This is a genomic window from Ruegeria sp. CG3 (genome assembly GCF_056537205.1).
In genome coordinates this window covers 329,426-383,440 of record NZ_JBQFRC010000003.1, presented here as the reverse complement: position 1 = coordinate 383,440, position 54,015 = coordinate 329,426, and the positions used below count along the sequence as shown (strand labels likewise).

Sequence of the window (54,015 nt, the reverse complement as noted above, 5' to 3'; positions counted from 1 at the left end):
AGCCGGGATTGCTTGCAGCCGTGATCAAGCTGTTCTCGAATGCGCTCAAAGATACCGCGATCGATCTGCCGTCATCGGGGGTACCGACCAATGCTTCGAATTGCGAGTAAAATTCCGAGATTGCCGAGGCCGCCGCGTTATCCGCTGTTGCCGCGCGCAGGTTCGCCATCAGAACAGGATCTTGATGGCGGGTGATTCCCACGACCCTGACGCCGTTGCCGGAAATAGAGTTGGTGGTCAGCTCCAACGTCCGCTTGGCGTAGCCGGGCGTCAGCGCATTGGCTATGTTGCCCGAGACGACGGCGGCGCCGCGGCTTGCCGCGCCCAGCCCACCCAGCGCGTTATTCAGGGCCGTTGACATGCTCATGAGGCCGTTCCTTTCCGCTTTGCAGGTTCAGATCAGCGCTTGATGTTGGTTGTTTCCTGCAACATCTCGTCGACTGTCTGGATCACCTTTGCGCTTGACGAATAGGCGCGCTGGGTTTGGATCATCGACGTCAGTTCAGTCGCAACGTCGGTCGTCGATTCTTCGCGCGCGAAGGAAATCAATTCGCCCGTCGGACCTTCGCCGGCATCCCACAGGAAATAAGTTCCACTGTCGCGTGACGGGGCATATGTCTGGCTGTCGAGTGCGGTCAGCCCATTCGGGTTGGAGACGTCCGCAAGAGGTATCTGGTACATCCGGCGGGTGACACCCGTGTCGTACAGAGCGTAGACGTATCCATTTTCATCGACCTGAACGCTGGACATGGTTCCGACTGCGGATCCGTCCCGGGTGATCGATACCGGCGCAAACGTGTCGGACAGTTGAGTGATTCCATCGCTGTCACCGATCAGACCGATATTGACCTCCATCGGGCCGCCGGCGACGTTGACGACAAAGCTGCCGGTGGTCGGATCATAGGTGCCACCGGACACGGTGGTCACACTGGCAAGGGTGCCGCCTGCTGTTCTCCTGTCCGTAAATGTCAGCGTGTATTCTCCGATCACGGCACCGCCCGAAGCGGAATCGCGCAAGATCATCGTCCATTCGTTGCTGGACCCGGCGGCCGGCACCGTCGGGACAAGCTCGATATCGACATTCTCGTGTTTGCCCAAATTGTCGAAATATTCGACGGACAAGGGCTGCGTGTCACCAGGTGCGCCGGCATCGGTGGCCGTGGCGGGCAGGTTCATGCGCAGGTTCATTGCGGTGGTCGGCGAGCCGGACAGTTGATTGACGCTGAGTTGAACCGGCTGCAACGCTGCGGGTGTGTCGCGCGAAACGTTGGGAATGGACCCATCGGCGTTGGCGGGCCAGCCCAGCAGCACAAGTCCGGACTCGGTAACCAGATACCCTTCCGCATTGGTTCGGAAGGATCCGGTGGTGGTCAGAAGCATTTCGTTTGAATCTGTTCCGATCTGGGAACTTGGGCGAACCGGCAGCATGCCCCGGCCGCGCACGGCCAGGTCGGTTGAGTTGTTGGTGGTAACCAGCGAGCCGCGCTGATCGATCAGACGCTGGCTGGTGGTCCGGACGCCGCCCGCCGAATAGCTTCCGCCCTGGCCTGACGTCACCATCGAATGAAAATCCGTCTCAACCCGCTTGTAACCGTAGGTCGAAGAGTTGGCGATATTGTCCGATATGGTCGCCAACCTGTTCGCGTTGGCCTTCAAGCTGGCCACACCGGCATTCAGCGAAGAGGAAATTGTCATCGGCACGCCCTTCTGTTGCGTCAATCGTTCTCGCAACAGCTAACGCGCTGGGCCTTAACAGCGCGCTAACAAGTAAAATGCCAGATATCCTCCGATCTCAGGGATTGCGCAGAAACACGATCTCGACCCGGTTGTTGCGGGCCGCCATAGGGTTTTCCACCGCCAGCTTGCGATCTGCATGACCCGTGACCCGTTCAAGCCGTTTGGCGCCGACCCCCTTGTCCTGAAGCATCTGACGTACCACCTGCGCGCGCGAAGTCGACAGATCCCAAGACGGATTTCGGGCCAGAACCACCGGAGAGGAATGAACGTGACCCTCGACCGAGATGGAATTCGTCACCATGTCCGATGAACGTGCAACCAGCAGCACCAGTGCACGCATCATCTGGGTCGGAGAATCGGAACCTCTCTCGAACAGCGGCTGATCTTCGGTATCGAACAGCTCAACGATCAGACCCTCGTCCGTCACCCGAGTGACAATATGCTTCAAGGCCTTTTTGGACACCATGCTTTCGCCGGAGCGCCCCAGCAGTCGCGCCTCGAGAGACGAGAAGTCTTCGAACGCGCCGCGCCCACCGCCATCGGCATCCACACCGGTCGATCCCCGTGCGCGTTTGGACTCGGTCGGGTTCTTGTTCGTCGCTCCCGAGCCGTCCATCACCATGGTATTCTCCGAGAACATGTTGTCGCCCCCAAAGGCCCCGTCGCCCCCGCCGGAAACGGGATTGATCGGAATTGTCGGAGAGAAGTAGTCCGCCAAACCCTTGCGTTGCTTTTCGGTCGTTGCGTTCAGCAGCCACATCAACATGAAGAACGCCATCATGGCCGTCACAAAGTCCGCGTACGCGACCTTCCAGGCGCCGCCGTGATGACCATCGCCACCCGAAACGCGCTTCTTCTTGATGATGATCGGCGCCGCATTTGATTGCGCACCCATCTAAACCACCCTTTTTCACCCGCTTATTGGATTAACAGCGCGGGGATTAAGGGCGGCTTAATATCTAAAACTGTTCAGAGCTTTGCCGACCCCTCATTGGACCATTCCGGCGCTGGCCCGGCGCAGGATGACCGAAAGGCGGTTGAAACTGTTCTGGATTCCGTCCGGATCGAGTTTGCCGAAAAAGCCGTCAAGCTCGTCATGGATGCGAACCGCCTGATCAAGGAGCGGGTCCGTGCCCGGCGTGTACAGACCCGCCTTGATCATCACTTCGGACTGCTCATAGCTTCCGACCAACCGGCGGGCTTCGGCGATCAGCTTGTTTTCCTCGGGTGTTGCCGCGGCCGGTAACGAGCGCGAGACCGACCGGCTGAGCGCGATGGCTGGAAAGCGCCCTCGCTCGGCGATCTCGCGACTTAGCACGATATGCCCGTCAAGAACGCCGCGCAGGATGTCGGCCACCGGTTCATCCATGTCCGAACCTGCGACCAGAACACTGAACACGGCGGTGATGTCGCCCTGGTCGGCGGTTCCCGGACCGGCGCGTTCACAAAGGCCGGCGATCATCGGTGTGACCGAAGGCGGAAACCCCCGCAGGGACGGGGCCTCACCCATGGCGACGGCGATCTCGCGATGCGCCTCTGCGAACCGGGTGACCGAGTCGCAGAGGAACAGAACGCTCAGACCCTGATCCCGCAAAAACTCGGCCGCTGTCATCGCAGACCAGGCGCAGCGCCGGCGAGCCAGAGCTGATTGGTCGGACGTGGCCGCAACCACGATCGAGCGCCTCAGACCTTCGGCGCCCAACGCGGTCTCGACGAATTCATTCACCTCGCGCCCGCGTTCGCCCACCAGCGCGACGACCACGGCATCAGCTTGCATGGATCTGGCCAGCGTTGCCAGCAAACTTGATTTTCCCACACCCGACCCCGCAAAAAGGCCGACACGCTGCCCCTGGACGATCGGAAGCAGGGTGTTCAAAATTGCCAACCCGGTGGGCATACGGTCTCCCAGCGGTTTGCGGTCGACGGCCCGGGGGGGCGCGGACATCACGTTGCGGGCCTGCGTCCCGGGCAGAAGCGGTTTCCCGTCCAGTGGTTTGCCAAACGGATCGACCACGCGACCAAGCCAATGCAAACCGGGTGCAAAAACCGGAGTCGGCTCAAGATAGACCCGGTCTCCCAGGCGCACGCCGTCAGGGGCTGCGCCGGGCAGCATGTGAACAGTTCCGGCCTCGACCTGCAGCACTTCGCCAGCCAACGGGTGGTCGTCGCGTCGCTGCAAAACCAGATGGTCGCCGATGCGCGCGTGTTCCGCCAGCCCTTCGACCTCGATCACCCCACCGGAAACACCCGCGACCAGACCCATGTGCCGCACCGGAGAAAGTCGATCGAACTGGTACTTCAGAATCGAGGGATCGAGGTCGGACATGGCGTCGGCTCCAATTGGTTTCTGAAAACGGTTTCTAAAGGAATCGGGGTTAAGCCTTGATTGAAATTGATCGAGGGAGAAGCCCCGATGTTCTCGGACCTGAACGTCTTTAAAGTTGCGTACGCCCTGGCAACCCATGCCGGACAACGGCAGGCCGTCATCTCGCGCAACATGGCCAATGCGGATACGCCCGGCTACCGGGCTCGCGATATTGAGCCTTTCGCGGAAGCCTTTGAAAAATCCAGTGCCACCAGCGCAATGAGCGCGACCCGCGAAGGTCATCTGAACGGTGTCGGGCCGGGCGGCATGACTTGGGCCGAACATATGCGCGGCGGCGCCGTCGATCCCAATGGCAATGGTGTTTCGCTTGAAGAAGAAATGCTGAATGCGGTCGAGGTCAAGCGACAGCATGACCGCGCGCTGGCCATCTACAAATCCTCGATCGGGATCCTGCGCACCGGTCTGGGCAAGGTGTGAGGAGGCCGTCATGAGCGATTTCTCCAAATCCCTGGCCGTCACCGCCAGCGCGCTGCGGGCGGAAGCCGCGCGCCTGCGCCATGTTTCGGAAAACATCTCGAACGCGGATACTCCGGGTTACCGCCGCAAATCGGTTCCTTTCGAGACGGTGCAAAAAGACGGCACTGAATTGGTTCAGGCCGGTCGGGTCAATCTGGACCGGCGGGCGTTGCCCCGGATCTATGACCCCAGTCACCCGATGGCGGATGCCAGCGGGTATTACGCAGGGTCCAATGTCGATCTGATGGTCGAGATCGCCGACGCGCGTGAAGCGCAACGCAGTTACGAAGCAAACCTCAAACTGTTCGACCAGACCCGACAAATGTCGGCCAGCCTCATGGAATTGTTGAGAAAATAAGGGAAAGCCAGAATGGATATCCGATCGATCACCGCGGCTCAGAGCTATGCGCATGCCCGCCCGGCCACCCAACCGGATCCGGGAACAAGTGACGCGGCACAAGGGCTGCGCACAACCTTTCAGGACTTTGCGGCAACCCTGAAACACAGCGAAGAGGTCGCCAATGCCGCCATGATTGGGCAGGCCGACCCACATGCCCTCGTGCAGGCACTGGCCCAGACCGAACTTGCGGTCGAAACAGCGGTTGTCGTGCGCAACAAGGTCGTTGAGGCCTACCAGGAAATTCTGCGGATGCCGGTCTGAACGATGCTCAGCGAAGGTCTGTTCTATGACGTCGTGCGTCAGGCCCTGTGGATTGCCGTGATCACGTCAGTTCCGATTCTGACGGTTGCGCTGGTCACGGGTTTGGCCGTGGGCCTGTTCCAGGCCTTGACGTCCATTCAGGAGATGACCCTGACCTTCGTTCCCAAGTTGGTGGCCATCGTCATCGTGTTCTGGGTCTCGATGGGGTTCATGACGCAGACGCTGGTCACATTCTTCACCTCGACACTGGTTCCGCTGATTGCAGGAGGCCGCTGATGGATACAGCCTACGTCACCTTGTCCCGTCAAACCGGGCTGATGAACGAAATGCGTCTGGTCGCGAACAATATCGCCAATGCGCACACGACGGGTTACCGCCAGCAGGGTTTGGTGTTTTCCGAGTTTGTGCGGGACCTTCCCGGCAGCCCCTCTCTGTCCATGAGCCGTGCTCAGGCACGCAACACGTCTTTTACGCAAGGCGTGCTGACGGAAACCGGTGGGCAATTCGATTTTGCAATCGAAGGCAGTGGATTTTTCTTGGTTGAAACTCCGTCCGGCAACCGTCTGACCCGGGCGGGCAGCTTTTCACCGGACGCCAATGGCGATCTGGTTACGATGGATGGGCACCGCGTACTGGACAGCAACGGGGCCCCAGTCTTCATTCCACCGGACGCAGCAACCATTGATGTGGGCGGCGACGGGACGCTCAGCGTGAATGGGCAGGTTTTGGGGCAGATCGGGGTGATTCAGCCCGCGGAAGGCACCGAGTTGGTGCGGGAAGGCAGTACCCTGTTCAAACCGGAAGGCGAGGTCGAGCCGGTCGAGCAGCCGGTGGTTCTCAACCGGTTTCTGGAGGGTTCGAACGTCAATGCCATCGGCCAAGTGGCCCGGCTCATCGAAATCCAGCGTGCCTACGAGCTGGGTCAGAGTTTTCTGGACGCCGAAGATGAAAGGGTCCGCGGCGCCTTGAAGACCTTGATGCGCTGATCTGAAACTGCAGGAGAAACCGAAATGCGAGCCCTGAAAATTGCCGCGACCGGAATGGCGGCACAACAAATGCGGGTCGAGACGATCTCGAACAACCTGGCGAACATGTCGACCACGGGCTACAACGCCCGGCGAGCTGAATTTGCGGATCTTCACTATCAGCAGATGGCTCGCGCCGGCACGGTGAACGCCGCGGACGGGACTGTCCTGCCGACGGGAATACAGCTTGGTCTGGGTGTTCGCCCCGCGGCCGTGACCGTCGAGTTGGCCCAAGGCGCGTTGTCCGCGACGGGCAGTGACCTGGACATCGCGATCGAAGGGCGCGGATATCTCGAGGTGGTTCTGCCAAACGGCCAGTCGGCCTATACCCGTGACGGCAGTCTGAAGCGATCGGCCGAAGGCCTCATCGTCACGTCGGACGGGTTTGCGGTCGCCCCCGAAATAACCATCCCGGACGACGCGCGGTCGATTTCCATCAACGCGTCCGGCGAGGTCTACGCCTATTTTGACGACACCGCGGAAGGGCAACTGCTGGGGGAATTCACGCTGGCCAGCTTTTCCAATGCCAAGGGCCTCGAGGCCATCGGCAGCAACCTGTTCAAGGAAACCGAGGCTTCGGGCGCTCCGATCGTGGGCACCCCAGGCGAGGACGGGCTCGGAATGCTGCGTCAAGGCTATTTGGAAGACAGCTCGGTTGATGCGGTACGTGAGGTGACCGATCTGATCGAGGCGCAGCGCGGCTATGAAATGAATGCCAAGGTGATTTCGGCCGTCGACCAGATGATGGGCGCGACGACACAGGTGCGCTGATGCGGGTCGTGGGCTTCATATCCCTGTGGCTTCTTCCGGTTGCCGCCTTTGCTGACATAGTTGTGCCAACCAGAACGATCCGGGCCAAGGAGATCATTGGATCCGCTGATCTTCAGTTGAAATCCGGTGAGGCACCCGGCGCGGTAAATGATCCTGCAGACCTGATCGGGCAGGAAGCCAAGACCGCTCTGTATCCCGGTCGGCCAATTCTGATGGCAAGTGTCGGCCCTCCCGCCCTGGTCGATCGGAACGATCTGGTGACGCTTGTCTTCGTGAAAGGCGGACTGTCCATCGCGGTCGAAGGGCGCGCGCTGGGCCGCGGAGCCGCCGGTGATCGCATCCGAGTCATGAACCTGTCGTCACGAACGACGGTAACCGGAAAAATCCGTCCCGACGGCCAAATCGAGGTATTTTGATCATGAAGCTGTCCAGATCCCTGTTGCTGGCCATCCTGTCCCTTTCCGCCTGCGGGCGTTTGGACCATCTGGGCAAACCGCCCAGCCTGTCGCCAACTACGGAAACTCCGGAACACGTGGCGATGTTGTGGCCGGGTTTGCCGTTGCACACTCAATCCCAGCGCGCCCTGGACCGCGCGTCTCTGTGGAGTGGGGGTCAGCAGTCTCTGTTGGGCGATCAGCGCGCCATCAAGAAGGGCGATATTCTGACTGTCGTGATCGAGCTGGATGAAAAGGCCGAAATCTCGAACGATACAAACCGATCGCGCGGCAGCTCGGAAGATCTCAAGGTTCCCGGCCTCTTGGGATTGCCCCAGCGTGCAGCGAAACACCTGCCCGATGGCGCGTCACTGGACGAGGCGGTTTCGATCGATTCCGCGTCGGTCAGCAAGGGCAAAGGGTCTGTGAAACGCAAGGAAAAGCTGACACTGCGCGTCGCCGCAACGGTGATCGATGTCCTGCCGAACGGCGTCCTGTCGATTTCCGGAACACAGGAACTGAGGGTGAATTTCGAACTTCGCGAGCTGCTGGTGTCTGGTTATGTGCGTCCGCAGGACATCTCGCGCCAGAACGAGATTACCTATGACAAGATCGCGTCTGCACGGGTGTCTTATGGCGGCCGCGGCCAGATCACGGATGTTCAGCAGCCACGATACGGGCAACAGGTGCTGGACGCGCTGTTGCCGTTCTAAGGTGTTCAAATGATGAAGAAACTGCTCCCCGTTCTCTTTTTGATTGCAGGTCTCGGGGCCGGCGCTGCGGCTGGGCTATTTTTGACACCGGGACCAGCGGATACCGAAGCCGATGCCAAAGCACCGGAGCGCCACGCAGAGGAGACAACAGACAAGGAGAATAAAACCTCCGGCCAAAGTGAGACATCCGGCAAGGCTGGTCCCTATGAATATCTCAAGTTGACCAAACAGTTCGTCGTTCCGGTCGTCGAAGAAAGTGAAATCTCTGCTCTGGTGACCATGTCGCTGAGCCTGGAGACCCGGCCGGGCATCTCGGAGGAGTTCTACGAAATCGAACCGAAACTGCGGGACGGGTTTCTTCAAGTGCTGTTTGATCACGCGAATATTGGTGGGTTCGACGGCGAATTCACGCAATCGGACAATCTTGAGGTGCTGCGAAAGTCCCTGTTGGAGGTTGCCCGAAAGGACCTTGGCGGTGACGTGTCCCGTGTTTTGATCATGAGCGTGAGCCGCCAGGACACCTGACGCCAAAGGTCGGGCTTCAGCTTTCGGTTCACTGGTTCATCAGTTTCCTGGCGCGTGCAGTGCGCAGCGCGGTTTCTTGATCGCGCTGCAACGTCTCAACCGCCTGCTTGCGGCCGAATGCTTGGCGAAGGTCCTCCATCATTGCCAGTTTCCGGGATCTGACGCGCGCCAATTTAGTGTTTAGGTCACGCCGGGTTCTGGACTCCCACCCGTGCCACAAGACGTCCGCGCCAGCGATCTGGTACCCAGGGGTTTGCGCGGCGTCCGACACCGTTTGGGCGACCTGCGCGTTTAGCGCGCTGATCTGTGCCTGAATGCGGCTTTCGGCATCAAGTATCGGTTTCAGTTTCTGAAACTCTCTTTCGAATGAAGCCGCCGTGACCGCCGCTAGATCCCTTAGCTTCGTGCGTGTCATCCGACCGTTCCCTTCGCGCGTTTTCGCATGGCTTCGGCAAATCGGATGGCCGCAGCGACAGGGCGATACAGGTCTTCCGTTATCTCCTTTCCGATCTCGACGGTCGCATGCAGGGCCCGCGCCGTCGGCGGATCCGAATGAATCGGAACTCCTGACTCCATTGCCGTTCGGCGGATTGTCGCGGCAACTTCGTCAACGCCCTTTGCGACGCAGACGGGTGCGGTTCCATGGGCGCGGGTCCATTTCAATGCCACCGCAAAATGGGTGGGGTTGACGATGACCACGTCGGCCTTTGGAACCTCGGCCATCATCTGGTTGGTCGCAATCTCTTGCGCGCGCTGGCGTCTCTGCTGTTTGACATGCGGATCGCCTTCCGAGTCCTTCGTCTCGTCCTGCAGTTCTTTGCGCGACATTCGATTTTTGCGCATGTGCTCGGAATACTGCCACAGGTAGTCGATGACCCCGATGGTCAGCGTGACGGCGACGACGATGAACAGGAATCGAAACAGAAGGTTCATCATCAGCGGGATGGAGGCTCGTGCGGGGCTGGCTGCGGCCGTCAGGATGTCCGCCAGGTTGGATTTCAAAAACACGGCAAGGCATATGCTGTAGATCACCAGCTTGATGAAGCTTTTGAGGAATTCAAAAAGTCCGGCACGACCGAACTTGTTCTTGGCATTGGATGGGATTGAAATGCGGGATATCTTCGGCGTCAGTTTGCTTGGGGCAAACACCAGGGCGCGCTGTGCCAAGAGGTTCAACAACACAAACGCCGCTGGAACCGCCAACAGAATACCCGCGGAAACGGCAACCTTTTCTATCAGCCCGCCGACCGGTGCAGCCGCGCTGCCAGACGTCAACAACCGTGACAGTTCCGGGGCCCGATCAATCAGAACCGTCAGGGATGATCCCAAGTGTTCGGTCGGAAACTGCCCGACCGCCAAAAGAGCGATTGTCAGGCCGGAATAGGCGGCAACGGCGGACAGGTCATTTGACTTGACGACCTCACCCTTTTCCCGAGCCTTCTGCAGTTTCTGTGGTGTCGCCTCGAAGGACTTGTCAGTGTCGTCGTCCGTGCTGCTCATTCCGGTGCTCCGATCGGATCAAGCAAGTACTGGAACAGGACGTCAGACCAGACCGCAAGGATGATCGGCGCTCCAGCGAACAGAAGGAACAATCCGGCAAAGGTGATTGCCGGCGCGCCCACAAAAGCGACCATCAGTTGAGGCATGGCCCGGTTGATGACACCCAGGGCCAGGTTGTAGATCAATGATGCAATGACAAACGGCATGGCCAGTCCAAAGGCCAATGCTAAGCTGCGCGATACCTGCGACACCCCCCAACGTGACAGATCGGTCGCTGTTGGGGCTGCACCCACCGGGAATAGTGAATAGCTGTCGATCAGGAATTGGGCCGCCCGGATGTGAACGCCCATCAGTGTGGCAAGGGCCAACCCGGACAGGGTCAAAAAATGTCCCATCGCCGGGGCCGGATCGGCAGCCGCGCTACCCAGGATCTGCGATAACGACGTGGCTTGCGCGGCCATCGACCCGGCGGTTTGAAGGGCGAGTACCAGTAGCCGAAGTCCGATCCCCAGGGTCAGGCCGATCAGGATTTCGGTCAGTATCAATTGAACCAGCGGCATCAGGCCACTGTCGGGGTCGGCAATGGAAACCGACGGCGCGACGACCAGCGTGAACGCCATTGCGACCCCCAGCTTTACGCGGGTTGGAATGCTGTGCTCCCCGAAGGCTGGCAGCAGGGAAACCACCGCTGAAACCCTGAGAAAAACCGCAAACGAGGACCACAGGACGCCCCCCAGCTGAGCCAGCAAGTCCGGCGGCAGCCCAATCACGCCGGCACCGTTCCGACCAGAGCCGGCCGCGCTTCGAGCCCAATTTCCTCGAACGACAGGACTGGATTCGAGATTCCCCGCGCGTGCATGATGGTACGCAGCAACCTGCGCCGCCGCGTCGAGGTTACCAACGCCGGGAACACACCCTGATCCGCGCTGCGTGTTATCGTCGTGACGACACCATCGGCCAGTTTGTTGAACAGATTGGGGGGAAGCGCCACATCCAATCCAGCATTCGGAGCGTCGATCTGGTAGGTGGAGAACGTCTCCTCCCATTCCGGCGCCAACTGGATCAGGGGAATCGAGCCGTCGCCGCGCTTCAAGTCCGCCACCAGCTGGAAGCCCAGTCGCTGGCGCACGATTTCGCAGATCGCCTCAGGCTGCGTCGTGGTCATCCGCGCTTCGGCCACGCTTTCCAGGATCAGCGCCATGTTGCGGATCGAAACCCGTTCTTCGAGCAGCAGACGCAAGACCGCGTGCAAGGTGTCGATCGGAACCTTGTCGGGAATCAGCTCATCCAGCAGCTTTCGGTTTGCCTCGGCCCGGACCGGATCGCTGAGGCGGGTCATCTCGGACAGGAGCCGACGCAGGGATTTCAAGGTGAGCAGGCGCGGGAAGTTCTGCTTGATGATTTCCAGCAGATGGGTGGCCAGAATCTCGGGCGGGGTTACGATGGTTGCGCCGCTCAGCGCGGCGGCCTCTTGATCCTTGGGCAAGATCCATCGGGCGGGCGCGCCGTAGACGGGTTCGGTGACGTCATTGCCTTCCGGCAACAGATCCAGCCCGTCCTGCACCAGCGCCAGGATCAGGTCGGGGTGAAGCACTCCCCGGGCCTGTTCGACGCCCTGAACACGAATGACGTAAGTGCCCGTCGGCAAGTCGGCCCGGTCGGTCAGTCGGATCTCTGGCAGGATCAATCCAAAGCTCGACGCGACGTAGGTCCGCATGTTGGCGATCCGAGCGTCCAATCCGGTGCCGGGGTTCAACACCATGCTGACCAGATCCGGGGCAAATTCGAGGTGAACGTCGTCGAGGTCCAGGACGTCTCCGATGCCTTGTGAAGCCTTGGGCTCGGCGTCCGAAGCCGGCATCTGCGCCGACTCTGTGGCAGCCGATTGTTTTTTGTGAACAACAAAGGCCGCATAGCCCAGGATCACGCCGCCGAGAATGAACGGCGGAAAAGGCAACCCGGGCACCAGCGCAAACAGCACCATCAGGATCGCAACGGTTGCCAGCGCAGCCGGATGACGCCCCAGTTGCGAGAACAAGGCGGTGTCGGTTGCACCCTGCGTGCCACCGCGGGCCAGCAACAGGGCGGATGCGATAGAGATGATGACAGCCGGTATCTGCGTGACCAACCCGTCACCAACGGTCAGGATCGCATAGGTTTCAAACGCCGAGGCGACCGGCATACTGTGCACGATCACCCCCATGATCAACCCCATCACCAGGTTGAGCAGGGTAATCAGCAGCCCGGCAATCGCGTCGCCCTTGACGAATTTGGATGCCCCGTCCAGCGACCCGAAAAAGGTGGTTTCTTGTTGCTCAAGCTCGCGCCGTTCCTTGGCTTGCTGATGATCGATGGCGCCGGCAGACATGTCGCTGTCGATGGCAAGCTGTTTGCCCGGCATACCGTCAAGGGCAAAGCGGGCCCCGACCTCGGCCATGCGCGCCGCACCTTTGGTAATCACCATGAAATTCACGATCAGCAGCACGCCGAACACCACGAGGCCCAGGAAGATGCTGCCGCTCATGACGAATTGGGCAAAGCCCTCGATGACGTCACCGGCGGCGTTGGGCCCGGTATGACCCTGCCCGATGATCAGCTTTGTCGACGACACGTTGAGCGACAGGCGCAGCATCAGCGAAGCCAGCAGGATCGTTGGAAAGGACGAGAAATCCAACGGTCGCTCGATGAACAGGGTCAGGGTGAAAATCAGGATGGCTAGCGCGAACGAGGCCGCAAGGCCAATGTCCAGCACCCAGGATGGCATTGGCAGGATCATCATGACGATCACCGTCATCAAGGCCAACGCCAGTAGAACGGTGGGTGAAAACAGGGATCGGGCGTCAAGCTTTGGCACGCGTCACTCCTGATCGAACGCGATGAACGCAGCAGCAGCGGCGGAGGAGGGAACCAATGAGCCCAAGCGGCCCGTCCCGGTTCGGCCACGACCGGGCGGGATCAAAGGCGCGGCCGCCCAGGAAAAAGGATCGCGGCCCGGGGGTCCCGGTTGCGCCAGCCGCACGCCGTCGAGATTGGCGAGGATGGTTTCAAACCGGTCCGTATAAGCCTGTGCGAGGTCCGGCGTGCGCGAGTGATAGGCACCAACCGCATGCCCCCACGAACCATGTTCGGCATGGAGCGTCTTCAGGAACTGCGCGGCGTAGGCTGCGTTCTGATCCGGATCAAACATAGCGTCTATGGACCGGAAAGCTTTGCCATGCCAGCGGTAGTTGATCTGGAAGCAGCCTACATCAAAACTGCGCGCACCCGCTTTGAACACGTCGAAGACAAAGGCCTTGGCCTCGGTCTCGGTGGCGAACCAGTACCCTTTGCCCTCGACATTGACGGTCCAGGGCCAGGGTGTCAGGCGGCCCTTCATCGTGCGCCCGGTCTCGGTTCGGGTAACGGCCAACAGGATATCCTGCGGCACACCTTCGGCTATTGCCGCCCGACGCGCGGCCCGGTCGCAGACGTCAATCGCGTGGCCATCCGACCATGCTAGGGCGGCAGGCGCGGCGGCGGTTAGCCAAACGGCGATCGAGGTGAAAAACTTGAGCTCTGGCATTCTGCCGGTCCGGGGATTCTTGTGTCCGGGCCAAGCTAGCCAGTTTTGGGTTTACAGAGGGTTATCGGGACCTCAGCCCCGATCGATGCGGCGGCCGAACACAACGCTGGTGTTGGTCCGCAGCACTCCCGGGATCGCCGCTAGCTCATCAACCAGAATGTCCAGATCCTCGATCCGCGGCGCTTCGGCGGACAGCAACAGATCGAATTCTCCATTGATCGACAGGCACAGCTTGACCTCTGGATAGGCTTCCAGCCGCTTGATAATGCGGGCGGTTTCTTTCTGCTGTACCTCCAGCAGGACAACGACCTGGACCTTGGGCGTGTCCTCGGCCTGGCGCAGGATCACCGAATATCCGGCGATCACACCGTTTCTCTCCATCCGGCTGATACGTTCATGCACCGTAGTCCGGGCCACCCCGAGCGTTGCCGCGATATGGGTGGTCGAGGCGCGCGCGTTGTGTTGCAGCGCGGCAATGATGCGGCGATCAAGCTGGTCCATCGATGCTCCGTGTTCCGAAGGGATGGTTCGGGTGTATGCCAGTTTGGCGCCTGCGCTCAAGGCTGATGCGGGTATCGGGGGTGAAGGTCGTCGATGATGATCGGGTGGGCGTGCTCTGCCGATCCGGACAGGTGCGGATGGTCGACCGGCAGGTCCGGATGCTGGTGGATGACCGCGCCCGGCTCGGCGCGAGGCCATGCCAACAGAGCTCCGACCAGACCGCACAGTGACAGAACGGTCAACAAAGCCATGGCCACTGTCGCACCGAACGCTGTCATGACCCATCCGGCCAGCGGGTAGAGAACCAACCAGCAGGCATGCGACAGGGTGAATTGGGCGGCGAAGACGGCCGGGCGGTCTTCGGCGTGGGCCGACCGGGTCAGCAGGCGCCCCGACGGGGTCAGGGTTGCCGAGTATCCGAAGCCGACCAGTGCCCAGATTGCGGACAGCCCGGCAAGGCTCATGGGTACAGCTGCAGACAGGATCGCAGCAAACGCCATGGCCGCGGTGGAAATTGTCGCACCCGCCAGCATCACTTTGCGGTCCTCGAACCGCCGCAAAACCGCCGGCAAGGCAAATGCCGCCAGCATGGACCCGCTGCCGAATCCGGCCAGCGCGATGGCCACGGCACTGTCGGACAACCCAAGGCTTGCACGCACGATGACGACGGTATTGACCAGGACCATCGCGCTGAGCGCTGCGGCGCTCCAGTTCAAAGCCAGCAACCCCCGAAGGCGCGGTGTGGCCAGATAGATCCGCAGACCGCGGGTCGTGCGGTCGAAGAACTCGCGCGGCCGGACGGGCGTGGGAGAGGGAAGGGTAACCGACATGACCAAAAAGGCTGAGGCGACAAAGCCGAGGCTTGTTCCCAGAAACAGGCTGTCGAAGCTGACGAAGATCAGCAGGAACGCGGCCAGCATCGGGCTCACCAGACTTTCCAGATCATAGGCCAGGCGCGACAACGACAGCGCCTTGGTATAGTCCTGCTGGTCGGTCAGAACGTCTGGTATCGTGGCCTGAAACGCCGGGGTGAACCCGGCCGAAGCAGATTGCAGAACGAAGATCAGAACGTAGACCTGCCAGATTTCGGTCACGAACGGCAGGCACAGCGCCACTGCGGCGCGGACGAGGTCCAGCGTCACAAGGAGTTTTCGTCGGTTCAGCCGTTCCGCAAAGGCCGCCGCCACCGGCGCGACCGAAACATAGGCAACCATCTTTATCGTCAGTGCCGTACCCAGAACCAGGGCCGCAGAGCTTCCGGCAAGATCGTAGGCCAGAAGTCCCAAGGCCACCGTGGCAAGACCGGTGCCCGTCAAGGCCACGATTTGCGCAGCAAGCAGGTGACGATAGACCCGGTTTTGCAGAACGCTCAGCATCACAGGTACTTGGTGATGGCCTTGAAGGCGTCGACCGATTCGGCGTCGCCCGAGGCCAGGCAATGGTCGACATGATCATGGATCAGTGTCCGCTTGGCATTCGTGATCGCCTTTTCCACGGCGAAAAGCTGCTGAGCGATGTCCGGACAGGGCTCCTGGTCGTCCAGCATGGCGATGACCTTGGCCAGATGCCCATGTGCGCGTTTCAGGCGCGCGATGATCTGCGGATGAGTTGAATGCTTGTGAGGGTTCATGCATTAACCCTATCCCCCCCATGGGGATGCATCAAGCCTGCCTGAGATCAATCGCGGCATCGGTCCGGATGGCGTTGAGTTTGCAGGCCAAACACCCTATTTCGGGGACGATACCGAACGAAGGAAACACGTGTGGCGAACCATCTGTACAAGAACGACCTGCCCGATGGGCTGGATCTGGGCCCGATCGTGGCCATTGATTGTGAGACCATGGGTCTCAACCCGCACCGGGATCGCCTGTGCGTGATTCAGATGTCCGGGGGTGACGGCGATTGCCATATCGTGCAGGTCGAAAAGGGCCAAACCTCGGCGCCAAACCTGAGTGCCATGCTGGAAAACCCGGATGTGCTGAAGCTGTTTCATTTCGGGCGGTTCGACATTGCCGCGATGTATCATGCCTTCGGGGCGTTGGCCGCTCCGGTATATTGCACCAAGATCGCCAGCCGCCTTGTGCGCACCTATACCGATCGTCATGGACTCAAGAACCTGTGTCAGGAGTTGCTGGGCGTCGATATCTCGAAACAGCAACAGATGAGCGACTGGGGTGCGGAGACCCTGACCGAGGCCCAACTGGATTATGCGGCCTCCGACGTCCTGTATCTGCACCGTTTGCGTGATGCCTTGAACGCGCGGCTGGCGCGTGAAGGGCGCGCCGAGATGGCGCAGGCCTGTTTTGACTTCCTGCCGATGCGTGCCAGACTGGATCTGGCCGGATGGCCTGAAACGGATATTTTTGCGCACTCATGACAGACAATGAATCCTTTCTGAAGGTTGCCCGTCAGGTAATCACCGACGAAGCCCGGGCGTTGGATGTTTTGGCCGACAGCCTTGACGACCGGTTTGCCGAAGCCGTTCAGCTGATCCTGCAGGCCACAGGGCGGATCATCATCAGCGGCATCGGCAAGTCTGGACACATCGGCCACAAGATCGCCGCAACCCTGGCCAGCACCGGCACGCCGGCCTATTTCGTTCATCCGGCCGAGGCCAGTCACGGCGACCTGGGGATGGTGTCGAAGGGAGACGTGGTTCTGGCGATCTCCAATTCGGGCGAGGCGCCGGAACTGGCCAACCTTCTGGCCTTTACCCGGCGGTTCGGCATCCCTTTGATCGGCCTGTCCAGCAAGCCCGAAAGCTCGTTGATGAAACAGGCGGACGTGCATTTGCTGATCCCCTCTCTGGGCGAGGCCTGCGGCTATGGGATGGTGCCGTCGATTTCGACCACGCTGACGCTGGCCATGGGTGATGCGCTGGCGATTGCGCTGATGAAATATCGTGACTTCAAACCAGAGGATTTCCGCGCCTTCCATCCGGGCGGCAAACTGGGCGCGCAGCTGAGCGCCGTACGCGATCTGATGCACAGTGGCGATGCGGTACCGCTGGTTTCTGCCGATACACCGATGAGCGACGCGTTGATCGAGATCAGCCAGAAAGGCTTTGGCGTGGTCGGGGTGACGGACGCGGATGGCAAGCTTGCCGGTATCATCACCGACGGCGACCTGAGGCGCCACATGGAGGGGCTTCTGGACAATACAGCCGCTCAGGTCATGACCCGCAATCCGACCACGATCGCACCGGATTCGCTGGCCGAAGAAGCCGTGGCGATCATGAACGCGCGCAAGATCACCTCGTTGTTCGTCGTCGACCCCGAACAACCGGGATTGGCGCAGGGCCTTCTGCATATTCACGATTGCCTGCGCGTCGGGCTTGGCTGACAGGAGGCGCAGGTGGACCGCTATTCCCGAATGGTGCAGTTCCTGAAGGTTCTGTTGCCGCTGGCGGCGATTCTGCTGCTGTCCACGGTATTCCTGCTGTCGCGCAGCATCGAAACAAACGTCTCGGGTCCGTTCACCCAGCAGGATATCGACGAACGGCTTGAGGGGCAGCTTGTGACCCGCCCGAACTATCGGGGGACCACCCGCAAGGGCGAAGATGTCCAGGTCGAGGCGGTGCGGGCCAGCCAGGGAACTGCCGACAGCGATCCAAGAGCAACCGAATTCCGTGGCCGGTTCGGCCTGCTGAACGGTGGGGTGATCACGCTGGACTCCAACTCGGGGTCGATCCGACCGGACAAGGCGACGGCCACCTTCACGGGGGACGTGGTGATCACAACCACGGACGGTATCCGGGTGACGACAGACCTGTTGAATACTTCATTGGACGAGATCCGGGGCGATACGCCAGGTCAGGTGCAGGGAACAGGACCAATCGGCAATTTCTCGGCCGGGCGGATGACATTCGGCGCTGAAAAAGACGGTGGACCGGTCCATATTCTTTTTACAGATGGCGTTAAGCTGTTATATGAGCCGAAAAAAGCCGAAAGATAGACTGTGTTTGATTTTCGTTTCGTCCTCGTTTGTTTCGCTCTGGCCGTGGGTTCGGTGCCATCTTCCGCGCAAGAAGCGCAGGTGGCCTTTGGGTCGGTGAAAGCCGATCCCAGTCTGCCGGTCGAAGTGACATCCGAGACGCTGAACGTCAATCAAGAGGACGGTTCGGCCGAGTTTCTTGGCAACGTCATTGTAGTGCAGGGCGAAATGCGCCTGTCCGCCGGTCGCGTGTTGGTGATCTACAACCAGGATCGGTCGGGGATCGAACGCATGGAGGCATCGGAAAACGTCGTGCTTGTCAGCCCGCCGGATGCCGCCGAAGGGGACTGGGCGGAATACACCATCGACTCGGGTGTGATCGTGATGAAGGGCAACGTTCTGCTGACGCAGGGGCCCAGCACGATCAGCGGCGACCAGATGATTGCGAACCTGACAAGCGGAACCGCGACCATGTCGGGGCGGGTCAAGACGATCCTTCAGCAGGGCGGCAATTGATGGCGGGCCCGCAACTGTCCGTTGCCGAAGGGTCTCAGGGTCTGAAGATTCAGAAACTGCGCAAATCTTATCGCAAAAAGACCGTGATCCGGGACGTGTCGATGACGCTGGACCGGTCCGAGGTCGTTGCGTTGCTAGGGCCGAACGGCTCGGGCAAGACGACCACGTTCTATTCCGTTGCCGGGCTGGTGTTCCCCGAGGCCGGAACGGTCACGTTGGACGGTCAGAATGTGACCACGCTGCCGATGTATCGCCGGGCGCGCATGGGCATTGGGTATCTGCCGCAGGAAATGTCGATCTTTCGCGGCTTGAGTGTCGAGGACAATATCTCGGCCGTGCTCGACATTGCGGTGAAGCATGTGCACCGCCGCAAGGAACGTCTGGAAGAGCTGCTCTCGGATTTTTCGATCGAGCATTTGCGGCGGGCGCCTGCCCTTGCATTGTCGGGCGGTGAGCGCCGTCGCGTCGAGATAGCCCGCTGTCTGGCCGCCGACCCCAAGTACCTGCTGCTGGACGAGCCATTTGCCGGCGTCGACCCGATCAGCGTGGGCGATATCCGGCATCTGGTGGCGGATCTGAAAAAGCGTGGAATCGGCGTACTGATCACCGACCACAACGTGCGGGAAACGCTGGAAATTGTGGACCGCGCCTATATCCTGCACGACGGGCAGATGCTGATGTCCGGATCGCCCGACGAGGTGGTGGAAAACGAAAATGTCCGCCGCGTGTATTTGGGTGAAAACTTCAAGATTTCATAGGCTTAGCTGTGATTGCGCCAGGCGCATGACAGAATTCGCGTATATACACTCCTGTTTTGATTGACTCTTCTGCCGCCTCTTGGCTCAATTGGGACATGGCATTTTCGCGGTTCCAGACTGGATCTCGATCTCCCTTCTCCGAAGGGCCCTACCGAGGACAACCGCGAAACATGTCTCTACCCCCCACCCGATAAAAACAAGCATGTCACCTGACGTGACGTCATAATGGGTGTGAATTGTGAAGGAGATCACATGCGTTACCAAATCAGCGGCAAACAGATCGACATTGGTGCAGCCTTGCAGACACACGTGCAGGACGCATTGGGCGAGGTCGTGAGCAAATATGCTCAGCGACCGACGGATGCCAACGTCGTCTTTTCCCGTTCAGCGCATGAGTATGTGTGCGAAACCACCATACATATGTCCACGGGCCTGACAGCCCAGGCCAAGGCACATGCAACCGAAATCTATGCAGCATTCGAGGCGTGCTGCGAAAAGATGGAGAAACAACTGCGTCGCTACAAGCGTCGCCTCAAGGACCACCATCGTGAACGGGCTCAGCCGGTTGAACTCTTCGGAGCGTCATCTTATATCCTCGCCTCGAACGAATCGGACGTGGCCGACGAACCCGACTCATTGCAGCCCATCATCGTGGCTGAGATGGAAACCAAGATCCCATCGTTGAGTGTCGGCGAAGCTGTCATGCAAATGGAATTGGCCGGCGCCCCGGTGCTGGTGTTCAGGAATGAAAACAAGGACGGATTGAACGTCGTGTATCGCCGAGATGACGGCAATATCGGCTGGATCGATCCGTAACAGGCAAGAATTGGGCGGGGCCCCCGGATTCTGGGGGCGTCGCCGTGGAGCAAAACATGGATTTGTCGAGCATACTGAAGCCCGAAGCGGTGCGCGTGCTATCTGCAGCGTCCAGCAAAAAACGGTTGTTTCAGGAAATCGGTGACGTCGCCGCGGGCGCACTCGGACTTGATCCGCAGACCATCGTAGACTGCCTGCTGGAGCGGGAAAGCCTTGGACCGACCGGCGTTGGCCATGGTGTTGCCCTGCCCCACGCCCGTTTGTCCGAGATCGACTCGGTTGCCGGCGTGTTCGTCATGCTGGAAAAGCCCATCGACTTCGGATCGGTCGACCGTCAGCCCGTGGATCTGGCCTTTGCGCTGTTCGCCCCGGAAGACGCCGGTGTCGAGCATCTCAAGGCCTTGGCGCTGGTATCGCGCACGCTGCGCGACGGCGCGGTCTGCTCGAAGCTTCGGGCCAACCCGGATCCGGTCAAGCTGTATGCGATCCTGACCACAGCTCAGTCCATGCAAGCTGCCTGAGACTTGTTAGAAAGAAAAAAGCCCCCGGATTTCGGGGGCTTTTTTTTCGTCTTGGGCCATGCTTAACCGCCGGTTCCCATCTCGAGCGTCCACCAGATCTTCCCGCCGTTTTCCTGGTGCCATGCAAACCCCATCTGGGTTGCTTGCGGGTCCATGATCACCGATCGCGGACCCGGTTCCTGCATCCACGCGGCCAGGGTTTCGGTTTCGGTCTCGTAGGTCTCGGAAATCGCTTCACCCAGGAAACGCCCCGCATAACCGGCACGGGCCACCCGGTCGAGCGGCGAAGATCCGTCCGAGCCGAAATGCCAGGGCCGGTTCTGCCGCGACATGTCCTTGGCGTGCGTCGCCGCCGCTGCGTTCAACTGCGCGTTCAACTGCACCGACTGCAGTCCCGACGCCTGCCGCAGGGCGTTTACAGAATCAAGCATGCGGAACTGCAGTTTTTCGGGATTTCCCCGGATCTTGTAGGCTTTGGGCAGCGGGCGCCCATCCGCACCAAGGGTTGAAGTGCCGCTCACGTCGGTACATGCCGCCAGTGCGACAAGGCAAATCAAGAGCAGGGAAAAAATGCGCGTCATGATGAGTCCGGTTTGCTTGTTTCCAATTGGCAATACCCTGCCAGCGGCCCATGAGCAAAGGCTCAAATGCACGAACCCGCATGATTCTGCCGGTTTGATTTGCGACTGAAGCATTCTGGCAATAACATAGAGCGGATTCTTGCACATCTTTCGCAGAGGACCTGTCACCATGGTCAAGAAACGCGTTTTCTCTTCGTCCCGCCGCGGATTCCTCGCAGGCGCATCGTCTTTGCTCGCCAGCCCGGCGATCGCCCAATACATCCCGGGCGACCCATTGCGCCCTGCACCCGAGGCTGAACCGGCCGTTCGCCGCAATGTGTCGGGCTTCAAGGCGCAGCAATGGCAGCCCTACTTCTCGAACACCCGGAACGGGGCGATTCTGGTCGACACCGTTTCCCGCGCTTTGCACTACTGGTCGGAAGACCAGACCGTCTACAAGCTGTACCCGTCGTCGGTTCCGCTGACCGAAGAACTGACCCGCCGCGGTCGCACGAGTGTCATCCGCAAGGTCGAGGGGCCCAGCTGGTCGCCGACGCCGTCGATGAAGAAAAGAAACCCGGAATGGCCGGATTACATCCCTCCGGGGCCCGATAACCCGCTGGGAACGCACGCTTTGTATCTCAGCTGGAAGTATTACCGGATCCACGGAACCCACGATACGCGGAAAATCGGCCGCCGGTCGTCGAACGGGTGCATCGGGTTGTTCAATGAGAACATCGCAGAGCTGTACGCCATGGCGAAGGTCGGGACGCAAGTGTTGCTAATTTGACGACATTTTCGCGCGCCAACCCGCTTGCACTGCAAGTTGCAATTGCATTCGTTCTGCTTTGCTGATTAGAAAAAACCACGAGGTAAGTCTTAGGTGTGTGGTTCCGCAATTGGGATCGCGCAAACTCTGGAGGTTAATATGAAGAAACTTGTACTCGCTGCTGCACTGACCGCTGCTGCTTCGACCGCATATGCTGGCAACCTGGAAGAGCCGGTTGTTGAGGCACCTGTTGTCGTCGAAGAAACCCAGGGCTCGTCGCAGGGCATCATCCTGCCGCTGATCCTGCTGGTCGTTGTTGCCGCAGCTGTTGCCGCAGGCTAAGTCCAACGGACTACGAAAAAAAAGAAAGGCGGTGGATTTCCACCGCCTTTTTTCGTGCTTGTTTTCGGGCCGGTTCAGTCCAGCCAGCCTTTGAGGTTGTCCTCGACAACCTTGCCCAAGGCCGCGATATGCGCGTCCTCGTCGTTGAGGCAGGGAATGTAGGTAAAGCTTTCGCCGCCGGCGTGCTCAAAGCTTTCGCGGATCTCTTCGTTGATCTCTTCCAGCGTTTCAATGCAGTCCGACGAAAATGCCGGGGCGATGACGGCGATATTCTTTTTGCCCTGCCGAGCCAGTTCCGCGACGTGGTCGACGGTGTAGGGCTTCAGCCATTCCTCGGGTCCGAATCGTGACTGGAAGGTGGTCACCAGTTGATCATCCGCCCAGCCCAGCCGTTCTTTCAGCAGGCGTGACGTCTTGGCGCACTGGCAGTGGTACGGGTCGCCCTGCATGAGGTACCGCTCCGGCATGCCGTGATAGGAACACACCAGAACGTCCGGCTTGGTCTCCATCGCGGCATAGGCCGTCTCGACCGACTGCGCGAGGGCGTCGATATAGGCCGGCTCGTCGAAATAGGCGGGCACCGTGCGGCTGGCGGGCTGCCAGGCCTCGTCCATCAGTGCGCGAAAGAACTGGTCGTTCGCGGTGGCCGTCGTGGCGCCCGCATATTGCGGATAGAGCGGGAAGAACAGGATGCGGTCGCAGCCCTCGGCCACCATCTGGCGGACCTTCGACTTGGTCGAGGGGTTTCCGTAACGCATGCAGAAATCCACCATGACCTTGTCGCCATACCGGTCCTGCATCGCCGCACGCATCTTGCCGGTCTGGTCCTTGGTGATGGTCATCAGCGGGCTTTCGCCCTTGTCGTGGTTCCAGATCGACTTGTACGCAGCGCCCGAGCTGAAGGGACGTTTGGTCAGGATGATGGCCTGCAGGATCGGCTGCCATTTCCAGGCCGGATAGTCGATCACCCGCCGGTCGGACAGGAACTCGTCCAGATAGCGGCGCATCGGCCAATAGCTGTAGTCGTCCGGGGTGCCGAGATTGGCCAGAAGAACGCCGACGCGGCCCATCTTCACTTTTGGGTGGTCTGCCGGAGCGTGTTCCGGGCGGGTGGCATCGAACATGGTGAGCTTCCTGAATTCTGGTTTAGAGGCTGAAATAATCGGTTCGGTCAGCGGGTCAATCGGACAGTTTGCCTTCTTTCGTGCCAAGGGCGTCGGCCAGTCTCATCTGGGCCGAGCCAGGGCGCAACGGCTTGGGCTGGCTGGCATCCGGCGCCCAGCCCGTCAGGCAGATCAGCTCGAACGTGGCACTCAGCCGGCCTTCGGGAGATGTGAAATGCGCGGCGTAAATCTCTTGGGCCCGGGAAAAGACCGCGCGGCGCGACGGGTGTTTCAACCGCTGGGTCATGGCGTTGGTTTCACCCATCGCGCGCAGGTCCCGCATCAGGTGCCACAGGTCGCGATACGTCGCCGTCAGGGGCACTTTGTCCGCAACAGGCAATGCAAAACCCGCACGCTGCAGCAGCGCGCCAAGATCTCGCAACTCGGCCATCGGCGCGACACGGGGGCTGAGACCGCCGGTCACCTCGACCTCGGCCTGACCCAGCGCGGCCCGCAATTCGTGCAGGGTTTCACCGCCCAGACACACCACCAACAACAACCCGTCCGGCTGCAGCGCGCGGACACATTGGATCAGCTGTCCCACCGGATCGTTGGCCCAATGCAGGGCCATCGCATGGACCACCAGATCATGCGCAGCGGGTTTGAGGTCCAGCACGTCGGCATCGGCCACGACCCGGGCGCCCGGCAGGACCGGCGCCCAAATCTCGGGGTAGGGGGCTACGATCGCTGGCGCAGTAAAGGATTTGTTAACCATGGAAAGGCGATCCTGCACCTCGTCCATGGCGGCGTGGTGCAGAAAAAGGGCTTCGTCGCTGATCCGCGCGCGGTGTGCCGCAAGCGCTTTGCGATCGAACAGCGAGGGTGCATTGGGTGCTGGCAAATCCATAAGCCGCAATTATCGCATATGGCAGCGGATTCAAACCGCGATCGAGGTCGTGTATCCGCCACGCTGCATCGGCTGCGGCGAGATGGCGGCCTCGGATTTCGGCCTGTGCGGGCCGTGCTGGCGCGAGACCCCGTTCATCGGCGGGACGGTCTGCCACAGTTGCGGTGCGCCGGTGCCTGGCAGCGATGATGGTCACCGAATCGACTGCGACGATTGTTTGCGCCGCCCACAACCGTGGGCCGAGGGGCGCGCGGCATTGCTGTATCAGGGACGGGCGCGGTCACTGGTTCTGGCCCTGAAGCACGGGGATCGTTCCGAACTGGCAAAACCTGCGGCGCGTTGGATGGCGCAGGCCGGTGGCGCGCTGTTTCGACCGGATACGGTGATCGCCCCGGTGCCGCTGCATTGGTCGCGGTTGCTGAAGCGTCGGTACAACCAGTCGGCGCTGCTGGCGCAGCATCTGGGAAAAACGGTCGGATTGCCGGTTTGCCCCGACCTGCTGCTGCGCAGCCGGCGCACCCCGGCGCTGGAGGGGAAAACGGCCGCCGAACGGACCGAAACGCTGCGCGATGCGATCACCGTGCATCCGCGCCGGGCGGACCGCCTGCCGGGGCGCGCCGTGCTGCTGGTCGATGACGTGATGACATCGGGCGCAACCCTGGCGGCCTGCGCCCGCGCCTGCCGGGCGGCCGGGGCGGATGATATTTCCGTGTTGGTACTGGCGCGCGTTGCCAAGGATGCCTAATTCCCCCTAGATTGCGCGAAATCCAAGGGAACGGACCATGAAACCGGTTGTCATATATACCTCGCCGCTGTGCGGCTTTTGCCACGCGGCCAAACGGCTGCTGAATCAGAAAGGCGTCGCCTTCGAGGAAATCGACGTTTTGATGAACCCCAAACGCAAGCCCGAGATGATCCAGCGGGCGGGCGGGCGGCGCACGGTGCCTCAGATCTTCATCGGCGACACCCATGTCGGTGGCTGCGACGATCTGTACGAACTCGAACAGGCCGGCAAGCTGGACCCGCTGTTGGCCGCCTGATGAGAACCGCCCTGCTGCAGATCACCTCGTCGGACGACCCGGCCGCGAACTTGGACATGGTGCGCGCCATGATGGACGAGGCCGCGGGCAAGGGCGCGACGTTCATCCTGACGCCCGAGGTCACCAACTGCGTTTCGACCAGCGGAACGCGCCAACGCGAGGTGCTGCAGCACGAGGAAGACGACATCACACTGGCGGGCCTGCGCGAACAGGCGGCGGAATTGGGCGTGTGGCTGCTGATCGGATCGCTGGGGCTGAAGACTCATGACGCCGACGGGCGGTTCGCCAACCGGTCTTACATGATCGACCCGCAGGGCGGGATCGTCGCGCGCTATGACAAGATCCACATGTTCGACGTGCAGGTCACCGAGACCGAGACTTTTCGCGAATCGGCCAGCTATCGGCCCGGGTCGCGGGCGGTGATTGCCGAGACCGCCTTCGGCAAGGTCGGCATGACCATCTGCTATGACATCCGGTTCCCGCATCTGCACGCCGCGCTGGCACAGGGCGGGGCCACGATCCTGACGGTTCCGGCTGCGTTCTCTCCGGTGACCGGCGCGGCCCATTGGGAGCCGCTTCTGCGCGCCCGCGCCATCGAGACCGGCTGTTGGGTCATTGCCCCCGCGCAGACCGGGGAACACCCCAAGACCCGCGGCAAGACGCGCCATACCCACGGGCACAGCATGGTCGTGTCGCCCTGGGGCGAGGTGCTGATCGACGCAGGCACTCAGACCGGCATTCACTTTTTTGATCTGGATGATAGGTCTGTTACAGAGGCACGGCGGCGCGTGCCGTCCTTGACACATGTTCGCCCGTTCGACGGGCCCTGATCCAGAACCGGGTAATGACTGACGAAACCAACGCCCTTGCGGTCGCGCTGTTCAGCGAGATCCTGACCGCGGACCAATTGCTGCGGAACCGGCTGAGCCGAGTGCTGCCCAAGGGCATGGAAATCTCGCATTTCTCGGTGCTGAACCACCTGGTGTTCGTGGGAGGCGAGCGGACGCCTGCCCAACTGGCCAGCACATTCCATGTGACCCGTGGGGCAATGACCAACACCTTGGCCAAGCTGGAATGGGCCGGATACATCCACATCCGCCCCGATTGGGACGATGCCCGCCGCAAGATGGTGGCGATCAGCCCGGCCGGCCGCCGGGCGCGGGATCAGGCGATCTCGGCCATCGCGCCTCTGATCAACCGGGTCGTGGGCGAGCTGGGCCTTGAGCGTGTGCGCACGACCCTGCCGGTTCTGCGCGACCTGCGCATGAAGCTGGAAGAGGAATAGACCTCAGCCCGGCTTCACGCTGGCGGTGACATAGTTCACGCTCAGATCCCGGTCCGAGATCGACCAGCTCCAGGTGATCGGGTTGAAGACGAATCCCTTGCGGTCCACCGGGTCCAGACCGGCTTGGCGCAGCAGGTCGAACAGCTCGTCCGGGGTGATGAATTTGGACCATTCATGCGTGCCGCGCGGCAGCCAGCGCATCACGACCTCGGCCCCGAAAATCGCCATCGCATAGGATTTCGGGTTGCGGTTGATGGTGGAACAGATTTCCAGCCCGCCGGGTTTCAACAGCTGTTGCGTGGCTGTCAGATAGGCCAGCGGATCGGCCACATGCTCGACCACCTCCATGTTCAGAACCACGTCGAACTGCTCGCCCGCGTCGGCCATCGCCTCGGCGGTGGTGTGGCGATAGTCGATCTGCAGGCCGGATTGCTCGGCATGGATGCGGGCCACGGGCAGGTTGCGCTCGGCCGCGTCGGCGCCCACGACCTCGGCGCCCAGCCGCGCCATCGGCTCGCTCAGCAACCCGCCGCCGCAGCCGATATCCAGCAGGCGCAGGCCCGCGAACGGTTTCGCTGCCGTCAGATCCCGGTCAAATTCGCCCGCGATCTGCTGTGTGATATAGTCCAGACGGCACGGATTGAGCATGTGCAGAGGTTTGAATTTCCCGTGCGGGTCCCACCATTCGGCGGCCATCGCCTCGAATTTTGCGATCTCGGACGGGTCAACCGTGTTCGGATGCGCTTGCATTCCTGTCTCCGTGTGCTCTTTTACGCTGTAGGACTATATAGGGCCATAATGGACAAGTACCCGGACCAAAAGCGCGCAGTGCAATATCTTTACCCGCCGGTCGATCCGTTCGACCAGCGCGTGGTGGATATGGGCGACGGGCACCGCATTTATGTGGAACAATGCGGCAATCCCGACGGGATTGCGGTGGTGGTTCTGCATGGCGGCCCAGGCGGCGGCTGCAGCCCGGCCATGCGGCGCTATTTCGATCCCGAGGTCTACCGGGTGATTCTGTTCGATCAGCGCGGCTGCGGCCGGTCGCGGCCCACGGCCTCGGTCGAGAACAACACGACGTGGCACCTGGTGGCCGATATCGAGCGCCTGCGGAAACTGTTCGAGATCGACGACTGGATCGTATTCGGCGGCAGCTGGGGCGCCACGCTGGCGCTGATCTATGCCCAAACCCACCCCGACCGGGTGACCCGCCTGGTTCTGCGCGGCGTGTTTCTGGCCACGCAGGCGGAGCTTGACTGGTTCTATGGCGGCGGGGCCGGCAAGTTCTGGCCCGAGCAATGGGCGCGCTTCACCTCCCTGCTGCGCGACTCGGAACTGTCCGACACGATCGGCGCCTACAACAAGCGGCTGTTTTCGGGCGATCGCGCGACTGAGATCCTGTACGCCCGCGCCTGGTCGCACTGGGAAAACGCGCTGGCCTCGATCCACACGAACGGGGCCGTCGGTGAAAGCCCCGGCGAATATGCGCGCACCTTCGCGCGGCTCGAGAATCACTATTTCATCAACAAGGCGTTTCTGGAACATGACGGCCAGATTCTGGACCGGATGGACCGGATCGCGCATATCCCCGGCCATATCGTGCAAGGCCGGTACGACATGATCTGCCCCCCGCAGGCGGCTTGGAGCCTGGCCGAGAAATGGCCCGAGGCCGAGCTGAAGATGGTGCGGCAGGCCGGTCACGCCCTGTCGGAGCCTGGGATCAGCGCCGAACTGGTGCGCATCATGGACCGAACCGCGCAGGAGGTTGCATGACCCGCATCGACCGCCGTGCTCTGTTCACCTCGGGTGCCGCCGCAGCCCTGCTGGCCGCGACGGGGGCCTCGCTGGCGGATACGCCGAAATCGGGCGGCGTGCTGCGCATCGCCGTGCCGCGCGATGACAGCCTGGACCGGCTGGCCCGGGGTGCGGTGTTCGACACCCTGACCGAGATCGCGCCGGACGGCACTCTTCGCGGCGAGCTGGCGACCGCATGGCAGACCGATTCCGAGGCCCGTGTCTGGACCTTCGACCTGCGTGCCGATGCGGTGTTTCACGACGGTGTGGCGCTGACGGCCGGAGATGTTCTGGCGGTCCTGTCCGAGGTCGGGCGCGCCGAAGCCCTGGCGCCGGACCGCATACGGATCGAACTGGCCGAGGCCAACCCCGGCCTGCCTTTCCTGCTGGCCGATACCCGGTTCGTCATTACCCGCGACGGGCAGAGCGTTTCGCCGCTGCAGCAGGCGAACGGCACCGGGTGTTACCGGGTCGAACGGGCCGAAGACGGGCGCCATTTCCGCGGCCGCCGGGTCGCGGGCCACTACAAGGATGGCCATGCCGGCTGGCTGGAAGCGGTCGATATCATCGTGATCCCCGACCCGGCCGTGCGGGCCGAGGCGCTGCGTGACCGTTATGTGGACGTGTCGGTGCTGCCGGCGGCGCAAGGGCTGCGCGGTCTGGGTGGCGTGCGGTTCTTCCCCAACGAATCAGAGATGTCGCTGGCAATCTCCGGCACCGTGGGTCTGCCACGCCGGATCGGGCGGGGCGCGCCGTTGGACGATGGGCGCATCGCGGAACGCTGGTGGATGGCCTGAGACCGACCTGAAAACTGACGCGGATTGTCCGTTGGTTGACGGCAGGGGTTGCAGACTCGGGGCGTCCTGCGTATATGCAGTTGCAACAGCGGCGTGTCGGACTTCTGGTCCGAGGCTCCACCGGAAAATTCGACGGGCCGCGCGCCCGTTTTTTTGTGCCCGATTGAAGGGTAGAGCACCATATGACAAACGACCTGATAGCCAAGGCGGCGATCGACCGACGACTGGCCGAGATCATCACTCCGGTGATCGAGGATCTGGGGTACGAGCTGGTCCGCATCCGCCTGATGAGCGGCAAGCAGACTACGCTGCAGATCATGGCCGACAAGCCCGATGGCGGCATCGAGGTGGATGATTGCGCCGAGATTTCGAACGCGGTCAGCGCCACGCTGGACGTTGAGGACCCGATCCTCGACGCTTATACGCTCGAGGTGTCCAGCCCCGGCATCGACCGCCCGCTGACGCGACTGAAGGATTTCGAGACGTTCGAAGGATACGAGGCCAAGCTGGAAACCACCGAACTGATCGACGGCCGCCGCCGCTTCAAGGGGGAACTGGCCGGTGTCGAAGGGGATGAGGTTCTGATCAACATCCCCAACGGCGAAGAGACCGTGACCATCGGTCTGCAATTCGACTGGCTGAGCGACGCCAAGCTGGTCCTGACCGATGACCTGATCAAGGAAATGCTGCGCCAGCGCAAGGATGCCGGCGCCCTGAACGAAAACGCTTTCGACGAGATTGAGACCGAAGGGTCCGAAGAGGAGACGAACTGATGGCAATCACCTCAGCAAACCAGCTTGAGCTGTTGCAGACCGCCGAGGCTGTGGCCCGCGAAAAGATGATCGACCCCGGTCTGGTCGTCGAAGCGATGGAGGAATCGCTCGCCCGTGCCGCCAAGAGCCGTTACGGCGCGGAAATGGACATCCGCGTGTCCATCGATCGCAAGACCGGCAAGGCAACCTTTACTCGAGTCCGCACCGTGGTCGCGGATGACGAGCTTGAGAACTATCAGGCCGAGATGACCGTCGAGCAGGCCAAGCAATACATGGAATCGCCCGAGATTGGTGATGTATTCGTGGAAGAGGTCCCGCCGGTGGAAATGGGCCGGATCGCGGCTCAATCGGCCAAGCAGGTGATCCTGCAGAAGGTTCGTGAGGCCGAGCGTGACCGCCAGTACGAAGACTTCAAGGATCGTGTCGGCACCATCATCAACGGCGCCGTCAAGCGTGAGGAATTCGGCAACGTGATCGTCGATCTGGGTGGGGCCGAGGCTGTTCTGCGCCGCAACGACAAGATCGGTCGCGAAAGCTATCGCCCCAATGACCGGGTGCGCGCCTACATCAAGGAAGTGCGCCGCGAAACGCGCGGTCACCAGATCTTCCTGTCGCGCACGGCGCCCGAGTTCATGGCCGAGCTGTTCAAGATGGAAGTGCCGGAAATCTATGACGGCATCATCGAGGTCAAGGCCGTGGCCCGTGACCCCGGTTCGCGTGCCAAGATCGCGGTCATCTCGTATGACAACTCGATCGACCCCGTCGGCGCCTGCGTTGGTATGCGCGGCAGCCGCGTGCAGGCCGTCGTGAACGAGCTGCAGGGTGAAAAGATCGACATCATCCCGTGGAATGAAGACCAGCCGACATTCCTTGTGAACGCGCTGCAGCCTGCGGAAGTGTCGAAAGTGGTTCTGGACGAAGAAGCCGGCAAGATCGAAGTTGTGGTTCCCGAAGAGCAACTGAGCCTCGCCATCGGTCGCCGTGGTCAGAACGTGCGTCTGGCCAGCCAGTTGACCGGTCTGGACATCGACATCATGACCGAGGCCGAAGAATCGGCACGCCGTCAGAAGGAGTTCGAAGCCCGCACGCAGCTGTTCATGGACAGCCTGGACCTGGACGAGTTCTTTGCCCAGCTGCTGGTCTCGGAAGGCTTCACCAACCTGGAAGAAGTGGCCTATGTCGAGCTGGACGAACTGCTGGTGATCGATGGCGTCGACGAAGGCACTGCAAACGAGCTGCAGGCCCGTGCGCGCGAATTCCTTGAGGCACAGGCCAAGGCGGCGCTGGACAGCGCCCGCAGCCTGGGTGCCGAGGACAGCCTTATTGAATTTGAGGGCCTGACACCCCAAATGGTTGAGGCGCTTGCCAAGGACAGCGTCAAGACGCTGGAAGACTTTGCAACCTGCGCTGACTGGGAACTGGCCGGAGGCTGGACCACGGTTGATGGCCAGCGGGTCAAGGATGACGGTATTCTCGAACCCTTTGGCGTGACGCTGGAAGAGGCACAGGATCTGGTGATGACCGCCCGGGTCATGTTGGGCTGGGTCGACCCCGCCGATCTGGAGCAGCCCGAGGCAGACGTCGAGGACGAAGCAGCAGACGAGGAGGCCGAGGCCTGATTCCAGGCCTCGGGTGGCACACATGGGTCGCGGTGGCGTCCATAAGGAACGGTCCGAAGGGCCAGAGCGGAAATGCATCGCCACGGGCGAGGTGCAGCCTCGGTACGGGCTGATCCGCTTTGTAACCGGCCCGGATGGGCAGGTTTTCCCGGATGTCGCGTCCAAGTTGCCGGGTCGGGGCGTTTATGTCTCGGCGGATCGCAAGGCGCTGGACACGGCCGTCGGCAAGAAGCTGTTTGCACGCGGGTTCAAGGCGCAGGTGACTGTACCGCAGGACCTTGTGGACGAGGTGGAGCGTCAATTGTCGCGCCGCGTGATCGAATTGATCAGCCTGGCGCGAAAGTCCGGCGATGCGGTCGCCGGGTATGAAAAGGTCAAGTCCTGGCTTGATCGCGAAGAGGCCTGGGTTCTGATTCAGGCGGTCGATGGTTCCGGGCGCGGCAAGTCCAAGCTGAGCACGCCGCATTTCGGGAAATACATCGGCTGGCTGACCGCAGACGAGCTTGGGGCGGCATTTGGGCGCCAAACGGTGATTCATGCGGCGCTCGCCTCTGGCGGACTCGCCAAACGTGTTGTAGAGGAAGCGCAGCGCCTGCGTGGCTTGCGCGATATGGATGACGGCGGCAAGGGCCGCGCGGAAGGGTAAGAAGCTTTATGAGCGATAGTGACGGCAAAAAGACATTGGGTCTTCGTGGTGGGGCACGCCCCGGGAATGTGAAACAGAGTTTCAGCCACGGACGCACCAAGAATGTCGTGGTGGAAACCAAACGCAAGCGCGTGGTGGTTCCCAAGCCGGGAGCGTCCAAGCCCAGCGGTGGCGCTGCGCCGTCGGGTGATCCTTCGCGCCGGCCGGCCGGGATTTCCGATGCCGAGATGAATCGGCGCCTGAAGGCGTTGCAGGCGGCCAAGGCCCGTGAGGCCGAGGAAGCCGAACGCCGCGAGGCCGAGGAAAAGGCGCGCGCCGAAGAGCGTGAACGCCGCCGCGCCGAACAGGAGGCCAAGGAGCGCGAACAGCGCGAGGCCGAGGAGAAAGCCCGGCAGAAAGCCGAGGAAGAAGAGCGCAAGCAGAAAGAGGCCGAAGAAGCCGCTCAGCGCGCCGCAGCAGAAGCCGCGGCCGCGAAAGAGGCACCCAAGGCCAAGGCCCCCGCGGCCAGCAAGCCTGCGCCCGCGGAAACGCCGCGCAAGGCGGATCGCGAACAGCGTCAGACGCGCGGCAAGGGCCGCGACGATGGCCGCCGTTCGGGCAAGCTGACCCTGAATCAGGCGCTTTCGGGCGGTGAAGGTGGTCGGCAGCGGTCCATGGCCGCGATGAAGCGCAAGCAGGAGCGCGCGCGGCAGAAGGCCATGGGGGGATCGGTCGAGCGTGAAAAGGTGATCCGCGAGGTTCAACTGCCCGAGGCGATCGTCGTATCGGAACTGGCCAACCGTATGGCCGAACGCGTCGCCGATGTCGTCAAGTCGCTGATGAACATGGGTATGATGGTCACGCAGAACCAGACCATCGACGCCGACACTGCCGAACTGATCATCGAAGAATTCGGCCACAAGGTCGTGCGGGTTTCGGATGCGGATGTTGAGGATGTCATCTCGGATGTCGAGGACAAGGATGAAGACCTGCAGCCCCGTCCGCCGGTCATTACCATCATGGGTCACGTCGACCACGGCAAGACCTCGCTGTTGGATGCGATCCGCGACGCCAAAGTCGTTGCGGGCGAGGCCGGTGGCATTACCCAGCATATCGGCGCCTATCAGGTGCAGACCAACGACGGCACTACGCTGACCTTCCTGGATACGCCGGGCCACGCGGCCTTTACCTCGATGCGCTCGCGCGGGGCTCAGGTAACGGACATCGTGGTGCTGGTTGTCGCGGCGGATGACGCGGTGATGCCGCAGACGGTCGAGGCAATCAACCACGCCAAGGCCGCCGGTGTTCCGATGATCGTTGCGATCAACAAGGTCGACAAGCCCGAGGCCAACCCGGACAAGGTGCGCACCGACCTGCTGCAGCACGAGGTGATCGTCGAAAAGATGTCCGGCGAGGTTCAGGATGTCGAAGTGTCGGCCATCACGGGTCAGGGTCTGGACGATCTGCTGGAAGCCATCGCGCTGCAGGCCGAGATTCTGGAGCTGAAGGCCAACCCGAACCGCGCCGCACAAGGCGCCGTGATCGAGGCGCAGCTGGACGTGGGCCGTGGCCCGGTCGCGACCGTTCTGGTCCAGAAGGGCACGCTGCGCCAGGGCGACATCTTCGTCGTGGGCGAGCAGTACGGCAAGGTCCGCGCGCTGATCAACGACAAGGGCGAGCGCGTCCAGGAAGCCGGGCCTTCGGTTCCGGTCGAGGTGCTGGGTCTCAACGGTACGCCCGAGGCCGGTGACGTTCTGAACGTGACCGAGACCGAGGCGCAGGCCCGCGAGATCGCCGAGTACCGCGCGCAGGTTGCCAAGGACAAGCGCGCCGCCGCCGGTGCCGCGACCACGCTGGAACAGCTGATGCAGAAGGCCAAAGAAGACGAGAACGTGGCCGAGCTGCCCATTCTGGTCAAGGCCGACGTGCAGGGCTCGGCCGAGGCGATCGTCCAGGCGATGGAGAAGATCGGCAACGACGAGGTGCGCGTGCGCGTGCTGCACTCGGGCGTCGGCGCCATCACCGAAACCGATATCGGCCTGGCCGAAGCGTCGGGTGCTCCGGTCTTTGGCTTCAACGTCCGGGCCAACGCGTCGGCGCGCAACACCGCCAACCAGAAGGGCGTCGAGATCCGCTACTATTCGGTGATCTACGACCTGGTGGATGACGTCAAAGCCGCCGCCTCGGGCCTGCTGAGCGCCGAGATCCGCGAGAAGTTCATCGGCTATGCCGAGATCAAGGAAGTGTTCAAGGTCACCGGCGTCGGCAAGGTTGCCGGCTGTCTGGTCACCGAGGGAGTTGCCCGCCGTTCGGCCGGCGTGCGCCTGCTGCGCGACAACGTGGTGATCCACGAGGGCACGCTGAAGACGCTGAAACGCTTCAAGGACGAAGTGGCCGAGGTTCAGTCGGGTCAGGAATGCGGTATGGCGTTCGAGAACTACGACGATATTCGCCCCGGCGACGTGATCGAGATCTTCGAGCGCGAGGAAGTCACCCGCACGCTGGATTGATCCGGTCGAAATTGAAGGAAACGGCGGTCCCCAGGGGCCGCCGTTTTCATATTCAGGGGTGGTCGTTCAGAAACGTCCCGTCCTTGAGGATGATGTCGAAATGATGCGTGCCCGGCTGCAGATCAAAGCTGACCGCATGCCCGGCCTTGCGCAGCGCTTCGGCATAGTCGCGGCTCTGGCGGATGAACTCGCCGGTGTCCCGCTCGCCCACCGTGATCCGATAGCGCGGCCCGGGCGCGGGCAGGTTCAGGATGGGGGACAGGTCGTGCAGCTCGACCGGGGTCAGCTGCAGCGGATCGTTGACCGGGGTCAGGCTGATCGGTTCCAGGTCGTAGACACCGCTGATCAGGATGACTTCGCGCACCCGCAGGCCGATCCGGGCGAATTGGTCGGCCGAGGTCGCCATGACCATCGCCGCGAGGTGCGCGCCGGCGCTGTGCCCGGACAGGGTGACATGCGAGGCATCGAACCCCAGCGACTTGGCCCGGGTGGCCAGCCACATCAGCGCGGTCCGGCATTCATCGACCATCTGGCCCAGCCGCGCGTCGGGGGCGAGCGTGTAGTTCACCGTTGCAAACGCCTGCCCGCCTTGGACCAGAGCGGGTGCCATCATCGCCGAATCGCGCTGGCTGAGCGCCTGCCAATAGCCGCCGTGGACGAACACATGCAGCGGTGCGCCGAGCGTGCGGGCGGGAAAGAAATCCAGCACCTGCGCGGGCGTGTCGCCATAGCCGAGGGTCTCTTGCACCGTCAGTTTTGACCGCGCCTGCCCGCTGAGCGCCGAATAGGCCGCCAGATAGGGCGCAAGGTCGCCGCCGATCATGGAACTGGGCGCGTATTCGCGCTCCAGCTCGGCTTGGGTAAATCCGCGATACAGCATGGCTCAGCCCTGTCCGCCGTACATCAGGTCGGTGCGCACGTCGTAAAGATCGTGGAAGAATCGCAGCTCCAGCGCCTTGCGCAGGAAGGCCACGCCGCTGGAGCCGCCAGTGCCGGGCTGCATGCCGATCACGCGTTCGACGGCGGTCGCATGGTCGAAGCGCCACCGCTGGAACAGCGATTCCACATCCATCAGCTTTTCGGCCAGCGCATACAGGTCCCAGTACCGGCCCGTGTGCCGGTAGATCTCGGCCCAGATCTGCACGATGCGCGGATCGCCGGAGTAAGTCTTTGAATAATCCCGGTCCAACAGGTCCTGCGGCACGTCAAAACCCTGCCGCGCCAGCATGTGCAACACCTCGTCATACAGCGACGGTTTGACTAGGGCGGCGGTCAGCATCTCCATCACTTCGGGGTCGTGCTCATGCACCTTCAGCGTGGCGGTATCCTTGTTGCCCAGGATGAACTCGATCTGGCGATAGCCGTAGCTCTGGAAGCCGGATGAATTGCCCAGCGCCTTGCGGAAGGTCATGTAGTCGGCGGGCGTCATGGTCAGCAGAGTTTCCCATGCGGCGATCAACTGCCTCTGGATCGCTTTGATCCGGTCCAGGTTCTTCATCGCGGGGCCGAACTCATCCTGCTGCAGAAAACGCCGCACCTCGACCAGCTGATGGTGCATCAGTTTCAGCCAAAGCTCGCTGACCTGATGGATGATGATGAACAGCATCTCATCGGGTTGGGCCGGATCCTGAAAGGTTTTCTGCAGGTTGAGCAGGGTCTTGAGCTGCAGGAAGTCGCCATAGCTTTTGCGGTGGGTGTCCGCGAAATCGGTCACCAGCGTGTCTTCGATTCCCCGTTCCAGCGGGCGGTCGCCCTTGGCTTTGTCGGCCATTTCATTTCCTCCCCGGCATGTGTGCGCACCTGTCTAGAAGGTGCGTTTGCAACTATCCAGAGGGTCAGGCCCAGTCCAGCACCACCTTGCCCGATTTTCCCGACTTCATGGCAGCAAAGCCCTGCGCAAAATCGTCGACGGCAAAGCGATGGGTGATGACCCGGCTGACATCCAGACCGTTCTGCAACATCGCGATCATCTTGTACCAGGTCTCGAACATCTCGCGGCCGTAGACGCCTTTAATGGTGATCGCCTTGAACACGATGCGGCTCCAGTCGACGGGCGATTTTCCGGGCGGAATGCCCAGCAGGGCGATCTTGCCGCCCATCACCAGCGCCTCGACCATCTGGTCCAGCGCCGCCTGCGAGCCCGACATTTCCAGCCCCACGTCGAAACCCTGGCTCATGCCCAGGTCGGAAATCACCGATTGCAGCTCTTCCTCGGCCACGTTCACCGCCCGGACCGAAGGCACGACATGCTGCGCCAGCGCCAGCCGGTCGGGGTTGATGTCGGTGATCACCACATGCCGGGCGCCGGCGTGGCGGGCCACCGCGGCGGCCATGATCCCGATCGGGCCGGCGCCGGTGATCAACACGTCCTCGCCCAGCAGGTCGAAGCTCAGCGCGGTGTGCACGGCATTGCCCAGCGGGTCGAGAATCGCGCCGATTTCGTCGGGGATGTCGTCGGGCAGGGGCACCACGTTGAAGGCCGGCAGCTTGAGATATTGGGCAAAAGCGCCCTGTTCGTTCACCCCGATCCCGCGGGTGCCCGGGTCCAGGTGGAACTTGCCCGCGCGGCTTTGGCGGCTGTCGGTGCCGATCAGGTGACCCTCGCCCGAGCACCGCTGGCCGATCTTCAACCCGGTCACGTTGCGGCCCAGCTCGACGATCTCACCGGCGAATTCGTGGCCGGTGATCATGGGGACGGGCACCGTGTGGGACGCCCATTCATCCCAGTTCCAGATATGGATGTCGGTGCCGCAGATCCCGGTCTTCTTCACGCGGATCAAAACTTCGTCGGGGCCGATCTCGGGGACCGGGGCCTGAACCATCCACAGTCCTTCTTCGGGCCTGGACTTCTCCAGCGCTTTCATCGTGTTGGGTCGCATCCGGATCACTCCCACAAATCGGTCGACAGGTATTTCAAGCCGCTGTCACACATCACGATGGCGATGCAGCCACCGCGTTCGGGGCCACGCAGCAGGACGATGGCGGCAGCCAGGTTCGCCCCGGCGGAAAAGCCCGCAAAGATGCCTTCGGTGCGGGCCAACAGGCGGGCGGCGTCGCGCGCTGATGCGCCGGTGACGGACAGATGACCGGCCAATTGCACTCCGTTCAGATGCGTCAGATCCGACATCGCATAACCACCGCCCTGGATGGGATGATCGGGCGCACGGACGGGTTCTCCGGCCAAGGCACGAGCGCCATCGGGTTCGACCGCATAGCACCGCACCCCAAGGGGTGACAGGTAGTCAGAGACCCCGGCAAGTGTGCCGCCAGAGCCGGCAAAATCACAAAAGGCCGTCACGGCACCTGCCGATTGGGTCCAGATTTCCGGACCCGTCCCGGCGGCATGGGCCTTGGGGTTGCCCGCGTGGCCGAACTGATCGGCGCGGAATGCGTTGCGCTCGGCGGTGATGCGGCGGGCGGCGTCATCCACCAGCGCCAGGTCGGCGCCCGAGACTTCGCCCGGTTTGCCGCCTTCGGCCTGAGGGACGATCACCACCTCGGCGCCCAAGGCGCGCATCATGCGGGCGCGTTCGACCGAGTTCCCTGCGCTCATGACCGCCACGAACGGGTGCCCCAGAATGCCGCAGACAATCGCCAGGCCGGTGCCCATGTTGCCTGAGGTCAGCTCGACCACCGTCTGCCCCGGGATCAGGCTGCCGTCGGCGCGGGCCTGTTCGATGATGGACCGGGCGGCCCGATCCTTTTTCGAAAAGCCCGGCAGCAGATAGTCCAGCTTTGCTAGAATACGGCCGTCCAGATCCAGAATTTGGCAAACCCGGGACAGCTCGATCAGGGGCGTATCGCCGATCGCGTCGATGACCGAGTTCAGAACCATCAGATGACCCCCAACGCCTTTCCGACCTTGCCGAAGGCGGCCAGAGCGCGGTCCAACTCGTCGCGGGTCAGCGCCGCGTTCATCTGGGTGCGGATGCGGGCCTGGCCACGCGGGACCACCGGGAAGAAGAAGCCCGAGACATAGACGCCTTCGTCGAACAGGCGGGCGGCCATGTCCTGCGCCAATTGTGCCTCGCCCAGCATCACGGGGATGATCGGATGTTCACCCGGCAGCAGGTCGAACCCCAGCTTTTCCAGCCCGGCGCGCCAGTATTTGGCATTGCCGAACAGTTGCTTGCGCAGCATGTCGCCCTCTTCGACCAGGCGGATCGCCTCAAGCCCGGCGGCAACGATGGAGGGCGGCAGCGAATTCGAGAACAGATAGGGCCGCGCCCGCTGCCGCAGCAGGTCGATCACTGGCTGCGGCCCGGCGATGTAACCGCCGATTGCCCCCCCAAGTGCCTTGCCCAATGTCCCGGTCAGAATGTCCACGTCCACGCCGAAATGATCCGGCGTGCCCGCCCCGCGCGGCCCCATGAAGCCAGTGGCGTGGCAGTCATCGACCATCACCACCGCGTCGTATTTGTCGGCCAGTTCGCGGATCCTGGGCAGATTGGCCAGGTAGCCATCCATCGAGAACACGCCGTCGGTCGCGATCATGATGTGCCGCGCCCCGTCCGCGCGCGCCTGTTTCAGCCAGGCTTCGAGGTCGTTCATGTCGTTGTTCATGTAACGATAGCGTTTGGCCTTGCACAGCCGCACCCCGTCGATGATCGAGGCATGGTTCAGACTGTCCGAGATGATGGCATCCTCGGGTCCCAGCAGGGGTTCGAACAACCCGCCATTGGCGTCGAAGCACGCCGCGAACAGGATCGAATCGTCCTTGCCCAGAAACTTGGCCAGCCGTTGCTCCAGCTCGCGGTGGATATCCTGCGTGCCGCAGATGAACCGGACCGAGGCCATACCGAACCCCTTGGGCTCCATCGCGTTCTTCGCGGCCTCGATCAGCGCCGGATGGTCGGCCAGTCCCAGGTAATTGTTGGCGCACAGGTTGATGACCTGTCGTCCGCCCACCGTGATCTCGCCGCCCTGGGGCGAGGTGATCATTCGTTCCGTCTTGTACAGGCCCTCCGCTTTGATCTGCGAGAGGGTGTCCGAAACGTGGGACAGGAATGCATCAGCCATGGCGGTCTCCTTCTTCTGAGTCGCGTATCTAACATAACGGACGCGCGTCCCAAATAGGAGATTTTCAGTATGGCGGAAAAAAATCCGTGAAGGCGGAAATCGGCCGATATGTGCGGATCAGGCATTCTTGACGATCAGGAACACGCGGGCGGGTCCGTCCGGTGCCGCGATGGCGTGGGCCACGTCGGCCGCATACCTAGCCGTGTCGCCCTGCTGCAGCTCCATCGTCGCGGCGCCCGAAGTGACGCGGACGGCCCCTTCCAGTACGGTCAACTGTTCGCGAGCGCCGCGGGCATGGGGCTGGCTGTTCAGCGCGCCACCCGCGTCGAACCGGATGTCATAGACCTCATGCCCGCCGGCCTCCTCGGGCGGCGAGAGGATGCGGATCCGGCAGGATTGGCCCATATTGTCGATGCTGGGCACCTCGGCGCTGCGCAGCACTTCGATCTGGTCGGTGGTCTCAGACTCTTCCAGAAGTCCGGCGAAATCGACCTGCAGCGCACGGGTCAGGTTCCAAAGGGTCGAGATCGTGGGGCTGCTTTCGCCGCGTTCGATCTGGCTGACCATCGACCGAGATACGCCGCTGAGATTGGCCACCGCTTCCAGTGACAGTCCCTTGGCGCGCCGGGCCTCTTTCAGGCGGGCGGGCAGGCGTGTCAGGATATCGTCTGAGTTTTCCGTCATGGCGGAATTTCTTGCGCGTCCGGGCGCGAATTGTCAATTCCGCCGATGACGGAACGTCCCGCGCGACAGGTCCATGCTGCGGGTGCATACTGCGCGCAAATCCAAGAGGAGAGAGACATGACCGACATCGTGATTCTGGACGGTGCCCGCACCGCAATCGGTACGTTCGGAGGGTCGCTGGCCGCGACCGCGCCGATCGATCTGGCCACCGTCGTGACCAAGGCCGCGCTTGAGAAATCCGGCGTAGAAGGCGAGCGGATCGGGCATGTGGTGTTTGGTCACGTCATCAACACCGAGCCGCGCGACATGTACCTGTCGCGCGTCGCGGCGATGCAGGCGGGCATTCCGAACGCTACTCCGGCGATGAACGTCAACCGACTGTGCGGGTCGGGCGCGCAGGCGATCGTATCGGCGGTTCAATCGCTGATGCTGGGGGATGCCGAATTTGCCGTGGCCGGAGGTGCCGAGAGCATGTCGCGCAGCCCCTATATCGTTCCGCAGGCGCGTTGGGGCGCCAAGATGGGCGACATCAAGTCGCTGGACATGATGCTGGGCGCGCTGAACTGCCCCTTTGGCACCGGGCACATGGGCGTCACCGCCGAGAACGTGGCCGATGAACACCAGATCACGCGCGAGGAGATGGACGCGTTTGCGCTGACCAGCCAGCAGCGCGCGGCGGCTGCGATCGAGGCGGGCTATTTCGACAGCCAGATCGCGCCGGTGCAGGTCAAGGTCAAGCGCGACATGGTCGATTTCAAGGTCGACGAGCATCCCAAGGCCACCACGACCGAAGCGCTGGCCGGGCTGCGGCCGGTGTTCCAGAAGGACGGGCGTGTGACCGCGGGCAATGCCTCGGGCATCAATGACGGCGCGGCGGCGATGGTTCTGGCCACGGCGCGTGCCGCCGAGAAAGCCGGCCTGACGCCCAAGGCGCGCATCCTGGGCTATGCTCATGCAGGTGTCCGCCCCGAGGTGATGGGAATCGGCCCGGTTCCGGCCGTGCGCAACCTTTTGGAGCGAACCGGTCTGTCGGCGGGCGATTTCGACGTGATCGAAAGCAACGAGGCCTTTGCGGCCCAGGCGCTGGCGGTGAACAAGGAACTGGGGCTGGATCCGGCCAAGGTGAACCCGAATGGCGGGGCCATCGCCCTGGGTCATCCGGTGGGGGCCACCGGGGCGATCATCACGCTGAAGACTCTGTACGAGTTGGAGCGCATCGGTGGGTCGAAAGGGTTGATCACCATGTGCATCGGTGGCGGGCAGGGGATTGCCATCGCCATCGAACGGCTCTGATCCGAGGCTGGGCCGGGGGGCTGTCTGCCCCCCATCGCGCCGGGGCGCGATTCCCCCCGAGGATATTTTTGGCCAGATAAAGCGGCGGCGTCTGTCAGCCCAGGCCCGCAAGGATCAGGACGGCCACTGCCCCGGCGGCTGCTCCGATCGCGGCGGGAATGGCCTTGGGCCAGAAATCTGACCCGGAGGGATCATCCTTGCGGGTCTGGGCGATCAGGGCATTTTCGACCAGATCAGGCAGGCGGGGACCGAACCGTGCAAGAACCAGCGCTGTTTTTCCAAAATCGCGCAGAGCGGCGCGGGGTCCGATGGACTGCTTGATATAGTCCTCGACCACGGGGCGGGCGACCTCCCAGATGTTCATATGCGGGTCGAGCGAGCGGGCAACGCCTTCGACCACCACCATCGTGCGTTGCAGCAGGATCAGTTCGGTGCGGGTTTCCATGCCAAAGCGTTCGGTCACCTCGAACAGGTAGTTGAGCAGGCGGCCCATCGAGATATGGGTGGCATCCATGCCAAAGATCGGCTCGCCGACCGCGCGCAGGGCGCGGGCGAATTCATCGACGTCCTGGTCGGCCGGGACGTAGCCGGCCTCGAAATGCACCTCGGCCACGCGCTTGTAGTCGCGGCGGATGAAGCCGAAGAGGATCTCGGCATAGACCCGGCGGGTGTATTCGTCGATATGGCCCATGATGCCGAAGTCATAGGCGATGATGTCGCCGTTCGCGGCGACCTTGAGGTTGCCCTGGTGCATGTCGGCGTGGAAGAAGCCGTCGCGCAGGGCGTGCAGCAGGAACAGGCGCAGCACGCGCTCGGCCAGATCGCGGCGGTCGTGATTGGCGGCGTCCAGCGCGGCGTTGTCGCCCAAGGGGATACCGTCGGCCCAGCTGAGCGTCATGACCCGGCGCGCGGACAGGGACCAGACCACGGGCGGCAGCCAGAAGCCTTCGTCATTCTGCGTGTTGGCGGCAAATTCCGAGGCTGCCGAACTTTCGAGCCTCAGATCCAGTTCGCCGCGGACGACGCCGTCGAAATGCTCGATCACTTCCATCGGGCGCAGTCGGCGCGCACCGGGGGCAAAAAGCTGGACGATCCGGGCGGCGAAATAGAACGCATCCACATCCTTGCGGAAGGCGCGTTCGATGCCGGGGCGCAGGACCTTGACGGCCACATCCTCGCCTGTGCTGGCCAATTTCGCCTTGTGGACCTGCGCGATCGAGGCGGCCGCGATCGGTTCGCTGAACTCCGAGAACATCTCGTCCAGAGGTTGGCCCAGCTCCTTTTCGACCTCGGCCATGGCCACGTCGCGTGGAAAGGGGGGCAGCTTGTCCTGCAGGACGCGGAGCTGTTCGGCCAGCTCTTCGCCGACGACATCGGGGCGCGTGGACAGGACCTGACCGAACTTGATGTAGGCCGGGCCCAGGGCGGTCAGCGCCCGGGTGGCCGGTGGCATGGTCGGGTCGCCCTTGTAGCCCAGCCACTGGAACGGTTTGCCAAGCGTGTGGGCCAGGATCCGCAACGCGCGCGGAGCCTCGAACGCGTCCAGCACCACGTTCATGGCGCCGGTGCGCTCCAGCGTGGCGCCCGTGCGGATCAGGCGGATGATGTTGTGGGGGCCGCGCATGGGTCAGATCTTCCAGCCGGAATGCAGGGCCGCGATGCCCATGCTGAGGTTGCGGTATTTCGCGTTTTCGAATCCGGCGGCGCGCACCATGCCCAGAAAGGTATCCTGATCGGGGAACTTGCGGATCGACTCGACCAGGTATTGATAGCTGTCGTAGTCGTTCGCGATCAGCTTACCCATGCGCGGGATCACGTTGAAGCTGTAGAGGTCATAGAGTTTCTGCAGCCCGTCATTGGGCAACTGGCTGAACTCCAGCACCATCAGGCGGCCGCCGGGTTTGAGCACGCGGTAGGCCTCGTTCAGGGCCTCTTGCGGGCGGGTCACGTTCCGGATGCCGAAGGAAATGGTGTAGACGTCAAAGGTGTTGTCCTCGAACGGCAGGGCCATCGCGTCGCCCACCACCCAATCCAGACTGTCGGCCATCTGCGCGGCCTCGGCGCGTTTGCGACCCTCGATCAGCATCGGCTCGGTCAGATCCAGAACGGTGGCATGGCCGTGGCCCGCGCGCTTGAGGAAGCGGAACGAGATGTCGCCCGTTCCGCCCGCCACGTCCAGCAGGCGCTGGCCGGGGCGCGGCGCCAGCCAGTCCATCATGGCGTCCTTCCAGACCCGGTGGATGCCCATCGACATCACGTCATTCATCACGTCGTATTTCGACGCGACCGAGTTGAATACGCCCTGCACGCGCCCGGCCTTTTCGGCCTCGGGGACGGTTTCGAAACCGAAATGAGTGGTCTTGTCGCTGTTGTCGGACATAAGCCTTGCCGTTCGTCGAATTTCGTCTCTGTTATAGGGCCTGGAAACCGGGGCACAATGCGGCCCTTTGGAATAGGAGCCGTCTAATGCCCGAATTGCCCGAGGTCGAGACAGTAAGACGCGGCCTTGCCCCGGCGATGGAAGGCGTGGTGATCGAAAGGGCGGACGTGAACCGCCCCGATCTGCGCTGGCCGTTCCCCGAGCGGATGGCCGAACGGCTGACCGGCCAGCGGGTCGAACGTCTGCGGCGGCGGTCGAAATACATCCTGGCCGATCTGAGCGGCGGCGAAACCCTGTTGATTCACCTGGGCATGTCGGGCCGCATGACCGTGTCGGGCGATCCGCTGGGCCAGTTCGTGCATCATCATCCGATGCCGCAGAAGCATGACCACGTGGTGTTTCACATGGCCAACGGCGCGCGCATCACCTTCAATGACCCGCGCCGGTTCGGGGCGATGGACCTGATGCCCACGGCCACCGCCGAGCAGCACAGGCTGCTGGCCGTGCTGGGGCCGGAGCCGCTAGGCAACGATTTCAACGAGACCTATCTGATCGAGGCCTTCCGCGGCCGGGCCACACCGGTCAAGTCGGCGCTGCTGGATCAGAGAATCGTTGCCGGGCTGGGCAACATCTATGTCTGCGAGGCGCTCTACCGCGCCAGAGTGTCGCCACGTCGCAAGGCGGGTCAGATCTCGGCCGGGCGGGTCGGAGCCCTGGTTCCGGTGATCCGGACGGTGCTGGCCGAGGCCATCGAGGCCGGCGGATCCTCGCTGCGCGATTTCCGGCAAGCCGATGGAGAGCTTGGATATTTTCAGCACAGTTTCGACGTCTACGGGCGCGAGGGCCAGCCCTGCCGGACCGAGGGCTGCGGGGCCGAAATCCGCAGAATCACCCAGTCGGGACGCTCAACCTTCTATTGCGCGCAATGCCAAAGATAGCTTGATCCGAGTTTTCCGCGTGGTAAGGAATTGGACCTGAACGGAACAACCGAAAGCTCAGACCTCATGGCTTTTGAGACGATCATCGTCGAAATCGAAGACCACGTCGCCCTAATCAAGCTCAACAGACCCGATGCGTTGAACGCGCTGAACACTCAGCTTCTGGGTGAGTTGTGCGAGGCGCTCGAGGACGCGGACACCAATGACAAGGTGCGCTGCATCGTCATCACCGGATCGGAAAAGGCATTCGCTGCGGGCGCGGACATCAAGGAGATGTCCGAGATGAGCTTTGTCGATGTCTACACCACCAACCTGTTCGCCGACGCCAACGACCGGATCACCGCGATCCGCAAGCCGATCATCGCGGCGGTGGCGGGCTATGCGCTGGGTGGCGGGTGCGAGCTGGCCATGATGTGCGATTTCATCATCGCCGCAGACACCGCCAAGTTCGGCCAGCCTGAGATCAATCTGGGCGTCATCGCCGGGATGGGCGGCAGCCAGCGCCTGACGCGGTTCGTGGGCAAGTCCAAGGCGATGGACATGAACCTGACCGGGCGTTTCATGGATGCCGAAGAGGCCGAGCGCTCGGGCCTCGTGTCGCGCGTGGTGCCGGCCAAGAAGCTGATCGAAGAGGCGACCGGCGCAGCCCAGAAGATTGCCGAGAAATCGCTGCTGACCGCGATGGCCGCGAAAGAGGCTGTCAACCGCAGCTACGAGGTGCCGCTGAGCGAGGGCATGCTGTTCGAGCGGCGCGTGTTCCATTCGATGTTCGCGACCGAAGACCAGAAGGAAGGCATGGGCGCATTCCTTGAAAAGCGCGCGGCCCAGTTCCGCGACAAATAACCGGCGCCGACAAGACTGCAGGATCAGGCGGGCGTTGCCCGCCTTTTTTCATGGCGGGCAACAAAGCCAAGAATCGACTTGGCAAAGTCTGAAAACTTGGCTATTGACCGCCACCATACATGCGCGTGCGGCCCGCTTGGCCCGATTCACACTCGTGATTTCTGATCCGGTGCGGGTAATTCCGTGACGTGCAACCCTAGACAAACGTACCGAACAAAGGTCAGAGACACATGGCAAACTCGCCCCAGGCAAAGAAGCGCGCTCGTCAGAACGAGAAGCGTTATGCAATCAACAAAGCACGTCGTTCGCGCATCCGCACCTTCCTGCGCAAGGTCGAAGAAGCTATCGCATCCGGCGACAAGGACGCGGCAACCGCCGCTCTGCGCGCGGCCCAGCCCGAGCTGATGCGCGGCGTCACCAAAGGCGTGTTCCACAAGAACACCGCAGCCCGCAAGATGTCGCGCCTGTCGGCGCGCGTCAAAGCGCTGGGTTGACCTAGCGTCAACATTTGCTGGTTCATTCCGGTTTCGAAGGCGTCGCCCCGTGCGGCGTCTTTTGCGTTGTTGCCAGAATGCCGCGCCTTCACGAAACCGAGAGATTCTTTCGCCCAAAGACCCGAGTCAATATCAGAGTTTCGTTGCCCGGCCCCATTGCCTCTTGCTACGACAGTTTCAGCGATTCACTCGCTTGGGGGGACAGGCTGTTCCTGCGATCGGACTGACGGGCATCAGAATGATCCAGGGGCGAATGTCGGCAACCGGTGCCAACCGGTTTGACGATCTGCTGCGGATCTCGGCTACTCCGATGATCTTGGCCCTGTCGAAAACTGGAACTGCGTGGCGCAAACCGCGGTTTGGGCGGCTGTACTTTTTGGTCGTCGTCAAACAGGCAAGCGTCGTGACCACTGATATTCCCGCCGATTCCTGGGGTTTCGGCGACAGAATATCTGCGCGCGAGTGAACGCATAAGAACCGGGATACCGGTCACAAACATAAGGCCGATTAGGTCAAAAATATTGGGATGCGTGAGGCGCTGGATGACACAAGAAAAATGGGGACAACTGCGTAACAAATTGCTGAAGGCCGTGGGCCGGAACAATTTTACGACCTGGATTGAACCACTGGAATTTCAGGAATTGAAGGGAGGCGTGGCCGTTTTTTCGGTTCCGACCAACTTCATGGGGAACTACGTCAGTCAAAATTTTGCAGACCTCATTCTGTACGAGCTGAACACGGCCGGAGAGTCGGTTCAGCGCCTGGCCTTCCGGGTGGCCGCCAACTCACCGGCGCGTCCCGCCGCCGCGGTCCAGCCGGTCGAAGACCAGCCCGAGCCGGTCAATATCGAGCTGGCACCGGAAAGCAACGGAACCAATGAGGCGCTCGAGTCGCTGCAGGCCGCACCGTTGGACGCGCGCTTTACCTTCGACACCTTCGTCGTCGGCAAGCCGAACGAACTGGCCCATGCCGCCGCGCGCCGTGTTTCCGAAGGCGGCCCCGTCACATTCAATCCGCTGGTTCTGTACGGTGGTGTTGGCCTCGGTAAAACGCACCTGATGCATGCCATCGCCTGGGAGCTGAAGACCAAACGCCCCGAGCTCAATGTGCTGTACCTGTCTGCCGAACAGTTCATGTACCGCTTCGTGCAGGCCCTGCGCGAACGCCGGATGATGGATTTCAAACACCTGTTCCGCTCGGTCGACGTGCTGATGGTCGATGACGTGCAGTTCATCGCCGGCAAGGATTCGACGCAGGAGGAGTTCTTTCACACCTTCAACGCGCTGGTGGATCAAAACAAGCAGATCATCATCTCGGCCGACCGCGCGCCGGGTGAAATCAAGGATCTGGAGGAACGGGTCAAGTCGCGTCTGCAATGCGGACTGGTGGTTGACCTGCACCCGACCGATTACGAGTTGCGCCTGGGCATTCTGCAGAACAAGGTGCAGCAATACGCCAAGACCTATCCCGACCTGAAGATCGCCGATGGCGTGCTGGAATTCCTGGCCCATCGCATCTCGACCAACGTGCGCGTTCTGGAAGGGGCGCTGACCCGGCTGTTCGCATTTGCCTCGCTGGTCGGCCGCGAGATCGACATGGAGCTGACGCAGGACTGTCTGGCCGACGTGCTGCGCGCCTCGGAACGCAAGATCACCGTCGAAGAGATCCAGCGCAAGGTTTCCGACTACTACAACATCCGCCTGTCCGACATCATCGGGCCGAAACGCCTGCGGTCCTATGCCCGCCCGCGTCAAGTGGCGATGTATCTGTGCAAGCAGCTGACCAGCCGGTCGCTACCCGAGATCGGCCGCCGCTTTGGCGGGCGTGACCACACCACCGTCATGCACGGCGTCAAACGCATCGAAGAGCTGAAGCTGACCGACGGTCAGATCGCCGAAGATGTGGAAATGCTGCGCCGGGCGCTCGAAGCCTGAGCCCCTGCAATTCGAAAAGCCGCCCTGGCCTTGCGCGGGGGCGGTTTTTCTGTGCGCATTTTTCCACGATTTCCACGGAACTGGGGCACAGGGCCGCTCGGGACCTTGACGGTTTGCGCGTTCCGACCCAGAAATCGGTAAAAAATCCTTGTGCCTCAGGGCTGAACCGCTAACTTGCCAGTCCCGCCCATGTAAGCACTCAAATCAGAGGAATTGAGGGTATGAAGATCAGCATCGAACGCGGCACGCTGCTCAAGGCCGTTTCGCAGGCCCAGTCCGTTGTGGAACGCCGCAACACGATTCCAATCCTGGCCAACGTGCTGATCGAGGCAGAGGGCGATCAGGTTCTGTTCCGCGCGACCGATCTGGATATCGAGGTGGTCGACAAGGCCCCCGCGCAGGTCGAAAAGGCGGGCGCAACCACGGTTGCGGCAACGACTCTGCACGAGATCGTGCGCAAGCTGCCCGATGGCGCGCTGGTCACGCTGACCGCCGACAGCGCGGCTGGCCGGCTGACGGTCGAGGCGGGGCGGTCGAACTTCTCGCTGGCGACCCTGCCGAAAGAGGATTTCCCGGTGATGGCGTCCTCGGAATACCAGTCGAACTTCACCGCTTCGGCGGCTCTGCTGCGGCGGCTGTTCGACAAGTCGAAATTCGCCATCTCGACGGAAGAGACCCGGTACTACCTGAACGGCGTCTACATGCATGTGACGGATGGCCCCGAGGGCGGCAAGGTGTTGCGCTGCGTGGCCACGGACGGGCATCGCCTGGCGCGGATCGACGCGGATTGCCCCGACGGGGCCGCCGATATGCCTGGCGTGATCGTTCCGCGCAAAACGGTGGGCGAGTTGCGCAAGCTGCTGGAAGATGACGACATGGACATCGCGGTATCGGTCAGCGAAACCAAGGTGCGCTTTGCCACACCCGACATCACGCTGACCTCGAAGGTGATCGATGGGACTTTCCCCGACTACACCCGCGTGATTCCGCAGAACAACACCCGCAAGATGGAAGTGGACGCGGCCGAGTTCGCCCAGGCTGTCGACCGGGTGGCCACCGTGTCGTCCGAGCGGTCCCGTGCGGTAAAGCTGCAGCTGGACGGCGACAAGCTGGTCCTGTCGGTGAATGCGCCCGACAGCGGCGCGGCCGAGGAAGAGCTGGCCGTGGCCTATGGCGACGAACGGCTGGAAATCGGGTTCAACGCCAAGTACCTGCTGGAAATCGCAAGCCAGGTGGACCGCGAGAACGCGGTGTTCCTGTTCAACTCGGCGGGCGACCCGACCCTGATGCGCGAAGGCAATGACCAGAGCGCGGTCTATGTCGTGATGCCGATGCGCGTCTGATCGCGCGGGCGCGGGATGCGTCCGGCGCGCGTCTTTGTGCAAGGATGAAGGGAGGGGTCATGGCTTTGGCCCTGACCGAATTGACGGTCTCGCATTTTCGGTCGCACAAGCTGGCGCGAATGGCGCTGGACGGGCGGCCGGTGGCCTTGTACGGGCCGAATGGGGCCGGCAAGACCAATATTCTCGAGGCGGTATCCCTGTTTTCACCCGGCCGCGGCATGCGCCGGGCCAGTGCCGCCGAGATGACGCGCCGGCCCGAGGCGCTGGGCTGGAAGCTGAGCGGTCTTCTGGACGTTCAGGGCCGCCGGTCCGAGATCGAAACCTGGTCCGAGGGGGGCGCAGCGCGGCAGGTCCGGATCGACGGAAAGGCAGCCAGCCAGATCGATCTGGGCAAGCTGGCGCGGGTTGTCTGGCTGATGCCCGCGATGGACCGGCTTTGGATCGAGGGCGCCGAAGGCCGGCGGCGGTTTCTGGACCGGGTGACGCTGAGTTTCGACCCAAGCCATGCCGAGGCCGCCTTGACCTATGAAAAGGCCATGCGCGAACGGAACCGCCTGTTGAAAGAGCAGGTGCGCGATGCGCATTGGTACGCCGCGCTCGAAGCCCAGATGGCGGAGACCGGGCATCGCATTCATACTACGCGGCTGGGTGCTCTGGCGCAGTTGCGCACGGCGCAGGAACAGGCCGAGACCGCCTTTCCCTCGGCGGAACTGGAACTTGTTCAGTCCGAAGGAGAAATGCCCGAAAGCGCGCAGGATCTGTTGGAGGCGCTGGCCGAAAGCCGGTTCCGCGACCTGTCGGCGGGGCGCACATTGGTTGGGCCGCACCGTTCGGATCTGTATGGGGTCTATGCGGCCAAAGGCGTTGCGGCCTGTGAGTGTTCGACCGGAGAGCAGAAGGCGCTGCTGGTGTCCCTGATCCTGTCCAACGCACGGGCGCTGGCCGCGCAGGTCGGAGCGCCGCCGATCCTGTTGCTGGACGAGGTGGCGGCCCATCTGGACGCGGACCGCCGGGCGGCGCTGTATGATGAAATCTGCGCGCTAGGGGCGCAGGCCTGGATGACCGGAACAGGCCCCGAGCTGTTCGCCGAACTGGGCGACCGGGCGCAGTCATTCGTGGTCAATGACGCGGGTGACGGCTCGACCGTCACCCCCGCCTGAGCGGATCAGGCCGGCTCGCTGGCTTTACGTTCCCACAGGAAGGGACGCATCACCTCGTCAACCGGCGTCTGGGCCATGTGATTGACGTAGTTCGACATGGTTTTCTGCGCCAGGCCCAGGATCACGTCCAGAACGGCGCGGTGCGAATAACCCGCATCGAAGAACGCCTGCAACTGCGCGTCGGTGACATTGCCACGCTGGTTCATCACCTGCAGCGTGAACGTCCTCAGCGCCTCGAGCTTGGGCGTGGGCAACGGGGTTTCATTGCGCAGCGCTTCGGTGATCTCGTCGGACACCTTCATCATCTTGGCGATGCCGGTATGCGCCGGAACGCAATAGTGGCATTCATTTTCGACGTTGATGGTCTGCCAGACGACGGTTTTCTCGTCATTGTCGAAATCGGTCTGCAGGAACAGGTGGTGCAGAACCTGGTAGGCCTCCAGGTGCTGAGGGCTTTCGGCCATGACCTTGTGCAGGCCCGGCAGGCGGCCGAACGCGGCCTGCGATTTCTCGAGCAGGGGTTTCGAGCCTTCAGGGGCGGTGTTCAGGTCATGCGAGGGAAAATCGGCCATTTTGGGTCTCCTTTTCTGGCGGCTGAGTCCGAAATAGGCTTTATTGAGTGATCACTCAAGTATATATTTGAGCAATCGTTCAAGAATTGGTGATCACATGCCCCGCAAACCTGCCTATGACCGTGACGTGCTGATCGCCCAGGCCCGAGACCTGTTCTGGCGTCAGGGTTGGGCGGGCACGTCCCTGAAGGATCTCGAGAATGCGCTGAAGTTGAAGCCAGGCAGCTTTTACGCCGCCTTCGGGTCAAAGGACGCCTTGTATGCACTGACGCTGGAGCGCTATGCGGATGAAGGTGTAGCCCGGCTTGAAGCCCTGGCCCGGGAACTGGGGCCGCTGGGTGCGCTGAAGGCCCAGCCGCGTTTGGTCGTCGAGGCCGCGAACGCGCCCGCAAAGGCCTGCATGCTGGCCAAAACCTATGCCGAGTTGAGCGCAAAGGACCATGACTTGGCGCAACTGGCTGCGACCCATCTGTCGCGAATGAAAACCTGTTTCGCCGATCTGTTCCGACAGGCGCAGGCGCAGGGGCAGATCGGTGCCGACCATGATCCCGAACGGCTGGCGGCGCGCTACCAGTCCGACTTGTTGGGCCTGCGCCTGTCGGCCGAGCGCGGCGATGTCGATGCCCGCCAAATCGCTGCTGATATTGCCGCCGATCTGGATAGATTGTGACCGTCTGAGGTCGGCCGAGCAGCTCGGCCTGCGCCCGAAAGAACCGGCACAAAATCTGGGGGGATGACGTGACATTCCCCACCAGAGAACGTATAACTTACCAAAATAATATAGGTACTGACGGCATGTCCGAAGACGCACAGGCAAATCAGGAATACGGCGCAGATTCCATAAAGGTTCTCAAGGGGTTGGAGGCTGTCCGCAAACGCCCCGGAATGTATATCGGCGACACCGACGACGGGTCCGGTCTGCACCACATGGTGTACGAGGTCGTGGACAACGGCATTGACGAGGCTCTGGCCGGTCACGCCGACCATGTGACCGTCAAGATTCACGCCGATTCCAGCGTCTCGGTCAGCGACAATGGTCGCGGGATTCCAGTGGACATCCACCCCGAAGAAGGCGTCTCGGCGGCCGAGGTCATCATGACCCAGCTGCACGCCGGCGGGAAATTCGACTCGAACTCGTACAAGGTGTCGGGCGGTCTGCACGGCGTGGGCGTTTCGGTGGTGAACGCCCTGTCCGATTGGCTGGAGCTGCGCATCTGGCGCAACGGCAAAGAGCATTTCGCTCGGTTTGAAGGCGGCGAAACCTCGGAGCATCTGAAAGTGGTCGGCGAATGCGGCGACCGGACCGGGACCGAGGTGCGGTTCCTGGCTTCGACCAATACGTTCTCGAACCTTGAGTATTCGTTCGAGACGCTGGAGAAGCGGTTGCGCGAACTGGCCTTCCTGAACTCGGGCGTTCGGATCATCCTGATTGACGAGCGGCCGGCCGAGCGGCTTGAGACCGAACTGTTCTACGAGGGCGGCGTCAAGGAATTCGTGAAATACCTCGACCGGTCGAAAACTCCGGCCATGCCCGAGCCCATCTACATCAAGGGCGAGCGCGACGATATCGGGGTCGAGATCGCGATGTGGTGGAACGACAGCTATCACGAAACCGTCCTGCCATTTACCAACAACATCCCCCAGCGGGATGGCGGCACGCATGTCGCTGGCTTCCGTGGGGCGCTGACCCGAACGATCAACAACTACGCACAGTCCAGCGGGATCGCGAAAAAGGAAAAGGTCAGCTTCACCGGCGATGATGCGCGCGAAGGCCTGACCTGCGTGCTGTCCGTCAAAGTACCTGACCCGAAGTTTTCCAGCCAGACCAAGGACAAGCTTGTCAGCTCGGAAGTGCGACCGGCTGTCGAAGGGTTGATGAACGAGAAGCTGGCCGAGTGGTTCGAGGAGAACCCCAACGAGGCCAAGACCATCGTCGGCAAGATCATCGAGGCCGCCTTGGCGCGGGAAGCGGCGAGGAAAGCCCGCGAACTGACCCGACGCAAGACGGCGATGGACGTCAACTATCTGGCCGGCAAGCTCAAGGATTGCTCTGAGAAGGACCCGGCCAAAAGCGAAGTTTTCCTGGTCGAGGGGGACTCGGCCGGCGGATCAGCGCAGACCGGTCGCGATCGTCTGACGCAGGCGGTTCTGCCCCTGCGCGGCAAGATTCTGAACGTCGAGCGTGCGCGGTTCGACCGAATGCTGTCCAGCCAGGAAATCGGCAACCTTGTGATGGCGCTTGGCACCGGTATTGGCCGGGACGAGTTCGACATCTCGAAGCTGCGCTACCACAAGATCGTCATCATGACCGATGCCGACGTGGACGGTGCACATATCCGGACCCTGCTGCTGACGTTCTTCTACCGTCAGATGCCCGAGTTGATCGAGGGTGGATATCTCTACATCGCGCAGC

63 protein-coding genes (2 of these 63 only partly in view) are annotated in these 54,015 nt (G+C 62.1%); 38 read left to right on the top strand and 25 right to left on the bottom strand.

Annotated elements, in window-relative coordinates; translation table 11 throughout:
- The 4 genes from flgK to ACR0NB_RS15285 form a co-directional block, all read right to left on the bottom strand.
- Positions 1–361, bottom strand: partial view of a flagellar hook-associated protein FlgK gene (gene flgK / locus ACR0NB_RS15300; RefSeq protein WP_480776169.1) — the 5' portion only. 1,079 nt of this gene lie to the left of the window's left edge; 361 of the gene's 1,440 nt are visible here — the first part of the coding sequence; it begins with the start codon at positions 359–361; its stop codon lies beyond the left edge, outside the window.
- A 38-nt stretch (positions 362–399) separates the two neighbouring features.
- Positions 400–1,695 (bottom strand): flagellar hook protein FlgE, encoded by a 1,296-nt coding sequence (locus tag ACR0NB_RS15295; RefSeq protein ID WP_480776123.1) that lies wholly within the window; start codon positions 1,693–1,695, stop codon positions 400–402.
- A gap of 97 nt (positions 1,696–1,792) precedes the next feature.
- Complete coding sequence (locus ACR0NB_RS15290) at positions 1,793–2,632, bottom strand: OmpA/MotB family protein (protein WP_480776122.1); 840 nt, start codon at positions 2,630–2,632, stop codon at positions 1,793–1,795.
- A gap of 93 nt (positions 2,633–2,725) precedes the next feature.
- Entirely contained in the window at positions 2,726–4,063 is a 1,338-nt protein-coding gene (locus ACR0NB_RS15285; protein ID WP_480776121.1) for a FliI/YscN family ATPase, read from the bottom strand.
- An 87-nt stretch (positions 4,064–4,150) separates the two neighbouring features.
- Between ACR0NB_RS15285 and ACR0NB_RS15280 the strand changes: the two genes are divergently transcribed.
- The 9 genes from ACR0NB_RS15280 to ACR0NB_RS15240 are packed head-to-tail and all read left to right on the top strand — an operon-like array spanning position 4,151 to position 8,708.
- Positions 4,151–4,540, top strand: coding sequence for a FlgB family protein (locus tag ACR0NB_RS15280; RefSeq protein WP_480776168.1), 390 nt, complete (start codon positions 4,151–4,153; stop codon positions 4,538–4,540).
- A 10-nt stretch (positions 4,541–4,550) separates the two neighbouring features.
- Positions 4,551–4,937: a flagellar basal body rod protein FlgC gene (gene flgC / locus ACR0NB_RS15275; protein WP_480776120.1), complete on the top strand. Its 387-nt coding sequence runs from the start codon at positions 4,551–4,553 to the stop codon at positions 4,935–4,937.
- 12 nt (positions 4,938–4,949) lie between these two features.
- Positions 4,950–5,240 carry a flagellar hook-basal body complex protein FliE gene (fliE, locus tag ACR0NB_RS15270; protein ID WP_170461184.1) on the top strand — a complete coding sequence of 97 codons (291 nt, stop codon included), beginning with the start codon at positions 4,950–4,952 and terminating at the stop codon, positions 5,238–5,240.
- A 3-nt stretch (positions 5,241–5,243) separates the two neighbouring features.
- Positions 5,244–5,516: a flagellar biosynthetic protein FliQ gene (locus ACR0NB_RS15265; RefSeq protein ID WP_093963653.1), complete on the top strand. Its 273-nt coding sequence runs from the start codon at positions 5,244–5,246 to the stop codon at positions 5,514–5,516.
- Positions 5,516–6,226, top strand: a complete 711-nt coding sequence (locus ACR0NB_RS15260; RefSeq protein ID WP_170342461.1) for a flagellar hook-basal body complex protein — start codon at positions 5,516–5,518, stop codon at positions 6,224–6,226. The genes ACR0NB_RS15265 and ACR0NB_RS15260 overlap by 1 nt, the downstream gene beginning before the upstream one ends.
- A gap of 24 nt (positions 6,227–6,250) precedes the next feature.
- Complete coding sequence (gene flgG / locus ACR0NB_RS15255; protein ID WP_170343153.1) at positions 6,251–7,036, top strand: flagellar basal-body rod protein FlgG; 786 nt, start codon at positions 6,251–6,253, stop codon at positions 7,034–7,036.
- On the top strand, positions 7,036–7,452 hold the full coding sequence (flgA, locus tag ACR0NB_RS15250; protein ID WP_480776119.1) for a flagellar basal body P-ring formation chaperone FlgA: 417 nt from the start codon (positions 7,036–7,038) through the stop codon (positions 7,450–7,452). The genes flgG and flgA overlap by 1 nt, the downstream gene beginning before the upstream one ends.
- Before the next feature lie 2 nt (positions 7,453–7,454).
- On the top strand, positions 7,455–8,183 hold the full coding sequence (gene flgH / locus ACR0NB_RS15245) for a flagellar basal body L-ring protein FlgH (RefSeq protein ID WP_480776118.1): 729 nt from the start codon (positions 7,455–7,457) through the stop codon (positions 8,181–8,183).
- Positions 8,184–8,192: 9 nt separating this feature from the next.
- A complete protein-coding gene (locus tag ACR0NB_RS15240; protein ID WP_480776117.1) occupies positions 8,193–8,708 on the top strand; it encodes a flagellar basal body-associated FliL family protein in 516 nt (171 codons plus the stop codon).
- Positions 8,709–8,736: 28 nt separating this feature from the next.
- On the opposite strand, the gene ACR0NB_RS15235 is transcribed toward ACR0NB_RS15240, so the two are convergent.
- From ACR0NB_RS15235 to ACR0NB_RS15200, 8 genes are all read right to left on the bottom strand, one after another.
- A complete protein-coding gene (locus ACR0NB_RS15235; RefSeq protein WP_480776116.1) occupies positions 8,737–9,123 on the bottom strand; it encodes a hypothetical protein in 387 nt (128 codons plus the stop codon).
- Positions 9,120–10,208, bottom strand: coding sequence for a flagellar type III secretion system protein FlhB (gene flhB / locus ACR0NB_RS15230; protein WP_480776115.1), 1,089 nt, complete (start codon positions 10,206–10,208; stop codon positions 9,120–9,122). Before flhB ends, ACR0NB_RS15235 begins: the two co-directional genes overlap by 4 nt.
- Positions 10,205–10,978: a flagellar biosynthetic protein FliR gene (locus tag ACR0NB_RS15225; RefSeq protein WP_480776114.1), complete on the bottom strand. Its 774-nt coding sequence runs from the start codon at positions 10,976–10,978 to the stop codon at positions 10,205–10,207. Before ACR0NB_RS15225 ends, flhB begins: the two co-directional genes overlap by 4 nt.
- Positions 10,975–13,002 carry a flagellar biosynthesis protein FlhA gene (gene flhA, locus ACR0NB_RS15220; protein ID WP_480776167.1) on the bottom strand — a complete coding sequence of 676 codons (2,028 nt, stop codon included), beginning with the start codon at positions 13,000–13,002 and terminating at the stop codon, positions 10,975–10,977. Before flhA ends, ACR0NB_RS15225 begins: the two co-directional genes overlap by 4 nt.
- A 63-nt stretch (positions 13,003–13,065) precedes the next feature.
- On the bottom strand, positions 13,066–13,770 hold the full coding sequence (locus ACR0NB_RS15215) for a transglycosylase SLT domain-containing protein (RefSeq protein ID WP_480776113.1): 705 nt from the start codon (positions 13,768–13,770) through the stop codon (positions 13,066–13,068).
- 72 nt (positions 13,771–13,842) lie between these two features.
- A complete protein-coding gene (locus ACR0NB_RS15210) occupies positions 13,843–14,271 on the bottom strand; it encodes an Lrp/AsnC family transcriptional regulator (protein WP_093963783.1) in 429 nt (142 codons plus the stop codon).
- Between the two features lie 56 nt (positions 14,272–14,327).
- On the bottom strand, positions 14,328–15,647 hold the full coding sequence (locus tag ACR0NB_RS15205) for an MFS transporter (protein ID WP_480776112.1): 1,320 nt from the start codon (positions 15,645–15,647) through the stop codon (positions 14,328–14,330).
- Positions 15,647–15,901 (bottom strand): metal-sensing transcriptional repressor, encoded by a 255-nt coding sequence (locus tag ACR0NB_RS15200; protein ID WP_170359904.1) that lies wholly within the window; start codon positions 15,899–15,901, stop codon positions 15,647–15,649. Before ACR0NB_RS15200 ends, ACR0NB_RS15205 begins: the two co-directional genes overlap by 1 nt.
- A 132-nt stretch (positions 15,902–16,033) precedes the next feature.
- Between ACR0NB_RS15200 and ACR0NB_RS15195 the strand changes: the two genes are divergently transcribed.
- The 7 genes from ACR0NB_RS15195 to ptsN all read left to right on the top strand — a co-directional run bounded on the left by ACR0NB_RS15195 (position 16,034) and on the right by ptsN (position 20,815).
- Entirely contained in the window at positions 16,034–16,648 is a 615-nt protein-coding gene (locus ACR0NB_RS15195) for a ribonuclease D (protein ID WP_170359906.1), read from the top strand.
- Positions 16,645–17,613, top strand: coding sequence for a KpsF/GutQ family sugar-phosphate isomerase (locus ACR0NB_RS15190; RefSeq protein ID WP_170342439.1), 969 nt, complete (start codon positions 16,645–16,647; stop codon positions 17,611–17,613). The genes ACR0NB_RS15195 and ACR0NB_RS15190 overlap by 4 nt, the downstream gene beginning before the upstream one ends.
- 12 nt (positions 17,614–17,625) lie before the next feature.
- On the top strand, positions 17,626–18,225 hold the full coding sequence (lptC, locus tag ACR0NB_RS15185) for an LPS export ABC transporter periplasmic protein LptC (protein ID WP_170359908.1): 600 nt from the start codon (positions 17,626–17,628) through the stop codon (positions 18,223–18,225).
- Positions 18,226–18,228: 3 nt separating this feature from the next.
- The gene (locus ACR0NB_RS15180) at positions 18,229–18,720 is read left to right on the top strand and encodes an LptA/OstA family protein (RefSeq protein WP_170359910.1); all 492 of its coding nucleotides are present in this window, start codon (positions 18,229–18,231) and stop codon (positions 18,718–18,720) included.
- Entirely contained in the window at positions 18,720–19,478 is a 759-nt protein-coding gene (gene lptB, locus ACR0NB_RS15175) for an LPS export ABC transporter ATP-binding protein (protein ID WP_480776111.1), read from the top strand. The genes ACR0NB_RS15180 and lptB overlap by 1 nt, the downstream gene beginning before the upstream one ends.
- Before the next feature lie 252 nt (positions 19,479–19,730).
- Positions 19,731–20,294 (top strand): ribosome hibernation-promoting factor, HPF/YfiA family, encoded by a 564-nt coding sequence (hpf, locus tag ACR0NB_RS15170; protein ID WP_170342438.1) that lies wholly within the window; start codon positions 19,731–19,733, stop codon positions 20,292–20,294.
- Between the two features lie 56 nt (positions 20,295–20,350).
- Positions 20,351–20,815 carry a PTS IIA-like nitrogen regulatory protein PtsN gene (gene ptsN / locus ACR0NB_RS15165; RefSeq protein WP_170343139.1) on the top strand — a complete coding sequence of 155 codons (465 nt, stop codon included), beginning with the start codon at positions 20,351–20,353 and terminating at the stop codon, positions 20,813–20,815.
- 62 nt (positions 20,816–20,877) lie between these two features.
- Here ptsN and dalA read toward each other — a convergent pair whose 3' ends face one another.
- Positions 20,878–21,396 carry a divisome-associated lipoprotein DalA gene (gene dalA / locus ACR0NB_RS15160; RefSeq protein ID WP_093963636.1) on the bottom strand — a complete coding sequence of 173 codons (519 nt, stop codon included), beginning with the start codon at positions 21,394–21,396 and terminating at the stop codon, positions 20,878–20,880.
- Between the two features lie 169 nt (positions 21,397–21,565).
- On the opposite strand from dalA, the gene ACR0NB_RS15155 reads away from it, so the two are divergent.
- Both ACR0NB_RS15155 and ACR0NB_RS15150 read left to right on the top strand, forming a co-directional pair.
- Positions 21,566–22,165 (top strand): L,D-transpeptidase, encoded by a 600-nt coding sequence (locus tag ACR0NB_RS15155; protein WP_093963635.1) that lies wholly within the window; start codon positions 21,566–21,568, stop codon positions 22,163–22,165.
- A 138-nt stretch (positions 22,166–22,303) separates the two neighbouring features.
- Positions 22,304–22,486, top strand: a complete 183-nt coding sequence (locus ACR0NB_RS15150; protein WP_005979327.1) for a hypothetical protein — start codon at positions 22,304–22,306, stop codon at positions 22,484–22,486.
- Positions 22,487–22,560: 74 nt separating this feature from the next.
- Here the strand turns inward: ACR0NB_RS15150 and hemH are convergent, their stop codons facing one another.
- Together hemH and ACR0NB_RS15140 are read right to left on the bottom strand one after the other, a co-directional pair.
- Complete coding sequence (gene hemH / locus ACR0NB_RS15145; protein ID WP_480776110.1) at positions 22,561–23,610, bottom strand: ferrochelatase; 1,050 nt, start codon at positions 23,608–23,610, stop codon at positions 22,561–22,563.
- Between the two features lie 55 nt (positions 23,611–23,665).
- On the bottom strand, positions 23,666–24,496 hold the full coding sequence (locus ACR0NB_RS15140) for a methyltransferase domain-containing protein (protein WP_170365581.1): 831 nt from the start codon (positions 24,494–24,496) through the stop codon (positions 23,666–23,668).
- A 40-nt stretch (positions 24,497–24,536) separates the two neighbouring features.
- Between ACR0NB_RS15140 and ACR0NB_RS15135 the strand changes: the two genes are divergently transcribed.
- The 4 genes from ACR0NB_RS15135 to ACR0NB_RS15120 are packed head-to-tail and all read left to right on the top strand — an operon-like array spanning position 24,537 to position 26,821.
- The gene (locus ACR0NB_RS15135; RefSeq protein WP_480776166.1) at positions 24,537–25,241 is read left to right on the top strand and encodes a double zinc ribbon domain-containing protein; all 705 of its coding nucleotides are present in this window, start codon (positions 24,537–24,539) and stop codon (positions 25,239–25,241) included.
- 37 nt (positions 25,242–25,278) lie between these two features.
- Positions 25,279–25,536 (top strand): glutaredoxin 3, encoded by a 258-nt coding sequence (gene grxC / locus ACR0NB_RS15130; RefSeq protein WP_170342430.1) that lies wholly within the window; start codon positions 25,279–25,281, stop codon positions 25,534–25,536.
- A complete protein-coding gene (locus ACR0NB_RS15125) occupies positions 25,536–26,366 on the top strand; it encodes a carbon-nitrogen hydrolase family protein (protein WP_170367537.1) in 831 nt (276 codons plus the stop codon). The genes grxC and ACR0NB_RS15125 overlap by 1 nt, the downstream gene beginning before the upstream one ends.
- Positions 26,367–26,380: 14 nt before the next feature.
- A complete protein-coding gene (locus ACR0NB_RS15120; RefSeq protein ID WP_170343133.1) occupies positions 26,381–26,821 on the top strand; it encodes a MarR family winged helix-turn-helix transcriptional regulator in 441 nt (146 codons plus the stop codon).
- A 3-nt stretch (positions 26,822–26,824) separates the two neighbouring features.
- Here the strand turns inward: ACR0NB_RS15120 and ubiG are convergent, their stop codons facing one another.
- Positions 26,825–27,571 (bottom strand): bifunctional 2-polyprenyl-6-hydroxyphenol methylase/3-demethylubiquinol 3-O-methyltransferase UbiG, encoded by a 747-nt coding sequence (gene ubiG / locus ACR0NB_RS15115; RefSeq protein ID WP_170343132.1) that lies wholly within the window; start codon positions 27,569–27,571, stop codon positions 26,825–26,827.
- A 48-nt stretch (positions 27,572–27,619) separates the two neighbouring features.
- On the opposite strand from ubiG, the gene pip reads away from it, so the two are divergent.
- From pip to infB, 6 genes are all read left to right on the top strand, one after another.
- A complete protein-coding gene (pip, locus tag ACR0NB_RS15110) occupies positions 27,620–28,597 on the top strand; it encodes a prolyl aminopeptidase (RefSeq protein WP_170359916.1) in 978 nt (325 codons plus the stop codon).
- Entirely contained in the window at positions 28,594–29,415 is an 822-nt protein-coding gene (locus ACR0NB_RS15105) for an ABC transporter substrate-binding protein (protein WP_480776109.1), read from the top strand. The genes pip and ACR0NB_RS15105 overlap by 4 nt, the downstream gene beginning before the upstream one ends.
- A 182-nt stretch (positions 29,416–29,597) precedes the next feature.
- Positions 29,598–30,188: a ribosome maturation factor RimP gene (rimP, locus tag ACR0NB_RS15100; RefSeq protein ID WP_149775996.1), complete on the top strand. Its 591-nt coding sequence runs from the start codon at positions 29,598–29,600 to the stop codon at positions 30,186–30,188.
- Complete coding sequence (nusA, locus tag ACR0NB_RS15095) at positions 30,188–31,807, top strand: transcription termination factor NusA (protein WP_480776108.1); 1,620 nt, start codon at positions 30,188–30,190, stop codon at positions 31,805–31,807. Before rimP ends, nusA begins: the two co-directional genes overlap by 1 nt.
- Positions 31,808–31,829: 22 nt before the next feature.
- Complete coding sequence (locus tag ACR0NB_RS15090) at positions 31,830–32,453, top strand: RNA-binding protein (protein ID WP_170343128.1); 624 nt, start codon at positions 31,830–31,832, stop codon at positions 32,451–32,453.
- 8 nt (positions 32,454–32,461) lie between these two features.
- On the top strand, positions 32,462–34,942 hold the full coding sequence (infB, locus tag ACR0NB_RS15085; RefSeq protein WP_480776107.1) for a translation initiation factor IF-2: 2,481 nt from the start codon (positions 32,462–32,464) through the stop codon (positions 34,940–34,942).
- Between the two features lie 52 nt (positions 34,943–34,994).
- On the opposite strand, the gene ACR0NB_RS15080 is transcribed toward infB, so the two are convergent.
- The 6 genes from ACR0NB_RS15080 to ACR0NB_RS15055 all read right to left on the bottom strand — a co-directional run bounded on the left by ACR0NB_RS15080 (position 34,995) and on the right by ACR0NB_RS15055 (position 40,645).
- Entirely contained in the window at positions 34,995–35,822 is an 828-nt protein-coding gene (locus ACR0NB_RS15080) for an alpha/beta hydrolase (RefSeq protein WP_480776106.1), read from the bottom strand.
- A 3-nt stretch (positions 35,823–35,825) separates the two neighbouring features.
- On the bottom strand, positions 35,826–36,713 hold the full coding sequence (locus ACR0NB_RS15075; RefSeq protein ID WP_480776105.1) for a tryptophan 2,3-dioxygenase: 888 nt from the start codon (positions 36,711–36,713) through the stop codon (positions 35,826–35,828).
- Positions 36,714–36,777: 64 nt separating this feature from the next.
- Positions 36,778–37,806, bottom strand: a complete 1,029-nt coding sequence (gene tdh, locus ACR0NB_RS15070) for an L-threonine 3-dehydrogenase (protein ID WP_170526266.1) — start codon at positions 37,804–37,806, stop codon at positions 36,778–36,780.
- 20 nt (positions 37,807–37,826) lie between these two features.
- Positions 37,827–38,777: a PLP-dependent cysteine synthase family protein gene (locus ACR0NB_RS15065; protein ID WP_480776104.1), complete on the bottom strand. Its 951-nt coding sequence runs from the start codon at positions 38,775–38,777 to the stop codon at positions 37,827–37,829.
- Positions 38,777–39,961 (bottom strand): glycine C-acetyltransferase, encoded by a 1,185-nt coding sequence (locus tag ACR0NB_RS15060; RefSeq protein WP_480776103.1) that lies wholly within the window; start codon positions 39,959–39,961, stop codon positions 38,777–38,779. The genes ACR0NB_RS15065 and ACR0NB_RS15060 overlap by 1 nt, the downstream gene beginning before the upstream one ends.
- A gap of 117 nt (positions 39,962–40,078) precedes the next feature.
- Positions 40,079–40,645, bottom strand: a complete 567-nt coding sequence (locus ACR0NB_RS15055) for a helix-turn-helix domain-containing protein (protein ID WP_149776002.1) — start codon at positions 40,643–40,645, stop codon at positions 40,079–40,081.
- A gap of 117 nt (positions 40,646–40,762) precedes the next feature.
- Between ACR0NB_RS15055 and ACR0NB_RS15050 the strand changes: the two genes are divergently transcribed.
- Positions 40,763–41,938, top strand: coding sequence for an acetyl-CoA C-acyltransferase family protein (locus tag ACR0NB_RS15050; protein ID WP_170367543.1), 1,176 nt, complete (start codon positions 40,763–40,765; stop codon positions 41,936–41,938).
- Positions 41,939–42,032: 94 nt separating this feature from the next.
- Here ACR0NB_RS15050 and ubiB read toward each other — a convergent pair whose 3' ends face one another.
- Both ubiB and ubiE read right to left on the bottom strand, forming a co-directional pair.
- Complete coding sequence (gene ubiB, locus ACR0NB_RS15045) at positions 42,033–43,562, bottom strand: 2-polyprenylphenol 6-hydroxylase (RefSeq protein ID WP_170541181.1); 1,530 nt, start codon at positions 43,560–43,562, stop codon at positions 42,033–42,035.
- Positions 43,563–43,565: 3 nt separating this feature from the next.
- A complete protein-coding gene (gene ubiE / locus ACR0NB_RS15040) occupies positions 43,566–44,318 on the bottom strand; it encodes a bifunctional demethylmenaquinone methyltransferase/2-methoxy-6-polyprenyl-1,4-benzoquinol methylase UbiE (RefSeq protein ID WP_170343119.1) in 753 nt (250 codons plus the stop codon).
- A gap of 86 nt (positions 44,319–44,404) precedes the next feature.
- On the opposite strand from ubiE, the gene mutM reads away from it, so the two are divergent.
- The 7 genes from mutM to recF all read left to right on the top strand — a co-directional run bounded on the left by mutM (position 44,405) and on the right by recF (position 51,030).
- The gene (gene mutM, locus ACR0NB_RS15035) at positions 44,405–45,256 is read left to right on the top strand and encodes a bifunctional DNA-formamidopyrimidine glycosylase/DNA-(apurinic or apyrimidinic site) lyase (protein WP_480776102.1); all 852 of its coding nucleotides are present in this window, start codon (positions 44,405–44,407) and stop codon (positions 45,254–45,256) included.
- 66 nt (positions 45,257–45,322) lie between these two features.
- Positions 45,323–46,099, top strand: coding sequence for an enoyl-CoA hydratase (locus tag ACR0NB_RS15030; protein ID WP_170367547.1), 777 nt, complete (start codon positions 45,323–45,325; stop codon positions 46,097–46,099).
- A gap of 230 nt (positions 46,100–46,329) precedes the next feature.
- Entirely contained in the window at positions 46,330–46,593 is a 264-nt protein-coding gene (gene rpsT / locus ACR0NB_RS15025) for a 30S ribosomal protein S20 (protein WP_093963612.1), read from the top strand.
- 238 nt (positions 46,594–46,831) lie between these two features.
- Positions 46,832–47,059: a hypothetical protein gene (locus ACR0NB_RS15020; RefSeq protein WP_170343116.1), complete on the top strand. Its 228-nt coding sequence runs from the start codon at positions 46,832–46,834 to the stop codon at positions 47,057–47,059.
- Positions 47,060–47,135: 76 nt separating this feature from the next.
- Positions 47,136–48,527, top strand: a complete 1,392-nt coding sequence (gene dnaA / locus ACR0NB_RS15015; protein WP_170342394.1) for a chromosomal replication initiator protein DnaA — start codon at positions 47,136–47,138, stop codon at positions 48,525–48,527.
- Positions 48,528–48,748: 221 nt separating this feature from the next.
- The gene (gene dnaN / locus ACR0NB_RS15010) at positions 48,749–49,870 is read left to right on the top strand and encodes a DNA polymerase III subunit beta (RefSeq protein ID WP_170342392.1); all 1,122 of its coding nucleotides are present in this window, start codon (positions 48,749–48,751) and stop codon (positions 49,868–49,870) included.
- A gap of 59 nt (positions 49,871–49,929) precedes the next feature.
- Positions 49,930–51,030, top strand: coding sequence for a DNA replication/repair protein RecF (recF, locus tag ACR0NB_RS15005; RefSeq protein WP_480776101.1), 1,101 nt, complete (start codon positions 49,930–49,932; stop codon positions 51,028–51,030).
- Positions 51,031–51,035: 5 nt separating this feature from the next.
- On the opposite strand, the gene ACR0NB_RS15000 is transcribed toward recF, so the two are convergent.
- Positions 51,036–51,602: a carboxymuconolactone decarboxylase family protein gene (locus ACR0NB_RS15000; RefSeq protein ID WP_480776100.1), complete on the bottom strand. Its 567-nt coding sequence runs from the start codon at positions 51,600–51,602 to the stop codon at positions 51,036–51,038.
- A 97-nt stretch (positions 51,603–51,699) separates the two neighbouring features.
- On the opposite strand from ACR0NB_RS15000, the gene ACR0NB_RS14995 reads away from it, so the two are divergent.
- Positions 51,700–52,272, top strand: a complete 573-nt coding sequence (locus tag ACR0NB_RS14995; protein WP_480776099.1) for a TetR/AcrR family transcriptional regulator — start codon at positions 51,700–51,702, stop codon at positions 52,270–52,272.
- Positions 52,273–52,397: 125 nt separating this feature from the next.
- Positions 52,398–54,015, top strand: the 5' portion of a protein-coding gene (gyrB, locus tag ACR0NB_RS14990) for a DNA topoisomerase (ATP-hydrolyzing) subunit B (protein WP_170369894.1). Its footprint extends 800 nt past the window's final position; 1,618 of the gene's 2,418 nt are visible here — the first part of the coding sequence; it begins with the start codon at positions 52,398–52,400; the stop codon falls past the right edge of the window.

Excerpts from the sequence above, each read along its gene's own strand:
- ACR0NB_RS15295 (WP_480776123.1), bottom strand. The coding sequence starts at position 1,695 with ATGACAATTTCCTCTTCGCTGAATGCCGGTGTGGCCAGCTTGAAGGCC.
- ACR0NB_RS15290 (WP_480776122.1), bottom strand. The coding sequence starts at position 2,632 with ATGGGTGCGCAATCAAATGCGGCGCCGATCATCATCAAGAAGAAGCGC.
- ACR0NB_RS15285 (WP_480776121.1), bottom strand. The coding sequence starts at position 4,063 with ATGTCCGACCTCGATCCCTCGATTCTGAAGTACCAGTTCGATCGACTT.
- ACR0NB_RS15280 (WP_480776168.1), top strand. The coding sequence starts at position 4,151 with ATGTTCTCGGACCTGAACGTCTTTAAAGTTGCGTACGCCCTGGCAACC.
- flgC (WP_480776120.1), top strand. The coding sequence starts at position 4,551 with ATGAGCGATTTCTCCAAATCCCTGGCCGTCACCGCCAGCGCGCTGCGG.
- fliE (WP_170461184.1), top strand. The coding sequence starts at position 4,950 with ATGGATATCCGATCGATCACCGCGGCTCAGAGCTATGCGCATGCCCGC.
- ACR0NB_RS15265 (WP_093963653.1), top strand. The coding sequence starts at position 5,244 with ATGCTCAGCGAAGGTCTGTTCTATGACGTCGTGCGTCAGGCCCTGTGG.
- ACR0NB_RS15260 (WP_170342461.1), top strand. The coding sequence starts at position 5,516 with ATGGATACAGCCTACGTCACCTTGTCCCGTCAAACCGGGCTGATGAAC.
- flgG (WP_170343153.1), top strand. The coding sequence starts at position 6,251 with ATGCGAGCCCTGAAAATTGCCGCGACCGGAATGGCGGCACAACAAATG.
- flgA (WP_480776119.1), top strand. The coding sequence starts at position 7,036 with ATGCGGGTCGTGGGCTTCATATCCCTGTGGCTTCTTCCGGTTGCCGCC.
- flgH (WP_480776118.1), top strand. The coding sequence starts at position 7,455 with ATGAAGCTGTCCAGATCCCTGTTGCTGGCCATCCTGTCCCTTTCCGCC.
- ACR0NB_RS15240 (WP_480776117.1), top strand. The coding sequence starts at position 8,193 with ATGATGAAGAAACTGCTCCCCGTTCTCTTTTTGATTGCAGGTCTCGGG.
- ACR0NB_RS15235 (WP_480776116.1), bottom strand. The coding sequence starts at position 9,123 with ATGACACGCACGAAGCTAAGGGATCTAGCGGCGGTCACGGCGGCTTCA.
- flhB (WP_480776115.1), bottom strand. The coding sequence starts at position 10,208 with ATGAGCAGCACGGACGACGACACTGACAAGTCCTTCGAGGCGACACCA.
- flhA (WP_480776167.1), bottom strand. The coding sequence starts at position 13,002 with ATGACGGTGATCGTCATGATGATCCTGCCAATGCCATCCTGGGTGCTG.
- ACR0NB_RS15215 (WP_480776113.1), bottom strand. The coding sequence starts at position 13,770 with ATGCCAGAGCTCAAGTTTTTCACCTCGATCGCCGTTTGGCTAACCGCC.
- ACR0NB_RS15210 (WP_093963783.1), bottom strand. The coding sequence starts at position 14,271 with ATGGACCAGCTTGATCGCCGCATCATTGCCGCGCTGCAACACAACGCG.
- ACR0NB_RS15205 (WP_480776112.1), bottom strand. The coding sequence starts at position 15,647 with ATGCTGAGCGTTCTGCAAAACCGGGTCTATCGTCACCTGCTTGCTGCG.
- ACR0NB_RS15200 (WP_170359904.1), bottom strand. The coding sequence starts at position 15,901 with ATGAACCCTCACAAGCATTCAACTCATCCGCAGATCATCGCGCGCCTG.
- ACR0NB_RS15190 (WP_170342439.1), top strand. The coding sequence starts at position 16,645 with ATGACAGACAATGAATCCTTTCTGAAGGTTGCCCGTCAGGTAATCACC.
- lptB (WP_480776111.1), top strand. The coding sequence starts at position 18,720 with ATGGCGGGCCCGCAACTGTCCGTTGCCGAAGGGTCTCAGGGTCTGAAG.
- hpf (WP_170342438.1), top strand. The coding sequence starts at position 19,731 with ATGCGTTACCAAATCAGCGGCAAACAGATCGACATTGGTGCAGCCTTG.
- ptsN (WP_170343139.1), top strand. The coding sequence starts at position 20,351 with ATGGATTTGTCGAGCATACTGAAGCCCGAAGCGGTGCGCGTGCTATCT.
- dalA (WP_093963636.1), bottom strand. The coding sequence starts at position 21,396 with ATGACGCGCATTTTTTCCCTGCTCTTGATTTGCCTTGTCGCACTGGCG.
- ACR0NB_RS15155 (WP_093963635.1), top strand. The coding sequence starts at position 21,566 with ATGGTCAAGAAACGCGTTTTCTCTTCGTCCCGCCGCGGATTCCTCGCA.
- ACR0NB_RS15150 (WP_005979327.1), top strand. The coding sequence starts at position 22,304 with ATGAAGAAACTTGTACTCGCTGCTGCACTGACCGCTGCTGCTTCGACC.
- hemH (WP_480776110.1), bottom strand. The coding sequence starts at position 23,610 with ATGTTCGATGCCACCCGCCCGGAACACGCTCCGGCAGACCACCCAAAA.
- ACR0NB_RS15140 (WP_170365581.1), bottom strand. The coding sequence starts at position 24,496 with ATGGATTTGCCAGCACCCAATGCACCCTCGCTGTTCGATCGCAAAGCG.
- grxC (WP_170342430.1), top strand. The coding sequence starts at position 25,279 with ATGAAACCGGTTGTCATATATACCTCGCCGCTGTGCGGCTTTTGCCAC.
- ACR0NB_RS15125 (WP_170367537.1), top strand. The coding sequence starts at position 25,536 with ATGAGAACCGCCCTGCTGCAGATCACCTCGTCGGACGACCCGGCCGCG.
- ACR0NB_RS15120 (WP_170343133.1), top strand. The coding sequence starts at position 26,381 with ATGACTGACGAAACCAACGCCCTTGCGGTCGCGCTGTTCAGCGAGATC.
- ubiG (WP_170343132.1), bottom strand. The coding sequence starts at position 27,571 with ATGCAAGCGCATCCGAACACGGTTGACCCGTCCGAGATCGCAAAATTC.
- pip (WP_170359916.1), top strand. The coding sequence starts at position 27,620 with ATGGACAAGTACCCGGACCAAAAGCGCGCAGTGCAATATCTTTACCCG.
- ACR0NB_RS15105 (WP_480776109.1), top strand. The coding sequence starts at position 28,594 with ATGACCCGCATCGACCGCCGTGCTCTGTTCACCTCGGGTGCCGCCGCA.
- rimP (WP_149775996.1), top strand. The coding sequence starts at position 29,598 with ATGACAAACGACCTGATAGCCAAGGCGGCGATCGACCGACGACTGGCC.
- nusA (WP_480776108.1), top strand. The coding sequence starts at position 30,188 with ATGGCAATCACCTCAGCAAACCAGCTTGAGCTGTTGCAGACCGCCGAG.
- ACR0NB_RS15090 (WP_170343128.1), top strand. The coding sequence starts at position 31,830 with ATGGGTCGCGGTGGCGTCCATAAGGAACGGTCCGAAGGGCCAGAGCGG.
- infB (WP_480776107.1), top strand. The coding sequence starts at position 32,462 with ATGAGCGATAGTGACGGCAAAAAGACATTGGGTCTTCGTGGTGGGGCA.
- ACR0NB_RS15080 (WP_480776106.1), bottom strand. The coding sequence starts at position 35,822 with ATGCTGTATCGCGGATTTACCCAAGCCGAGCTGGAGCGCGAATACGCG.
- ACR0NB_RS15075 (WP_480776105.1), bottom strand. The coding sequence starts at position 36,713 with ATGGCCGACAAAGCCAAGGGCGACCGCCCGCTGGAACGGGGAATCGAA.
- tdh (WP_170526266.1), bottom strand. The coding sequence starts at position 37,806 with ATGAAAGCGCTGGAGAAGTCCAGGCCCGAAGAAGGACTGTGGATGGTT.
- ACR0NB_RS15065 (WP_480776104.1), bottom strand. The coding sequence starts at position 38,777 with ATGGTTCTGAACTCGGTCATCGACGCGATCGGCGATACGCCCCTGATC.
- ACR0NB_RS15060 (WP_480776103.1), bottom strand. The coding sequence starts at position 39,961 with ATGGCTGATGCATTCCTGTCCCACGTTTCGGACACCCTCTCGCAGATC.
- ACR0NB_RS15055 (WP_149776002.1), bottom strand. The coding sequence starts at position 40,645 with ATGACGGAAAACTCAGACGATATCCTGACACGCCTGCCCGCCCGCCTG.
- ACR0NB_RS15050 (WP_170367543.1), top strand. The coding sequence starts at position 40,763 with ATGACCGACATCGTGATTCTGGACGGTGCCCGCACCGCAATCGGTACG.
- ubiB (WP_170541181.1), bottom strand. The coding sequence starts at position 43,562 with ATGCGCGGCCCCCACAACATCATCCGCCTGATCCGCACGGGCGCCACG.
- ubiE (WP_170343119.1), bottom strand. The coding sequence starts at position 44,318 with ATGTCCGACAACAGCGACAAGACCACTCATTTCGGTTTCGAAACCGTC.
- mutM (WP_480776102.1), top strand. The coding sequence starts at position 44,405 with ATGCCCGAATTGCCCGAGGTCGAGACAGTAAGACGCGGCCTTGCCCCG.
- ACR0NB_RS15030 (WP_170367547.1), top strand. The coding sequence starts at position 45,323 with ATGGCTTTTGAGACGATCATCGTCGAAATCGAAGACCACGTCGCCCTA.
- rpsT (WP_093963612.1), top strand. The coding sequence starts at position 46,330 with ATGGCAAACTCGCCCCAGGCAAAGAAGCGCGCTCGTCAGAACGAGAAG.
- ACR0NB_RS15020 (WP_170343116.1), top strand. The coding sequence starts at position 46,832 with ATGATCCAGGGGCGAATGTCGGCAACCGGTGCCAACCGGTTTGACGAT.
- dnaA (WP_170342394.1), top strand. The coding sequence starts at position 47,136 with ATGACACAAGAAAAATGGGGACAACTGCGTAACAAATTGCTGAAGGCC.
- dnaN (WP_170342392.1), top strand. The coding sequence starts at position 48,749 with ATGAAGATCAGCATCGAACGCGGCACGCTGCTCAAGGCCGTTTCGCAG.
- recF (WP_480776101.1), top strand. The coding sequence starts at position 49,930 with ATGGCTTTGGCCCTGACCGAATTGACGGTCTCGCATTTTCGGTCGCAC.
- ACR0NB_RS15000 (WP_480776100.1), bottom strand. The coding sequence starts at position 51,602 with ATGGCCGATTTTCCCTCGCATGACCTGAACACCGCCCCTGAAGGCTCG.
- ACR0NB_RS14995 (WP_480776099.1), top strand. The coding sequence starts at position 51,700 with ATGCCCCGCAAACCTGCCTATGACCGTGACGTGCTGATCGCCCAGGCC.